At 62.1% G+C, this 56,226-nt stretch carries 57 protein-coding genes (1 of these 57 only partly in view); 41 read left to right on the forward strand and 16 right to left on the reverse strand.

The window, feature by feature from the left end; all coding sequences use genetic code 11:
- From RFN28_RS23695 to RFN28_RS23705, 3 genes are all read left to right on the forward strand, one after another.
- The coding region (locus RFN28_RS23695) for a DUF5801 repeats-in-toxin domain-containing protein (protein ID WP_320289640.1) at window positions 1-2,656 on the forward strand (2,656 nt) is incomplete at its 5' end.
- Between the two features lie 72 nt (window positions 2,657-2,728).
- Window positions 2,729-3,097 (forward strand): hypothetical protein, encoded by a 369-nt coding sequence (locus RFN28_RS23700; protein WP_320289641.1) that lies wholly within the window; start codon window positions 2,729-2,731, stop codon window positions 3,095-3,097.
- A gap of 32 nt (window positions 3,098-3,129) precedes the next feature.
- Window positions 3,130-4,455, forward strand: a complete 1,326-nt coding sequence (locus RFN28_RS23705) for an ABC transporter substrate-binding protein (protein WP_320289642.1) — start codon at window positions 3,130-3,132, stop codon at window positions 4,453-4,455.
- Window positions 4,456-4,463: 8 nt separating this feature from the next.
- On the opposite strand, the gene RFN28_RS23710 is transcribed toward RFN28_RS23705, so the two are convergent.
- The 5 genes from RFN28_RS23710 to RFN28_RS23730 all read right to left on the reverse strand — a co-directional run bounded on the left by RFN28_RS23710 (window position 4,464) and on the right by RFN28_RS23730 (window position 8,929).
- A complete protein-coding gene (locus tag RFN28_RS23710) occupies window positions 4,464-5,009 on the reverse strand; it encodes a prepilin peptidase (protein WP_320289643.1) in 546 nt (181 codons plus the stop codon).
- Window positions 5,006-5,557 (reverse strand): tetratricopeptide repeat protein, encoded by a 552-nt coding sequence (locus RFN28_RS23715; protein ID WP_040972606.1) that lies wholly within the window; start codon window positions 5,555-5,557, stop codon window positions 5,006-5,008. The genes RFN28_RS23710 and RFN28_RS23715 overlap by 4 nt, the downstream gene beginning before the upstream one ends.
- A 52-nt stretch (window positions 5,558-5,609) precedes the next feature.
- Window positions 5,610-6,509, reverse strand: a complete 900-nt coding sequence (locus tag RFN28_RS23720) for a type II secretion system F family protein (RefSeq protein ID WP_320289709.1) — start codon at window positions 6,507-6,509, stop codon at window positions 5,610-5,612.
- A gap of 69 nt (window positions 6,510-6,578) precedes the next feature.
- Window positions 6,579-7,550 carry a type II secretion system F family protein gene (locus tag RFN28_RS23725; protein WP_320289644.1) on the reverse strand — a complete coding sequence of 324 codons (972 nt, stop codon included), beginning with the start codon at window positions 7,548-7,550 and terminating at the stop codon, window positions 6,579-6,581.
- The gene (locus RFN28_RS23730; RefSeq protein WP_320289645.1) at window positions 7,550-8,929 is read right to left on the reverse strand and encodes a TadA family conjugal transfer-associated ATPase; all 1,380 of its coding nucleotides are present in this window, start codon (window positions 8,927-8,929) and stop codon (window positions 7,550-7,552) included. Before RFN28_RS23730 ends, RFN28_RS23725 begins: the two co-directional genes overlap by 1 nt.
- Before the next feature lie 496 nt (window positions 8,930-9,425).
- On the opposite strand from RFN28_RS23730, the gene RFN28_RS23735 reads away from it, so the two are divergent.
- The 11 genes from RFN28_RS23735 (at window position 9,426) to RFN28_RS23785 (ending at window position 18,018) form a co-directional block, all read left to right on the forward strand.
- A complete protein-coding gene (locus tag RFN28_RS23735; RefSeq protein ID WP_320289646.1) occupies window positions 9,426-9,665 on the forward strand; it encodes a Flp family type IVb pilin in 240 nt (79 codons plus the stop codon).
- A 63-nt stretch (window positions 9,666-9,728) separates the two neighbouring features.
- Window positions 9,729-9,968: a Flp family type IVb pilin gene (locus RFN28_RS23740; RefSeq protein ID WP_320289647.1), complete on the forward strand. Its 240-nt coding sequence runs from the start codon at window positions 9,729-9,731 to the stop codon at window positions 9,966-9,968.
- A gap of 99 nt (window positions 9,969-10,067) precedes the next feature.
- On the forward strand, window positions 10,068-11,129 hold the full coding sequence (cpaB, locus tag RFN28_RS23745) for a Flp pilus assembly protein CpaB (RefSeq protein WP_320289648.1): 1,062 nt from the start codon (window positions 10,068-10,070) through the stop codon (window positions 11,127-11,129).
- Window positions 11,130-11,239: 110 nt separating this feature from the next.
- Complete coding sequence (locus RFN28_RS23750) at window positions 11,240-12,628, forward strand: type II and III secretion system protein family protein (RefSeq protein ID WP_320289710.1); 1,389 nt, start codon at window positions 11,240-11,242, stop codon at window positions 12,626-12,628.
- A 73-nt stretch (window positions 12,629-12,701) separates the two neighbouring features.
- A complete protein-coding gene (locus RFN28_RS23755) occupies window positions 12,702-12,911 on the forward strand; it encodes a hypothetical protein (RefSeq protein WP_320289649.1) in 210 nt (69 codons plus the stop codon).
- Window positions 12,912-12,979: 68 nt separating this feature from the next.
- Window positions 12,980-14,503: a TadE/TadG family type IV pilus assembly protein gene (locus RFN28_RS23760; protein WP_320289650.1), complete on the forward strand. Its 1,524-nt coding sequence runs from the start codon at window positions 12,980-12,982 to the stop codon at window positions 14,501-14,503.
- A 5-nt stretch (window positions 14,504-14,508) separates the two neighbouring features.
- Complete coding sequence (locus tag RFN28_RS23765; RefSeq protein ID WP_320289651.1) at window positions 14,509-15,051, forward strand: TadE/TadG family type IV pilus assembly protein; 543 nt, start codon at window positions 14,509-14,511, stop codon at window positions 15,049-15,051.
- 1 nt (window position 15,052) lies between these two features.
- On the forward strand, window positions 15,053-15,688 hold the full coding sequence (locus RFN28_RS23770; RefSeq protein WP_320289652.1) for a TadE/TadG family type IV pilus assembly protein: 636 nt from the start codon (window positions 15,053-15,055) through the stop codon (window positions 15,686-15,688).
- Window positions 15,685-16,848 carry a CpaE/TadZ family protein gene (locus tag RFN28_RS23775; RefSeq protein ID WP_320289653.1) on the forward strand — a complete coding sequence of 388 codons (1,164 nt, stop codon included), beginning with the start codon at window positions 15,685-15,687 and terminating at the stop codon, window positions 16,846-16,848. Before RFN28_RS23770 ends, RFN28_RS23775 begins: the two co-directional genes overlap by 4 nt.
- A 55-nt stretch (window positions 16,849-16,903) precedes the next feature.
- Entirely contained in the window at window positions 16,904-17,467 is a 564-nt protein-coding gene (locus tag RFN28_RS23780; RefSeq protein WP_320289654.1) for a L,D-transpeptidase, read from the forward strand.
- On the forward strand, window positions 17,464-18,018 hold the full coding sequence (locus RFN28_RS23785; RefSeq protein WP_320289655.1) for a hypothetical protein: 555 nt from the start codon (window positions 17,464-17,466) through the stop codon (window positions 18,016-18,018). The genes RFN28_RS23780 and RFN28_RS23785 overlap by 4 nt, the downstream gene beginning before the upstream one ends.
- A gap of 147 nt (window positions 18,019-18,165) precedes the next feature.
- Here RFN28_RS23785 and RFN28_RS23790 read toward each other — a convergent pair whose 3' ends face one another.
- Window positions 18,166-18,702: a hypothetical protein gene (locus RFN28_RS23790; protein ID WP_320289656.1), complete on the reverse strand. Its 537-nt coding sequence runs from the start codon at window positions 18,700-18,702 to the stop codon at window positions 18,166-18,168.
- 113 nt (window positions 18,703-18,815) lie between these two features.
- Between RFN28_RS23790 and RFN28_RS23795 the strand changes: the two genes are divergently transcribed.
- Window positions 18,816-19,523 (forward strand): thermonuclease family protein, encoded by a 708-nt coding sequence (locus RFN28_RS23795; protein WP_320289657.1) that lies wholly within the window; start codon window positions 18,816-18,818, stop codon window positions 19,521-19,523.
- A 260-nt stretch (window positions 19,524-19,783) separates the two neighbouring features.
- Entirely contained in the window at window positions 19,784-20,530 is a 747-nt protein-coding gene (locus RFN28_RS23800) for a GGDEF domain-containing protein (protein ID WP_320289658.1), read from the forward strand.
- An 87-nt stretch (window positions 20,531-20,617) separates the two neighbouring features.
- Here RFN28_RS23800 and RFN28_RS23805 read toward each other — a convergent pair whose 3' ends face one another.
- Window positions 20,618-22,075 carry an NAD-dependent succinate-semialdehyde dehydrogenase gene (locus RFN28_RS23805; protein ID WP_320289659.1) on the reverse strand — a complete coding sequence of 486 codons (1,458 nt, stop codon included), beginning with the start codon at window positions 22,073-22,075 and terminating at the stop codon, window positions 20,618-20,620.
- 140 nt (window positions 22,076-22,215) lie between these two features.
- A complete protein-coding gene (locus RFN28_RS23810; RefSeq protein WP_320289711.1) occupies window positions 22,216-22,431 on the reverse strand; it encodes a helix-turn-helix domain-containing protein in 216 nt (71 codons plus the stop codon).
- A 167-nt stretch (window positions 22,432-22,598) separates the two neighbouring features.
- Here RFN28_RS23810 and RFN28_RS23815 point away from each other — a divergent pair, with 167 nt between their 5' ends.
- Window positions 22,599-23,267: a hypothetical protein gene (locus RFN28_RS23815; RefSeq protein ID WP_320289660.1), complete on the forward strand. Its 669-nt coding sequence runs from the start codon at window positions 22,599-22,601 to the stop codon at window positions 23,265-23,267.
- A 793-nt stretch (window positions 23,268-24,060) separates the two neighbouring features.
- On the opposite strand, the gene RFN28_RS23820 is transcribed toward RFN28_RS23815, so the two are convergent.
- Window positions 24,061-24,897: a universal stress protein gene (locus tag RFN28_RS23820; RefSeq protein WP_320289661.1), complete on the reverse strand. Its 837-nt coding sequence runs from the start codon at window positions 24,895-24,897 to the stop codon at window positions 24,061-24,063.
- A gap of 168 nt (window positions 24,898-25,065) precedes the next feature.
- On the opposite strand from RFN28_RS23820, the gene RFN28_RS23825 reads away from it, so the two are divergent.
- Window positions 25,066-25,464: a c-type cytochrome gene (locus RFN28_RS23825; protein WP_320289662.1), complete on the forward strand. Its 399-nt coding sequence runs from the start codon at window positions 25,066-25,068 to the stop codon at window positions 25,462-25,464.
- A gap of 35 nt (window positions 25,465-25,499) precedes the next feature.
- Window positions 25,500-27,080 carry a bifunctional aminoglycoside phosphotransferase/ATP-binding protein gene (locus RFN28_RS23830; protein WP_320289663.1) on the forward strand — a complete coding sequence of 527 codons (1,581 nt, stop codon included), beginning with the start codon at window positions 25,500-25,502 and terminating at the stop codon, window positions 27,078-27,080.
- 36 nt (window positions 27,081-27,116) lie between these two features.
- Here RFN28_RS23830 and RFN28_RS23835 read toward each other — a convergent pair whose 3' ends face one another.
- Complete coding sequence (locus RFN28_RS23835; RefSeq protein WP_320289664.1) at window positions 27,117-29,807, reverse strand: bifunctional acetate--CoA ligase family protein/GNAT family N-acetyltransferase; 2,691 nt, start codon at window positions 29,805-29,807, stop codon at window positions 27,117-27,119.
- Window positions 29,808-29,959: 152 nt separating this feature from the next.
- Here RFN28_RS23835 and RFN28_RS23840 point away from each other — a divergent pair, with 152 nt between their 5' ends.
- From RFN28_RS23840 to RFN28_RS23865, 6 genes are all read left to right on the forward strand, one after another.
- Window positions 29,960-30,346: a DUF302 domain-containing protein gene (locus RFN28_RS23840; protein ID WP_320289665.1), complete on the forward strand. Its 387-nt coding sequence runs from the start codon at window positions 29,960-29,962 to the stop codon at window positions 30,344-30,346.
- A 12-nt stretch (window positions 30,347-30,358) separates the two neighbouring features.
- The gene (locus tag RFN28_RS23845) at window positions 30,359-32,305 is read left to right on the forward strand and encodes a heavy metal translocating P-type ATPase (protein ID WP_320289666.1); all 1,947 of its coding nucleotides are present in this window, start codon (window positions 30,359-30,361) and stop codon (window positions 32,303-32,305) included.
- Window positions 32,232-32,681, forward strand: a complete 450-nt coding sequence (gene trxC / locus RFN28_RS23850; protein ID WP_320289667.1) for a thioredoxin TrxC — start codon at window positions 32,232-32,234, stop codon at window positions 32,679-32,681. The genes RFN28_RS23845 and trxC overlap by 74 nt, the downstream gene beginning before the upstream one ends.
- A gap of 239 nt (window positions 32,682-32,920) precedes the next feature.
- Window positions 32,921-33,643, forward strand: coding sequence for an SAM-dependent methyltransferase (locus RFN28_RS23855; RefSeq protein ID WP_320289668.1), 723 nt, complete (start codon window positions 32,921-32,923; stop codon window positions 33,641-33,643).
- Between the two features lie 249 nt (window positions 33,644-33,892).
- On the forward strand, window positions 33,893-34,279 hold the full coding sequence (locus RFN28_RS23860) for a hypothetical protein (protein WP_320289669.1): 387 nt from the start codon (window positions 33,893-33,895) through the stop codon (window positions 34,277-34,279).
- 33 nt (window positions 34,280-34,312) lie between these two features.
- Window positions 34,313-34,903, forward strand: a complete 591-nt coding sequence (locus RFN28_RS23865) for an NAD(P)H-dependent oxidoreductase (RefSeq protein ID WP_320289670.1) — start codon at window positions 34,313-34,315, stop codon at window positions 34,901-34,903.
- A 13-nt stretch (window positions 34,904-34,916) separates the two neighbouring features.
- On the opposite strand, the gene RFN28_RS23870 is transcribed toward RFN28_RS23865, so the two are convergent.
- Window positions 34,917-35,900 carry a zinc-dependent alcohol dehydrogenase family protein gene (locus tag RFN28_RS23870; RefSeq protein ID WP_320289671.1) on the reverse strand — a complete coding sequence of 328 codons (984 nt, stop codon included), beginning with the start codon at window positions 35,898-35,900 and terminating at the stop codon, window positions 34,917-34,919.
- 78 nt (window positions 35,901-35,978) lie between these two features.
- Window positions 35,979-36,149: a hypothetical protein gene (locus tag RFN28_RS23875; RefSeq protein ID WP_320289672.1), complete on the reverse strand. Its 171-nt coding sequence runs from the start codon at window positions 36,147-36,149 to the stop codon at window positions 35,979-35,981.
- A gap of 216 nt (window positions 36,150-36,365) precedes the next feature.
- On the opposite strand from RFN28_RS23875, the gene RFN28_RS23880 reads away from it, so the two are divergent.
- Complete coding sequence (locus tag RFN28_RS23880) at window positions 36,366-37,010, forward strand: helix-turn-helix domain-containing protein (protein ID WP_320289673.1); 645 nt, start codon at window positions 36,366-36,368, stop codon at window positions 37,008-37,010.
- Between the two features lie 48 nt (window positions 37,011-37,058).
- A complete protein-coding gene (locus tag RFN28_RS23885) occupies window positions 37,059-37,574 on the forward strand; it encodes a GNAT family N-acetyltransferase (protein ID WP_320289674.1) in 516 nt (171 codons plus the stop codon).
- A 9-nt stretch (window positions 37,575-37,583) separates the two neighbouring features.
- Here the strand turns inward: RFN28_RS23885 and RFN28_RS23890 are convergent, their stop codons facing one another.
- Together RFN28_RS23890 and RFN28_RS23895 are read right to left on the reverse strand one after the other, a co-directional pair.
- The gene (locus tag RFN28_RS23890; RefSeq protein ID WP_320289675.1) at window positions 37,584-38,759 is read right to left on the reverse strand and encodes an acetate/propionate family kinase; all 1,176 of its coding nucleotides are present in this window, start codon (window positions 38,757-38,759) and stop codon (window positions 37,584-37,586) included.
- 41 nt (window positions 38,760-38,800) lie between these two features.
- Window positions 38,801-41,182, reverse strand: coding sequence for a phosphoketolase family protein (locus RFN28_RS23895; RefSeq protein ID WP_320289676.1), 2,382 nt, complete (start codon window positions 41,180-41,182; stop codon window positions 38,801-38,803).
- A 378-nt stretch (window positions 41,183-41,560) separates the two neighbouring features.
- Here RFN28_RS23895 and RFN28_RS23900 point away from each other — a divergent pair, with 378 nt between their 5' ends.
- From RFN28_RS23900 to RFN28_RS23915, 4 genes are all read left to right on the forward strand, one after another.
- Window positions 41,561-42,529, forward strand: a complete 969-nt coding sequence (locus RFN28_RS23900) for a helix-turn-helix domain-containing protein (RefSeq protein WP_320289677.1) — start codon at window positions 41,561-41,563, stop codon at window positions 42,527-42,529.
- A 146-nt stretch (window positions 42,530-42,675) separates the two neighbouring features.
- Window positions 42,676-44,193, forward strand: a complete 1,518-nt coding sequence (adh, locus tag RFN28_RS23905) for an aldehyde dehydrogenase (RefSeq protein WP_320289678.1) — start codon at window positions 42,676-42,678, stop codon at window positions 44,191-44,193.
- A 65-nt stretch (window positions 44,194-44,258) separates the two neighbouring features.
- Window positions 44,259-44,597, forward strand: a complete 339-nt coding sequence (locus RFN28_RS23910) for a DUF779 domain-containing protein (protein WP_320289679.1) — start codon at window positions 44,259-44,261, stop codon at window positions 44,595-44,597.
- A gap of 95 nt (window positions 44,598-44,692) precedes the next feature.
- Complete coding sequence (locus RFN28_RS23915) at window positions 44,693-44,908, forward strand: DUF1858 domain-containing protein (protein WP_320289680.1); 216 nt, start codon at window positions 44,693-44,695, stop codon at window positions 44,906-44,908.
- Here the strand turns inward: RFN28_RS23915 and RFN28_RS23920 are convergent.
- Window positions 44,905-45,609: a Crp/Fnr family transcriptional regulator gene (locus RFN28_RS23920; protein ID WP_320289681.1), complete on the reverse strand. Its 705-nt coding sequence runs from the start codon at window positions 45,607-45,609 to the stop codon at window positions 44,905-44,907. The two genes, RFN28_RS23915 and RFN28_RS23920, sit on opposite strands and share 4 nt — an antisense overlap.
- A 205-nt stretch (window positions 45,610-45,814) precedes the next feature.
- Here RFN28_RS23920 and RFN28_RS23925 point away from each other — a divergent pair, with 205 nt between their 5' ends.
- From RFN28_RS23925 to RFN28_RS23935, 3 genes are all read left to right on the forward strand, one after another.
- Window positions 45,815-47,014 (forward strand): NnrS family protein, encoded by a 1,200-nt coding sequence (locus RFN28_RS23925; protein WP_320289682.1) that lies wholly within the window; start codon window positions 45,815-45,817, stop codon window positions 47,012-47,014.
- Between the two features lie 262 nt (window positions 47,015-47,276).
- Complete coding sequence (locus RFN28_RS23930) at window positions 47,277-47,726, forward strand: group III truncated hemoglobin (protein WP_320289683.1); 450 nt, start codon at window positions 47,277-47,279, stop codon at window positions 47,724-47,726.
- Between the two features lie 122 nt (window positions 47,727-47,848).
- Window positions 47,849-48,280 carry a potassium channel family protein gene (locus RFN28_RS23935; RefSeq protein ID WP_320289684.1) on the forward strand — a complete coding sequence of 144 codons (432 nt, stop codon included), beginning with the start codon at window positions 47,849-47,851 and terminating at the stop codon, window positions 48,278-48,280.
- A gap of 72 nt (window positions 48,281-48,352) precedes the next feature.
- Here the strand turns inward: RFN28_RS23935 and hemN are convergent, their stop codons facing one another.
- The gene (gene hemN / locus RFN28_RS23940) at window positions 48,353-49,732 is read right to left on the reverse strand and encodes an oxygen-independent coproporphyrinogen III oxidase (RefSeq protein ID WP_320289685.1); all 1,380 of its coding nucleotides are present in this window, start codon (window positions 49,730-49,732) and stop codon (window positions 48,353-48,355) included.
- 107 nt (window positions 49,733-49,839) lie between these two features.
- Here hemN and RFN28_RS23945 point away from each other — a divergent pair, with 107 nt between their 5' ends.
- The 7 genes from RFN28_RS23945 to RFN28_RS23975 form a co-directional block, all read left to right on the forward strand.
- Window positions 49,840-50,553: a Crp/Fnr family transcriptional regulator gene (locus RFN28_RS23945; protein WP_320289686.1), complete on the forward strand. Its 714-nt coding sequence runs from the start codon at window positions 49,840-49,842 to the stop codon at window positions 50,551-50,553.
- A 167-nt stretch (window positions 50,554-50,720) separates the two neighbouring features.
- The gene (ccoN, locus tag RFN28_RS23950; RefSeq protein WP_320289687.1) at window positions 50,721-52,331 is read left to right on the forward strand and encodes a cytochrome-c oxidase, cbb3-type subunit I; all 1,611 of its coding nucleotides are present in this window, start codon (window positions 50,721-50,723) and stop codon (window positions 52,329-52,331) included.
- A gap of 10 nt (window positions 52,332-52,341) precedes the next feature.
- Entirely contained in the window at window positions 52,342-53,073 is a 732-nt protein-coding gene (ccoO, locus tag RFN28_RS23955) for a cytochrome-c oxidase, cbb3-type subunit II (RefSeq protein WP_320289688.1), read from the forward strand.
- A gap of 13 nt (window positions 53,074-53,086) precedes the next feature.
- Window positions 53,087-53,236 carry a cbb3-type cytochrome c oxidase subunit 3 gene (locus tag RFN28_RS23960; protein WP_320289689.1) on the forward strand — a complete coding sequence of 50 codons (150 nt, stop codon included), beginning with the start codon at window positions 53,087-53,089 and terminating at the stop codon, window positions 53,234-53,236.
- A gap of 2 nt (window positions 53,237-53,238) precedes the next feature.
- Window positions 53,239-54,102: a cytochrome-c oxidase, cbb3-type subunit III gene (gene ccoP, locus RFN28_RS23965; RefSeq protein ID WP_320289690.1), complete on the forward strand. Its 864-nt coding sequence runs from the start codon at window positions 53,239-53,241 to the stop codon at window positions 54,100-54,102.
- A 169-nt stretch (window positions 54,103-54,271) separates the two neighbouring features.
- Window positions 54,272-55,831, forward strand: coding sequence for a cytochrome c oxidase accessory protein CcoG (gene ccoG / locus RFN28_RS23970; protein WP_320289691.1), 1,560 nt, complete (start codon window positions 54,272-54,274; stop codon window positions 55,829-55,831).
- A protein-coding gene (locus RFN28_RS23975) for a FixH family protein (RefSeq protein WP_320289692.1) crosses the window boundary here: on the forward strand, window positions 55,828-56,226 show its 5' portion. 117 nt of this gene lie beyond the right edge of the window; only the first 399 of its 516 coding nucleotides appear in the window; the start codon lies at window positions 55,828-55,830; its stop codon lies off the right edge, out of view. The genes ccoG and RFN28_RS23975 overlap by 4 nt, the downstream gene beginning before the upstream one ends.

Consider the following 56,226-nt stretch of genomic DNA (forward strand, 5'->3'; position numbering starts at 1 on the left):
CGCCAACCTGGTGACGCTGACGGCGACGATCACCGATGCCGACGGCGACAAGGCCTCGCAGTCGATCGACCTCGGCAAGCAGGTCTCCTTCCTCGATGACGGTCCGTCGATCTCGGTGAACCAGCAGTTCACGCAGCCGACGCTGTCGGTTGACGAGAGCTACCTGGCCAACGGCTCGACGCCGAACCCGGCCAATACGGTCTCGACCGGCAACTTCGCCGGCGCCTTCACCACGGTGCAGGGCGCGGACGGGGCAACCGTCGCCTATTCGCTGGCGATCAGCTCGCCGGGCGTCAACTCGGGCCTGATCGACTCGGCCACCGGCCAGCCGGTGGTGCTGGTGCTCAACGGCAACACGGTCGAGGGCCATGTCGGCAATGCCGGCGGCGCGATGGTGTTCACGCTTGCGGTCAACGGCGGCACCGGCCAGGTGACGCTGACGGAGCTGCGCGCGGTGCACGAGAACACCGCCGACAATCCGACCGACGGCTCGGAAGCCATCAGCCTCAACAGCATCGCCAACCTGGTGACGCTGACGGCGACGATCACCGATGCCGACGGCGACAAGGCCTCGCAGTCGATCGACCTCGGCAAGCAGGTCTCCTTCCTCGATGACGGTCCGTCGATTGCGCTGAGCGGAGCAACAGCCCCAACGCTGAACGTCGATGAAAGCTATTTGCCAAACGGCTCGACGCCGAATGCGGCGCTGACAGCAGCCACCGCCGCCTTCGCCGGCATGTTCACCGTGGTGCAGGGTGCCGATGGCGCCACCACCAGCTACGGGGTGAGCGTCTCTTCGCAGGGCGTGACCTCGAACCTGATCGACTCTGCCACCGGCCAGGCAGTGGTGCTGACCCAGAGCGGCGGCACGGTGTCCGGCTATGTCAGCGGCCACAGCGGCGATCCGGCCTTCCTGGTGTTCACGCTGGCGGTGAACACATCGACTGGCTCGGTCACGCTGACGGAGTTCCGCGCCGTGCACGAGAATACCGCCGACAATCCGACCGACAGCTCCGAAGGCATCAGCCTGACCTCGGGCCTGGTGACGTTGACGGCGACGGTGACGGACGCCGACGGCGACAAGGCCTCGCAGTCGATCGACCTCGGCTCCAAGGCCACCTTCCATGACGATGGCCCGTCGCTGGGCTCTTTCACTTCGGGCACGATCCCGAACGAGGTTGGGTCGGTCGCCGGCTTCTTCTCGCTGGTAGCGGGTGCGGACGGCATCGATCACTTCAACATCACAGGACCTGTAATCGCCGGCATCACCTATAACACTACAACCGATGCGGACGGGACGACCGTCCTCCACGCGATGTCGGGTGCGACGGAAGTGTTCGACCTCACCGTAAGGGCGGATGGAACTTACGAGTTCGACCTTATCAAGCCCGATGCCGGCACAACGGTTACCTATTCGCTGCAGAACCTTCCCGCCGGTGGACCGAACTGGCGCGAAACCAGTGACGGCCATATCGAGTTTTCAAGCCCCGATGGCATCAACTCCAACAACAACGGATTTGGCGTCGCAAACACCTTCGTCGGCGGCAATGAATCCTTCACGATGGAGTTCCACACGGCAGGGACGGGTATCGGTGTCGATAATCCGCCCAACACCAATGCGGAGCTGAACGACTCCGTGAGTTTGGTGGTCAACCAGCTGAATGGCGCGGGAGGAACCTACCACTGGGTTGCGACAAATACCCTCACCAACACCACCGTTTCCGGCGATATCGTTATTACGTCGACCGGTACATTCGTGATCGATCCGTCGATCAGCTTCAACCAACTGCAGATCAGCGCAGTCAACATCTCAGGGCAAGGCGCTCAGTTCTCGAATATTTCCCTGACGCACAACGTTCTGCCTCAGGATCAGAACCTGGCATTCACGGTGTCGGCGACCGATAAGGACGGTGACACCACCGCCACCCAGTCTCTCGCCGTTCATGTTGTGGCAGCAGACGGATCCGGGAACTACACCCTCACCGGTACGGCTGGTAACGACGTGATTGCCGGCAGCACGCATGGCGATACGATTTCGGGCGGAACCGGAACAGACATTGTCGACTACACGGGCAGCCTAGCCGCCATTTCGATCCATCTCGCCGACGACGGGCATGCATCCGGCGCACCGGTAAACTTCAGCAATCCGACCGCCGGCACGATCGGCGGCGGCGACGCCGCCGGCGACACCCTTACCGGCATCGAAGGGCTGATCGGCGGCTCCGGCAACGACTATTTGTTCGGCAATTCCGGCGACAACTATCTCGCGGGCGGCACCGGTAACGACACGCTCAACGGCGGCGGCGGCAACGACACTCTTGTCGGTGGTTTGGGCCAGGACACGCTGACCGGTGGCGCAGGGGCCGACACGTTCAAGCTCGATCACCTCGAATTGAACATCAAGGACCTCATCACCGACTACAACAGCGCGGAGGGCGACAAGATCGACCTGACTTCGCTATTCGAGGCAGCGCCTTCGGGCAATATCAACAACTACGTTCACTATGACAGCGGGACCGGTACGCTGAGTGTCGACACCAGTGGTTCGGGCAACAATTTCGTGGACGTGGCGCAACTAACGAACACACCTGCAGCCGGCACCATTACGATCCTTTACGATGACAACACTCACGCACAGCATACAACCACGATTTAGCACTTATGCGCGGTCGGGTACCCATGCTATGTATCGGCGAACCATGAATTGGTAATCTGGAGAGGGGCTTACATGAAACATTCCGCAAGACTGCTGGCTTCGGCCACGGCGTTGCTCTTGGCCGGGTCGACGGGCTTTGCCGCCGACATCATCGGCGAGCCGGCGGTGAATTATTGCCGCACCGTCGGCACGTCGGACCTTGTGCTGACCGACAATATGGTCGTGCTGAAGGACAAGGTGGTGAAGCTGATGGACGAGTCCATCGCCGTCGCCAACAGCCCGGAATGGATCAACTCGTCGCGTCCGGCCTTCGTCTGGGCCTCGGAAGCCAAGGTCGCCTGCGGCAAGGCCTATGGGTACCTCAAGACCAACTATAAGGACGAGGACTACCTCAACAAGTGCGAGTGCTTCCACGACCGCATGGTCGAATACATGCATTGAGCTGACGGGCGACGCTGCGCCGGCCGGCTGCAATGATGGCCAAGAGAGCCTGGGCGGGGGCATGCGTTTTCGCGCGCCCGGTGGCGGCTGACGCACCTGCCGCCGCTGCGCGGCGTTCGCGACGGCGCTGTGTGCTGGCGCTGGCGCTTGCGCTCGCGGCAGTCGTGTCCGGCTGCCAGTCGAAGAAGGGCCCGTCGGACGTGCTCGATCCCGCCTCGCTCGCCGCTCCCTCAGGCCAGCCCGGCAACCCCGCCACTACTCCCCCACAGCAGGCCGCCGCTCCCGCCACTGCCCCCGCCCAGCAGACCGCCGCCACAGCCACCGCCTTCAAGGCCAGCCAGACGCTAGGCTCAGGCCCAACCAGGATCACCATGCTATTGCCGCTCTCGGCCCCCGGAAGCGCGGGCGAGAACGGCAGGAAGATGTATGACGGCGCGCGGCTGGCGATGGCCGATCTCGGCGACAAGCTGTTGACGCTGACGATCGAAGACACGCGCGGCGACAGCGGCTACGCCAAGGACCTCGCAGTGAAGGCGATCACCTCGGGCGGGGCGAAGGTCGTCATCGGGCCGGCGGAGCTTGCGGCGGCGCAGCACTTGGCCAAGCTCTCCGGCTCGCGGCCGCCGGTGCTGGCGCTGGCCGACAATTTCGCCGGCGGCCCGGGCGTCTATTCGGTGCGGCTGAGCGAAGCCGACAGCGCGGCCGCGGGTGCGGCCGCCGTCGCCAGCAAGGGCGCCAAGAAGTTCGTGCTGCTGGCGCCGGCCGGCGCCAGCGCCAGCACCATCGAGGCCCGCGTCGCCAACGCGCTCAGCATCTATGGCGCGACGCTTGCCGTGACGCTGCCCTATTCGCCCGACAGCGCGGCGAAGGCGGTCTCCGACATGGGCTCGCTGGTGGAGGCGCCCAACGCGGTGATCGTCGCCAGCGGCGACGGCAGCCCGGCGCCGGTGCTCGCGGCGCTGAAGGCCAAGGGCATTCCGGGCAAGGCGGTGACGCTGATCGGCACCGACCGCTGGCTCGAGCGCCCGATGGATCCGCTCTATGAGGGCGCCTATATCGCGACGCTCGACCAGAGCGAGACCGGGCCGATCGCCGACCGCTTCAAGGCGACCTACAATTACCAGCCCGACGTGAACGTCGCCTATGCCTACGACATGGTGGCGCTGTCGGCCGGCATAGCGAGCTCGGCCGGCCCGGGCGGCTTCTCGAAGCAGGTGCTGGAAAACGCCAGCGGCTTCCGCGGCTCGACCGGCCTGTTCCGCTTCCGCGCCGACGGCTCAAGCCAGAGGTCGATGCCGTTCTTCAAGGTGGAGAAAGGTAAGCTTAAGCTGGTGGAGAAGCAGACGGCGGGGTTTTGAGGGGGCACTCAGTTGAGATGCTCTAAAATCCCGGAACTGGTTGCAACCTTCAGCGCGTAGTACATCTGCAGCGCTATCGCACAGATCGCAGCTGCCGAGATCGGTACGCCGAACGGCACGACGCCCTTGCGATCCAGATGCTGCACATAGTGGCGAAACATGCCTGCCGGCAGCAGGAAAGGATTCTTGACCACCGTTGCGGTGGCGATGGCGAAAACCAGCAACAGCACGGAAAACACGACCAGATCGCTTCCGCCAATCAGAAACGGCATAACACTCATCAGCTTGACGTCGCCGGCGCCAACCTTGCGCAAAAGCCAGAATGGAAAAAGCGCGACGAATAGAATAAGGCCGCCAATAGCGCTGATGCCCATCTCCAGCCACGAGTGGGTCTGCAGTGAATGGAACTGCAGCGCACCGAGCCCCAAACAGAGCAACAGCAGCACATCCCGGTTGGATATCCGTTGCGTGGAGAAGTCGATCCAGGCGATCCTCGCCAATAGCAGTATAGCCACCGCCTTGAACAAAAGCGTCGCGGCCAGCAGAAGGCTCATGACCGTTCTATGTTGCGCACGCTGGACGACAGCAGCTTCAGATTGTTGGCCACGGTCGGATCGTTGGGCGCGAGCTCATAGGCCTTGAGGAAGTTGGTGCGCGCTTCCTGCAGCTTGCCGCGCAGCAGATAGGAATAGCCGACATTGTTGTAATATTCGGGCGTCGCACCGAGCAGGCGATAGGCGCGCCCGTAGGCGAGGTCGGCGAGGTCGAAGCGGCGGATGCGATCGCAGGAGGCTGCAAGGCCCAGCCACGCAACGCCGTCATTCGGCGCCAGCCGCGTGGCCTTGTAGAACAGGGCGCCGGCATTGCCGTAGTTCTCGGAACGGAATTGGGTCTTGGCTTCGGTGACCGCCTGGTCCGAAGCATAATAGTCGACGTCGCTGACCGTCTTCAGCCCGTCGAAGGCATCGCCGAAGGCGGTGTAATCGCCTTTGGCAGGCTCGTTGGTGCGCACGACGCCGTTGGCGATGTCTTTCGTTTGGCAGCCCGCAAGGAAGATAAGCAGCAGGCTAGTCATGACTGCGAGGCGCTTTGGCCGTGTCATTGTGTGTCCCACGAATCCCCGAATCTGTTTTAGAGGCTAATCATGCGACGGGCTAGAAGAAAATGCCTCTCATGCGGATGATCACCGGCAACAAAACGATCATGAGCACCACCGGGAAGATGCAGATGCCCAGCGGAATCATCATCTTGACCGGCAGCGCATTAGCGCGCTCCTCAGCCTGGAGAATCCTCTGCGTGCGCATTTCATCGCTGTAGACGCGCAACGCTTCCGTCAGGCTGGTGCCAAGTTCTTCGGATTGGCGGAAGAGCACCGCCAATGCTCGTGCCTCTTCTAGACCGACACGATCCGAGAGTTCGCGCAAGGCTTCGCGAAGCGGCTTGCCGGCGCGCAACTGCAGATTCATGATCGCAAGCTGGATGCCCAGCCATTTGTGGGTGCCGGCCATTTCCTGGCTGACCCGCTCGACTGCCGCCTCAAGGCTCATGCCGGCATCGGCACAGGTGATCATCATGTCCATGAAGTCGGGAAAGCCGCGGCGGTAGGTCTGTTTCTGTGCGTTCTCGAAACGATCGAGCGCGATGCTCGGGATGACGAGACAAGCGAGCCCGAATAGGGCAGCGCCACCGAACGTTATGAAGCCTGGGATTTGCGGCGGGACAATAGCAGCAAGCCCGGCGTAGCACCCAAGAAAGCCAATGGCGACGGCAGCAAATCGCGACAAGGTGTAGAGCACTGGTGCGCTGGAGTGATAAAATCCCGCCCGAAAAAGCCTCGCTTCGAGCGCGTTTGGCTCGCCGCGTTCCTTCTCGAGGGCGCGGAAATAGGCGTCGACCGGTCGCTGCGCCGAAATCTTAACGAGTTGCTGCTGCGCCTCCAGCGAACGCCGATTGAGTCCTCCCTCCGACAGCAGGCTTTCACCGACGAGCTTGCGGGTTTGAAAGGCGGGTTGGAAGACGAGCGCGCCGAACAGGAACAGCGCCACCGCCGCCAGGAAAACCGTGAGCGAGATGAGAAACTCGGAACTCAGGATGTTCGAAAGTACGCTAATAACCCGCCCCCGTCAGAAGTCGAAGTTAATCATACGATACATGATGAAGTCACCAAGCAGCGCCCACACACCGAAGATCGTGAACACCGGAAAGATAAGCGGATTTCCCCAGACTGCTCCATAGTAGCTTGGGGCGGAGAGCCAAAGGATCGCGAACATGACGAGCGGGAAGAGCGAGATGAACCATGCCGAGAAACGGCCCTCGGCAGAGAGCGCCCTGATCTTCATTCGGAGCTTTTGCCGCTCGCGGAGCACGGCCGATAGATTTGCAAGAATTTCGGTGAGGTTGCCGCCGGTCTTGGACTGAATGGAAAGCGAAACCGAAAGCAAATGAAGGCCTTCGAAGCCCACCCGTTCGGACAGTTTCCGAGCAGCCTGCTCGATGCTGAGTCCGAAGGTGATTTCGTCGGAAACGATGCCGAATTCGGTGCCGAGCGGGTCTGGCATTTCGCGCGCTACGAGACCAACCGCTACTGAGACCGGATGACCGGCGCGCAGCGAACGCACGATCATGTCGAGTGCGTTGGGCAATTGCTTGGCGAATTTCATAATCCGCTTGTTGCGGGACCGGCGAAGGAGAAGGACCGGCAGGACGAAGCCCACGGTAATGAAAGCGATCAAGGCCGAGATCGCCGAAAAGCCCGCCAGCAGTTTGAGGAGCAGCGCCACAGCCAGTCCCGCCAAGATGAAGATGGCGGCAAATCTCAGCGGATTTCCGGTGATGCCCGACTGTGTATAAAGCCTGTTCAGTGCAACGGCGCCAAAGATATAGTCGCCAGACTCGGTCAGCCCTCGTTCGCGCAGCAGGCCCTGCAAGGTCTGCTCGGCGGGCGCGTCTTCAGCCAATCGCTTGAGCCGCCGGTTGATCGTGCCGGCTCGTGAGCGACCCTTGGCATAAGAAACATAAAGTGCTTCGGTCGCGAGAATGACTGATGCCGCTGCCAACACATAGATGAAATACTGCAAGGTCTGGCTGGTCAGCATCAGAGAGGAACCTGCGGGTTGAAGGCATCCTTGCCGAAGTGAAGGCCAAGGGTTGCTGCTTCCTGGGCAAAACGCGGACGGATACCGGTCGCGCGAAAATCGCCGACAATCTGGCCGTCCGCCGCTACGTCGCGGCGGACAAAGTGATAAAGCTCTTGCAATTGGACGACGTTGCCCTCCATGCCGGTTAGTTCCGATATGGAAACGACGCGCCGGCCACCGTCTGAAAGCCGCTGCGTCTGAACGATGATGTCGATGGCCGAAGCGATCTGCGCCCGGATTGATTCATGCGTCATCGGCATGCCGGCCATGCCGACCATTTGCTCAAGACGCGACAGCGCGTCACGCGGGCTGTTGGCATGGATGGTTGTCATCGAGCCTTCGTGGCCGGTGTTCATGGCCTGCAGCATGTCGAAGGCCTCCTCGCCGCGCACCTCGCCGACGATGATGCGATCGGGTCGCATGCGCAGCGCATTCTTCACCAGCTCGCGCTGGCGCACCTCGCCCTTGCCTTCGACATTGGGCGGGCGGGTCTCCAGCCGGCCGACATGCGGCTGCTGCAACTGCAGTTCTGCCGCGTCTTCGATGGTGATCAGACGCTCCTTGGCCGGAATGTAGCTCGACAGAGCATTCAGCAGCGTGGTCTTGCCGCTGCCGGTGCCGCCCGAAACCAGGATCGATTTGCGCGCCTGTACGGCGATCCGCAGCAAGTCGATCATGGGCGGTCGGATCGAATTGAAGGCGATCAGCCGTTCCAGCGAATAGGGATGCTTGGAGAATTTGCGGATCGACACCAGAGGGCCATCCACCGAAATCGGCCGCACGGCGATGTTGACGCGTGAGCCATCATCCAGGCGCGCATCGACCATCGGCGCGGATTCGTCGACCCGCCGGCCAATGTTGGAGACGATCTTGTTGACGACGCGCAGGAGATGCGCCTCGTCGCGGAAGCGGATCGAGGTTTCCTCAAGCACGCCGCGGCGCTCGATGAAGACATGGTTGTGGGTGTTGATCAGGATGTCGGCGATCGAGTCATCCTTGAGAAGCGGTTCGATAGGGCCGAGCCCCAGCATCTCGTCCGCCGTGTCGCTGGTCAGCTGATCGAGCTCACGCGCGTTGAGCGGAACATTCCGGCCGCGCACGAACTCGCGCACGATCGGCCGTATCTCGTTCAGGATTTCGTCCTTGGATGCGTTCTCAAGGGCAGTCAGATTGAACCTGTCTATCAGGTGCCGATGCAGTTCGACCTTGAGCGTCAGGAAATCGTCATTCTGTTCGGCTTGCGCCGCGGGAGCGCTTGCCCCTCCATTCATCGCCGCGGCCGGCGCCGGCTGCAGCGCTTTTTGTTCGTTCTGGCCTTTGATGAAGCGACCCAACATGCCGCTGAACCCCCTGCGATCTGCCCCGGGTCGAAACTAAGCGTTAACCACGAGGGGCACAAGCGGCCTGTAAGCTACAAGACGTATATTACTTGCAACATAGTTAAAATTGAACTTCCGATAAATCGTTTTACTTTCACCTTGACCCACAATCTCAGACTAAAGTCTTAGGACCTTTGTCCCAGCGCGAGCGGTCAATCCTATAAATCCTTTAATATAAAGGGATATGTTGCATCCCTAATATGGGCAAACCCCGGATCGAAGTGGGCAGAATTGTGAATGAATGGTTAAGATGGCTTGAAAAGCGAGGCGAATCAAGCTGTTGTCGAAAATGAAATTGTCGCGTCTCAGGTATTGAAAGGTTAAGAGACTGTTAATCCGTTTGACTCTGCTTTTTCGCGGGACCTAGGATTGAATTCGACGGGGGATGCTTGGGTATGGGGTTCATCCTTGGCACCGTCTCGTCGGGTTCAAACCTCCAAAGGGAGAAATTGGCATGAAGAAGCTCATGACGATGGCCCGGCAGTTCCGCGACGAAGAAAACGGCGCTGCCATGGTCGAATATTCCATCCTGGTCGGCATCATCGCTGGTGCGGCGATCCTCGCGATCGTCGCCATCGGCCTCTGGGTCAGCGGACGCTTTGGCGGCCTTTGCGACATCCTCAACGGCAAGGGCTCTACCGGCACCCCCGGTACTTTCGGCACCTGCATCAAGGGCACTGGCGTCGGTACCTGATGGTTATTCTTCAGGCCCGGGCCTTGAGGCCCGGGCCTGAGACTGACCAAGCGGAGAATTCAAATGGGAAGGTTTATCAGCACGGCCAAGCAGTTCCGCGATGACCAAAACGGCGCTGCCATGGTCGAATATTCCATCCTGGTCGGCATCATCGCCGGCGCGGCGATCCTGGCGATCGTCGCCATTGGCCTCTGGGTCAGCGGACGCTTTGGCGGCCTGTGCGACATTCTTGATGGCAAGGGCTCTACCGGCACCCCCGGTACTTTCGGCACCTGCGTCAAGGGCACTGGCGTCGGTACCTGAGGGATACTCCATCAGGCCCGGGTCTTAGGCCCGAGCCTGATACAAGGCCGCGATGGGCTGACCGCGGCCGATTATAATAGGCTTTTTGGGGTTGGGCTCATGCGCGCCAATACTGTCATCATGATCATCCTCGCCTGTGTGTTCGGCGTTTTGGCTGTTGTCCTCGCCAACATCTGGCTCGCCAACCAGCGAAACGCGCTGGCCTCGACAGATAATGTCAAACGCGACACGGTGGTGGTGGCAGCAGTGCCGCTGAAGTTCGGCGATACGCTGACTGCCGACAAGCTTCAGGAAATCGCCTGGCCTGCGGGTGCCGTCCCGGCGGGCGCCTTCAAGACGACGAAGGACCTGCTGGCCGGCCAAGGGACCAAGCAAGCCCTGCAAACGATCGGGGTCAATGAGCCTGTTCTGGCCGGCAAGATTACCGGCCCGGGCCAGCGCGCAACACTTTCGGCGGTGCTCGGCGAAGGTATGAAGGCCGTTTCCATCAGGGTCAATGACGTGCTGGGCGTCGCCGGCTTTGTCTTTCCGGGCGACCGGGTCGATATCCTGCTGACCCGCACGACTCAGGATGGCGGGGGCGCGCCAAAGAGTTTCGTCGACGTACTGCTGCAGAGCGTCAAGGTTCTCGCCGTCGACCAGGTTGCCGACGAGAGCAAGGACAGCCCGTTAGTCGTCAAGGCTGTGACCGTTGAGGTTAATACAAAGGATGCCCAGAAGCTGACATTGGCAGCCGGAGCGGGCCAATTGTCCTTGGCACTTCGGCAAGCCGCTGCCGGCAAGGGCGAAGAAACCGAGCGTGTCACGCTTTCCGACCTGACCGGAGAAACGCCCGAGGATGTCGCCAAGAGGCAGGCGGAACTCGATAGGCAGAAGGCCGCCGAGGCCGCAGCCGCTGCGGATCGCAAGCGCGCAGAGGACGCGCGCAAGCAGTCGGACGAAAAGATCGCCGGCCTGGCCCAGGCCGTGGAACGGGTGGGCAGCCAGATCGACCAGTTGAGCAAAGTGAAGCCTGCACCTACTGTGGCGCCCGCACCACAACCGCAAGAAGTTGTAAAGGAAGTGGTCAAATATGTGCAGCCGGAGCCGCCAGCCCGAGCTACTATCGGCGTGTTTCGCGGCGTGAAGCTCGAAACATACGACGTGCCGAGACAGAGATAGCGAAAGGCGCATTCGGATAAGGGGAATCCGGGTGGGTCCGGAAGGGGACGATCTAGATGCGATTTTTTCGGGGATCACTGGCCGCCACCGCTCTGGCGTTGTCCTGTCTTGTGTTGCCGTTGAGCTCCGCGGTTCATGCCGCCGATCGCTTCATCGACGTGTCGAGTCCGTCGCTGCACCGCGTGTTCGTGCCCGTGTCGCAATCGGCAACGATCCAGGTGAACGCCACCTTGGGCGATATTGTCGTCGGCGACGAGAGAATCGCCGACGCGCAGCCGATGACCGACAAGACGCTCTATGTCATCGGCAAGAGTGTCGGCACCACCACCGTCAATTTGTTTTCCGAGGACAAGCGCTCGCTGGGCGCCATCCAGGTCGAGGTCGGCCAGGATGTCAGCGACATGGCGGCAGCAATCCGCCAGGTGGCGCCCAAGGCTCGCATCGAGATCGGTTCGATCAACGGCAAGGTTCGGCTGAGCGGTCACGTCAAGGATGCAGCGACGCTGGCGCAGATCGTTGAGGTGACGCAGCAATATGGTCCGGACGCGATCATCAACGCGGTCACAATTGATGACAGCGAGCAGGTCAATCTTTCGGTGCGCATCCTTGAGGCCAAGCGCAATGCCGACCGCGATCTCGGCGTCTCGTTCAGGGGCCACAATGGCAGCGGCACCACGCGCTTTGGTACCGGCAGCGCTGCTGTCAATAAAGACAATGTTGTGGCTGGCACTGGCGATATTGTGACCGGACTTCTGTCCAACAGCAATCCGTTCGGGGCATTGATCACCCAGATCATCGCCAGCAACGTCAAGGTCGATCTGATTATCGAGGCGCTGGAGTCGAAAGGGCTCGTCCGTACGCTGGCCGAACCCAACCTCACCACGGCTTCCGGCGAGACCGCCAGCTTCAACGCCGGCGGTGAAGTGCCAATCCGCAGCGTCCTCAATGACGCGGTCAGGATCGAATACAAGCAGTTCGGCGTCAATCTCAACTTCACACCTGTAGTGCTGGACGACGGCAAGATTCATATCAAGCTGGCGCCGGAAGTGAGCGATCTTACCGGTTTCACTCCAGCCGGCGACCCGATCTTCACCAACCGCAAGCTGGCAACCACGGTAGACCTGCGTGACGGCCAGAGCTTTGCCGTGGGCGGTCTGCTCTCCAGCAAGAACACCAGGCTGCAGGAGCAGGTGCCGTGGCTCGGCCAGGTGCCGATCATCGGCGCGCTGTTCCACAATTCGAGCACGCAGAAGGAAGAGACCGAGCTCGTCGTCATCGTAACGCCGCATCTGGTGCGGCCGGTGAAGCCCGGCGAACAACTGGCGACGCCCTTCGACAAGACGAGGCCGGCCAACGACCCGGAACTCATGCTGCTCGGCCAGCTCGAAGTCAGCAAGGACATGATCCGGAAATATGAGCTCGGCGAAGGCGTCACCGGCCCCTACGGCCACATGCTGGATGTGAAATCGAAGGACAAGCTGCTCTATGTCAAGAAATAAGCTCCTGTTCGTCCTTCTGTGCTCCAGCCTGCTCGCAGGCTGTGCCGCGGACTATTTGAACAATTACGATACGATGACGCTTGCATCGGGCGACTCGCAGAAGGCCAACCAGCTGCTGCAGACGGTTGATCCGTTCAATCCGGCTTCGAATAACACGAAGATCGAAGGCGACGGCGCGCGTTCAGTCGGCGTCGTGCAGAAATACAAACTTCCGCCAAGCACGGCCGCTTCGACAACAAACATGACAGTCAACGTCGGTCCGGCGGGCACGACCACGCAGTAAACTGAGCGAAAGGAAGCAGTGTATCGGGCACGCGAGGAGCCCGGCACGAAAGGGTAGAGAGTAGGGCCATGTTGCGAACTATTCGCGCGTTCTGGCACGACCAAAGGGGGCTAGCGCTGATCCTCGTCAGCGTAATGTTGCCGGCCATCATCGGATTGTCCCTGCTGGCAATCGACATGAGCCGGATGAACAATCTGCACAATGACCTGCAAAAGGGAACAGATGCTCTGGCCCTGGCGGCCGCAGCCGAACTGAACGGCAGGTCTGACGCATGGACCCGCGCCGAGAATGCCCTGACCAACCTCGTGTCCAACAATACCCAGTTCTCTGATGGCGGGCCCGTGTCGCTGACCACCGGCAGCGGAACCGCGACGGTGGACCCGACCTATCCCGCATGCCGGTCCAAAGGACAGGTGTCGTGGTGCTTCCTTTCCAGTCTGCCCGCGAACGATTCCGATCCGATCACGTCGTCCAACTACGCGGCGTCGGCGACTGTAACTCGGTTCATTCAGGTGAAAGCGCAGCCTGAGACGTTCAGCGCAATGTTCCCGATTTCGGTTTCTTCCTCCGGCAGTGCGGCCGACACCAACTACAATATCAGCGCGATCTCGGTAGCGGGCTTCACATCCGGCGTCTGCGACTACACACCCGTCTTCATATGCAACCCGTATGAGATAGTGAATGGCACCAATACGGCGGGTGGGGCGACGCTCGAACAGGCCGTGACGGATCCGGCCATCCATCGCCGGCTCATCGAATTGCGCATGGTGGGAAACAATTCCGCCTACGGCCCGGGCAATTTCGGTTTCCTGCAACCGCCCGACAGCGTCGGCAACGGCGCACAGGCTCTGGCCCAGACGATCGCTACGTCTAAACCTCTGGGCTGCTATTCAGCGCAGGGCGTAAGTACCAAGACTGGCCAGAATACAGGGCCTGTTCAGGACGCTTTCAACGTACGGTTCGGCATCAGAGCGAGCGGCAATGCCTTCAACAGTCCAGAATATGGGCCGGCCGCCAACGTTCGGAAGGGCGCATCGACGGGCGGTAACGGCAACCAGTGTCCCGCGTACAATCAGCTGACCTTCAACGCCACGGGCAACATGGGCCTGCCGAGGGACGCGACCACGCCTTATATGGGCGGACGCATGGGAGACGGAGATTGGAACCTTTCCGGTTACTGGAGCACCAATTTCGGCTCAACCAGCTATCCCTCTTCCTGGGCCACGACCAAACCGACTCGATATCAAGTCTACCAATACGAGATTGCCAACAATCTGATTGGCCACGCCTCGACCGGTGGCGAAGTGGGAACACCACCTAGCGCCTGCCAGCCCCCGGTTACCACTGTCGATCGTCGTCTACTCTATGGCGCGATACTGAACTGCAATGCGCTTGAGGCTGCCGGCTATGATCTAAACGGCAATAGTACCAATCTCCCTGTCGAAGCCTTCGCAAGCTTCTTCCTCACCGAGCCCGTGGCCTCTGCCTCCGGAGATGCCTCCGTGATGGTCGAGCTCGTCGACATCACCGGGCGCGGCGGCCAAAGCACTCTGGACAGCTTTCTGCGCGACGAAGCGCAGCTCTATCGGTGACGGCGATGGTTCGGCTGATTGCTCGTCATCTCCGGAGATTCCGTCGCGACCAGCGCGGCACCGTGCTGATCGAAATGGCGATCGTCGGCCCGCTGATGCTGTTCCTCTCCGCGGGCGTGTTCGAGTTCGGCAACCTCATCCATGACAAGCTGTTGATGGAAGCCGGCCTGTCTGACGGAGCGCGTTTCGCGGCGCGATGCAACAGCCAGATCTACACTAATGCGGGGCTTGCCGCGATCGACTGCGTCGATCTCGCAAAGAACATTACCGTGTTCGGCAACGTGGCGGGAACAGCACCTGCTCGTCTCGTTGGCTGGCAGAAGTCCAATGTTACCATCAGCATCGCCGATCCTACCACCTGCAAAAACGCGGTCGATCCCGCGACCGGCACTGTCCTCTATCTCTCGACAACGTCGCAGGTCTGCATCGTAACGGCCTCCGGCAGCTACGCCTATAGCAGCCTAGACAGCGTCGGATTGCTTTCACTGTTCGACATCACTGCCGTCACGCTTGGGGCCAGCCATCAGGAGCGGTTGTTCCGATTTTAGTATGCTGAAGCTGTTCATACGATCGGAAGATGGAGCAACGATGGTCGAGTTGGCCATCGCTTTGACGCTGCTGCTGGTCCTGACCCTCGGCTTCGTCGATTTCGGTTTTGCATTTTACCAGTGGAATGCCGCGACAAAGGCGGTCCAGGTCGGCGCGAGACTGGCCTCGATTTCCGATCCTGTTGCTTCGGCGCTGGCGACAGCCGCGCCGACTTCAAATCCAGGAGCCCCGGTCGCTGCCGGCGCCTACGGCCCTTTTGTGTGCACCTATAGCGCGGGCGCCGGCTCATGCACCAACGGCGGTACTTTCAGCGCCGCTGCGTTCAGCCGTATCTTCCGCGGCGATACCGCAAATACAAATGACGATACCTGTCCTAGCCCGGCGAATGGCCAACGGCCGGGCATGTGTCAATTTTTCCCTGGCTTGCAACGCGCCAACGTCGTGGTGACGTATACGGCTACAGGCCTCGGCTATCAGACCCGTTTGGGTGGCCCGGTGCCGACTATCACCGTCAGCCTGCAGAACATCAACTTCCAGTTCTTCTTCCTGGGCGGTCTGCTCGGGTTCTCCAACCTCACTGTCCCCTCCATGCTCAGTACCGTAACGGGTGAAGATTTAAAGAGTACGTCGCCATGAACGCCATCGACACCAGAGTGCTGCCGACCAAACGCAAGCAGGTTGCGCTGTTTTCCTCCGATGCGAACTTCACGCGCGACGTGACGACGCGGCTCGATGCTTTGGCGATCTACGATGTCAAGGTCTCCGAGGCGGTCGAGTTCCTGAAGGGGCCGCCGGCGGATGCGCGGCCCGGCATCATCATCCTCGATCTCGGCAGCGGCGAGCTGCTCGGCAATGCAGGCATCGTCGAGGCGCGTTCGGCCTGGGCTTCGGTGCCGCTGATCGCGGTCTCCGGCGAATTGACCTCCGAGCAGACGCGGGTGCTGGTGCGCATGAACGCTTCCGACTGGCTGCACAAGCCGCTCGACGCCAAGGAGCTGCTCAACGCAGTCACCTTCCACGACACCGGCAACAAAGGCACGAAGAGCCGCATCATCACCTTCATTGCAGCCAGCGGCGGCGCCGGCGCCACCACGCTGGCGATCTCGGCGGCGGAGCATCTCGCCTCGAAGTCGGCCGAGCGGGCGGCCTCGACCTGCCTCGTCGACCTCGATTTCCAGAGCGCCAATTGCGGCGCCTACCTCAACCAGTTCAACCAGTTCGACCTCGCCGGCATCATCGGCCAGCCCGACCGGCTCGATGTCGAGCTGATGGACGTGATCAAGCTGTCGCGGCCGTCCGGCCTCACGCTCTATTCCTTCGAGCGGCCGCAATTGCCGTTCGAGCCGCAGGGCGCGGATTTCGTCTTCCGGCTGCTCGATCTCGTCGCCTACCGCTTCGACGACATCGTCATCGACCTGCCGAACATCGAGACGCCGTGGCACGACTCGGTGCTTAGGACGAGCGACGAGATCTTCATCGTCTTCGAGCTCAACGTCGCCTCGCTCAGGCAAGGCAAGCGGCTCTACAAGAAGATCCGCGAGCTGCGCGGCAACGGCGTCTCGATCACCCTGGTGGCCAACAAGCACAAGCGCAAATGGTTCGGCAACCACTTCTCGCGCAGCGAATTGGAGAAGATCTTCAAGGCGCCGCACATCAAGTCGCTGGCGCTGGACAACGCGCTTCTCACCGACGCGCTGAACCGCGCCATCCTGCCTTCCGAGGTCGACGCACGCGCCCGCTTCAACAAGGACCTGAAGCGCATGTTCAAGGAGCGGCTGGACAATGCCCAGCGCTAGAGCAATTCCAGGAAAAGTGCGCAGCGGTTTTCCGTCCGGAATTGCGGCAAAGCAAATGCGGCCGATCGCGATGCGTCTTGCAGGCGCTTGCCTCGCCGGCATGACGCTCTTGTCGGCCTGCGGTCTCGCCGCAGCCGGATCGGGGCTGCCGCCGCTTCCCGCCATGGGCCCCAGCCTGCGCAAGGCGGTCGCCTTCCAGAGCGGCGAGCAGCCCGGCACAATTATCATCCGCAAGGGCGAGAAGGCGCTCTATCTGGTGACGGGCCCGGGCCAGGCGCTGCGCTACCAGATCAGCGTCGGCCGCGACGGCTTCGGCTGGACCGGCACGGTCAAGGTCGCATCCAAGACCGAATGGCCGGAGTGGCGCCCGCCGAAGGAAATGCGCTCGCGCCAGCCGGAACTGCCGGCGATGGTGCCGGCCGGCCCCTACAATCCGCTCGGCGCGAGAGCGCTCTATCTCTCGCGCGACGGGCGCGATACGCTCTATCGCATCCATGGCACCAACGATCCCAAGGGCGTCGGCTTCGACGGCACGTCCGGATGCTTCCGACTGACGAATACCGATGTGATCGATCTCTTCAAGCGCGTCGCGGTGGGCGCAAAGGTGGTGGTTGAATGACGATGATCAGCGTACCGGACGTTCCGGCAATCGAGCTTGGCGAACAGGAAAAGGCACCCGGCAAGGCGAGCTGGGGGTGGACCATTGGTGTGGCGGCGGTCGGCGCCGGCCTTGTCACGTTTGTGAACGTCACGGCCGCCATCTACCTCTATCGCGGCGTCAACGATCTCAAGGCAATGGAGGCGCGGCTGGATCAGCTCGGCCAGTTCGAGCAGCGGATCGGCGCCCGCATCGACACGGTCAACAACGGCTTCCAAAGCCGGTTCGAGACGCTGGACCGGCAGTTGCAGACGAACTTCGGCCAGATCAACGGCAGCACCGCCCGGCTGGAGCAGGGCGCGCCTGCTGCGGCGGAGGCCGAGATGCCCAGAGCGCCCGAGCCGCCGGCGCTTGCCGCCACCGCGCTGGCGGAGGCCTCCGCAGCTGAAGGTGCCGGCGAGCCGGACGCGCCGCGGATGTTCAAGAGGAAGGTCGCGCCGCCCGGGCCCAACCCGTCCTACCAGCGCATCGAGCAGTCCGACGGCAAGGTCTATTACAAGAAGATCAACTGACGCCCGGTTGGCCGAGCGGCCGTCTCGATCCGGCGCGACTGAGTTTTAAAGCATGTCTCCCGAAAGTGGGAACCGGTTTCGGGATAAAGACATGCAAAATCAAAAACCTAAAGCGCATGGCGCGAATCTGAAAGATCGCGACGCGCTTTAGAGGTCGCGCTGCAGCGCCAGCATGCGCACGGCGCGGGCTTCGGCGCGAAGCCTCGCCTCGCGCAGGAAGGCGATATGGCAATAGGCGCAGGCCGCGAGGCCGAGGCACAGCACCAGGCTGTTCTTCCAGCTGAAGTCGATCATCAGCGAAAACTGCAGGCCGCGCGGCGCGGTGAAGGAAGCGATCGTGCTCGCCGTTTCCGAATGGCTGCCGACCGCGATCATCAGCCCGGCGAAAAGCAGGGCGGCGTGATTGACCAGGAAGAAGCCGGCGGACCTCTTCGCATGGCAAGCCATCCAGCAGGCGGCCGAGGCGGCGACGACAACGGCGGCGTCGAGCGCCATCGAGCCGCCGAGATAGAAATGCACCTGCTGCCAGAACATCGTCGAGAAGGGGCGTAGCTCGAGCCAGACGCGCCACATGGCAGGGCTCGCCGGATAGGATCCGAGCAGGAATGTCGCCGTCCGCTCCGCCGCCAGCAGCAAGAGCATGAGGGCTGGGAAGGCAAAGAGCAGTATCGGCTTGCGCGTCATGTCATCCCCCGACATCCGATGCTCGAGTGTAGGCGGCATTGGTTGCGCGAGACTTAACGCAACGCCTTGCTTTTCAAGCAATGTCGCCGGTGCCTAATGTATGATTCGGCGAAATGATGGGGCGCGCGTTGGGCGAGGTGAAATCGACCGGCCGGCTTGCCACGACGCTCGGCGGCCTCGGGCTGGTCGCCGGCGCGCTGCTGATTGCCGCGTCCAGCCGCTGGCTGCCCTCGTACCCGCCGGCCCAGGAGGCCGCGGAAGCACGGCCCGCCCCTCGCCTTCCTGTCCATGATATGCGGCCAGGCCAGCCGGCGCGCAGGATCGCCGAGGATCTCATCGCGCCGCCGCCGCTCGATCCCTCGGGGATCGAGCGCATCGAGCCCCGTCCGCCGCTCGGCGAGCTTGGCCTAGCCGCACCGCCGGAGACGTCGATGCCGCAAGACTGGCATGAGACGCTGCTTTATCGTCCGGTCGCCATCTCGTCGGCGATCGTCGAAGCCATGGGCCGCAAGGTCGCCATCAGCGGGACCGTCGACATCGATCCCGCCAGGACCTGCTCGTTCGACGATGCCGTCTGGCCCTGCGGCCAGCGCGCCCGCGCCGCCTTCAACGCCTGGCTGCGCGGCCGGGCGCTGAAATGCGTCCTTCCGCCCGATGGCGACCGCTTCGCCATCGCCGCGCCCTGCATGCTCGGCAAGCAGGATGTCGGCGCCTGGCTTGTCGCCAACGGCTGGGCAATGGCGTCACCCTCAGGTATCTACGGCAAGGCCGAAGCTGTCGCCAGGGATGCCAGGATGGGCATCTTCGGTCCGCCGCAATAGGGCGATTCCACGAAGAGGGTTTCCGTCTGGAATTGCGCGATAACAGAATGGTTAGAGCGGCTCAGCGATTCTACCAACGCTGAACCGCTCCCGGCGGCCCGGCGGATCATCCGAAGCGAGGTCGCGGCCGTGGGGCGAGCGGCGGATCCAGCGCTTCCCAGGGAGAAAGATGCCCGACTTCCATCAAATTGTAAGCTTCCCTGAAACCGAAATCGTAACGGACCTGCTTTAAGCCAGTGCGTCCAAGAGGAGATTGGCCCGTGAGCAGACAAACGCAGACCCCGCCGGTTCGGACATGGAAGCATGTTGTCTGGCTCCCGTTGCTGGGCACCGCCGCCTGCGTCGGTCTTTCGCTCGGGCTGAATTATCTGCTCCTGTTCAGCGACGCGTTGACGCCGTTCGGCCGCAGCATCGTCACCGCGACGCTTTTGCCGATCATCATCGGCCTGCCGCTTTTTGCCCTGCTCGGCTGGAGAGAGGTCGAACTGCGCCGCTACCGGCAGGAGCTCACCAGGGCCGGCACCTACGACCGGCTGACCGGATGCTTCAACGGCTCCGTGTTCACCTCGATGGTCGACAGAAGGGCGGCGAGGCCGTCCGGGCCGCGCTCCGGCGCCTTCCTCGTCATCCACCCTGAGCATCTTTCCTCGATCAACCTGCGCTTCGGTCTCGAATGGGGCGACGAAGCCTTGCGGCTCATCGCCTCGGCCATCAGGTCCTCGGTGCGCAAGGACGATCTGATCGGCCGCATCGGCACCGCGATGTTCGGCGTCTTCCTTCCCGGCGCGAGCGAGCAGGACGCGAAGGAAGTCGGCAACCGCATCCGCGAGGCAGTCGGGCAGATCTATTTCGCCCCGAAAGGCGACAAGGACGTGCTCGCCATCCGCGTCGGCGGCGTCGTCTTCGAGCATGAGCTGGCTTTCGAGGACATGTTCCGCTCGGCAGAGGAAGGGCTGTCCGAATTTCAGGACGAAACCGACTTTCAGCTGTCCCATTTCAACAACTGAGCCGGGGCGGTCGACAGCCGCAACAACATGCCCGGCAGGGTATCCCGGCCGGCAAAGCTCAGGAACTGGATTTAGTCCGTCTGTTCTTCAGATGCCGCCCATGCAAAGATATTTCATCTCAAGGTAGTGCTCGAGGCCATGTCGGGATCCTTCCCGCCCGATGCCGGACTGCTTCATCCCACCAAAGGGCGCGGCTTCCGAGGACATGCGTCCCGTGTTGATCCCCACCATGCCGTATTCCAGGGCCTCCGCCACGCGCCAGACGCGCTTCAGGTTCGATGCATAGAAATAGGCGGCGAGGCCGTAGATCGTGTCGTTGGCCTCACGCACGACCTGATCGGCATCCTCGAAGCGGATGACCGGAGCCAATGGCCCAAAGGTCTCCTCTTGCGCCACCGCCATTTCGCTGGAGATGTCGGTGAGGACCGTCGGCTGGAAAAAAGTCCCGTCCCTGCCAATCCGACCTCCGCCACACCGGACCGCGCCGCCTTTTCGTAGGGCATCGGCGATGTGGGATTCGATCTTGGCCAGAGCTCGCTTATCGATCAGCGGGCCGATGGCGATACCGGGATCGAAACCGTCGCCAACCTGAAGCTGGCGGACCCGTTCCACGAACTTGTCGACGAACTCGTCATGAACACCCGATTGCACGTAAAGGCGATTCGCAGAGACGCAGGTCTGGCCGGCATTGCGGAACTTCGCCTGGATTGCCCCGTCCACGGCGGCATCTATGTCGGCGTCGTCGAAGACGATGAAAGGCGCATTGCCGCCCAGCTCGAGGCTGACCTTCTTGATCTGGTCCGAGCATTGGCGCATGAGCAGCCGCCCGACCTCTGTCGATCCGGTGAAGCTGATCTTGCGCACTTTGGGATTATGGCAGAGCTCACGCCCAACCGCGGCGCCCTCGGAGGCGTAGACAAGGTTCACTACACCGTCGGGGAAGCCGGCCTCGGCGGCGAGCGCAAACATGGCGCCCGCTACAAGCGGTGTTTGCTCGGCAGGTTTCAACACGATCGCGCAGCCCGCTGCCAATGCCGGCGAGATCTTGCGCGCCACCATTGAGGCGGGAAAATTCCACGGCGTGATCGTGCCGACGACGCCGATCGGCTGCTTGATCACCAGCATGCGGCGGTCTGTCGACGGCGCCGAGATCGTCTCGCCGTAGATGCGGTTGGCCTCCTCGGCGTACCATTGCAGATACGCGGCAGCATGCGATACCTCCGATTTGGCTTCGGCGAGCGGCTTGCCCATCTCCGCGGTGAGGATCGCAGCAAGGTCGTCGGTGTGGGTCACAATCAGCTGATGCCACTGCCACAGTATTTCGCTGCGCTCGCGGGCTGTTAGTGCCGCCCATTCAGCCTGCGCGACATAGGCCTTATCAATCGCTGCGCGCGTTTCCTCGACGCCCATGTCAGGAAGTTCCGCCAGCAGTTCACCGGTCGACGGATTGAAGACCTCGAACGTACGCCCGCTCACCGATGTGCCGAGCGCTGGCACGCGGTCGATCGCGCCAAAGCGGTCAGGGGCTTTCAAATGGCGGGTCATCGGCAGGCACAGGGGCAATACCGGCTTCCTCCTCAAAGAAGTTGACGTGTATTAATGACGCGAACTTGTATTCGGCACGCCTGCGCCTTTTCATAGGGCCTGGGACAGACGGCGGTAGACCCACCCATGAGATCAGTCGGTCACGATCGCCGCAATCTGACGCCCGGCTGGTTGCCGTTGGTGAATTCCACGCCCCCGGACTCAAGAACAGCACGGATCTTGTCCTGGGTTTCGGCGGACACGACGGGAGCACGCAAACTGTTGCTCTCACAGCGTTTTATTGTTGGAATAGAGACGCCAGCCCGTCGGGCAAGTTCCGCTTGTGAGAGACCGATCAATGCTCGGGCCGCCCGCATCTGTGCCGCTGTTACCAATTTCTATTGATCCCTTTAGATCATTCCGTTATGATCCAAAGGTATCAGTGATACCCTTGGGCCTTCTTTGGTCCGGGGACGCGGCTAGACGCGGTGTTGGCGCACCGTGCCTAGCCTGGCCACAACCTAAGCTTCTGGGAGCTCGGATCATGGGTGATTCCGACAATACCACGACTTTGCCCCGCGTCACTCGCGGGAGGTTACTTGCGGCAACGACAAATGCAAAGGCGAGAAGGCAGCCAAGAGCGTTTGCCTGTGATGAGTCGGAAATAGACCAATCCGCCGATCCTGCTGTGGCGGTGTGGTGCAAATGGAAGGCTGCCCACCACCAGACTGAACAGCTGTGCCGTCAGCAGCAGCGCCTGGAGCGGCAACTCGTCGAGAGGGTCGGGTTTCCTTGCGCGACCATCCGGCTGCGCGACGGCGAGAGCGTGACGCTGCATTCACTTAAGGCGATTCTCGAAGTGCTCGATCTTGGTCCGGAAGAGGCTGCAAAGCGCTCGGAGGCTGAAGCCGATTTTGCCGCTCATCAGGCGCGTTGGAATGCCGCCGACAGGAAAATTGGCTATTCAGCGACATTGCGTGCGGAGTGTGAGGCTGCCGACCGAGCGGAGGACCTACTTGAGGCATTGTCCAAAACCCCCGCCACTTCCCTAGCGGGTGTCATAGCCAAATTTGACGCCGTGCTGATGGAAGGAGAGGCTTCGGAAGACGATGCCGAGTTTCCTTGGCCACAGATTCGTTCGGCGCGCGATGACCTGATCCGCATCGGCAAGGAAGAGGTGCCCGAGCAGGTGTTTCCCAACGAGATCCGTTAGCGGCAACCTCCCCGAAGGCAGGAAGAGACGGACGTCCCTGTTGTGCGCGGCACTGACGGAGGGGCGGCATGAAAAAGCTCACCGACGCAGCCCAGATCGTCATGAAACGCGTTCCCGATTGCGGCGAGAAGGTAGATTAATCCAATGCCCGCCCGGCGCAACGATCCTTGGGAGGAGATGAACACAGCTCGTATCTTATGCGAGCGAGCGGAAAACGACGGCAAATGGCGGCATATAGGCCGTTCCGGATTTGCGGGGAAACAGCGAAACTTGGTGAATGTCTAAGAAGCGAACCCACTACATTCTCATACGTCGCGGGCGTATACGACCGGACGACCCTTTACTACTATGCCACCCCTTCGCTGCCATCCTGCATCGGCGGCGGGCAAGTACCACTTTGCCAACCGGACGCTGTCATCAACAACTCTCCCAAACGTGCTCCGGTCATCGAGGCCGAGATGGACGTGTTCGAGGCGTGGTCCCGCGATCCGTTCGATGAGCCGTTCAGGTCATGCCGATTATTTGACAAGGAGATATCCGCTATGACTGCCCCCCAATCTTCCCACGGGCCACGCCCGGCCCTCCAACTCCGCGAACCTGGGGCTCCTAAATCAAAGAAGGACGGACACTTTCCCCAGGCATTCTCAAGCTCATGGCCAAAAGGGCTGGCAGTGCGAGAGAGGTTTGAACTCGGAATTCCCGTCCGGGAAAAAGCTGGGCGAGTTGAATATATCAAGGCCGGTGACCGCCGGCACCGGCTTCGAACCGAAGAGGTATCTTATCCACGAACACCTCAACGGGCCATAAGAACGGGCAGGCTGGCGCCCTCGATCATGGACTTGGTCACCCCGCCGAAGATGCGCTCGCGCAGTCGGGAATGGCCGTAGGCACCCATCACCATGAGTTCTGCGCCGGTATCGATAGCATGCTGGCGAAGAACATCGGCGATCGAACGGTTTGAGCTCGGCAGGCGGTCCACCGTGACCTTCACGCCGTGCCGGGCGAGATAGGCTGCCACGTCCGCTCCCGGCTCCGCCCCATGGTGGCGCTCGTCCTCGATCGGGTCGACCATAACGACGCGCACCTCATCGGCGCCCGCCAGGATGCCAAGCGACTCCCGCACGGCGCGCGAAGCTTCCAGGTTGGCGTCCCACGCAACAAGGACGCGTTTCGGCTTCAGCGTTGCACGCGTTGACTTTGGCACGAGCAGGATCGGTTTCCCGGACGAGAACAGACCACCTTCGATGACCTTCTCCTTGAGCATATGACTTGCAAGCAGGTCCGGGCCAACAACGGTCAAATCGGCATAGCGGGCGCGCCGCCCAATCACTTCGTCCGCCCAAGCGGCGTCGGGATAGTCGCTGCTGACATCGGCGGACACGGCACTTTCCGAAAGCAACCTGGAGACGGCCGAGGTTCGCTTCTCCAGCATTTCCATCTCGGCTTCTCGCTCCGCGAGCCAGGCTGGCGAGACGACTGCTGCGTATTCTCCTCCCGAAGGAGGCGCGGCAATCACGAGAACGAACACGGAGAGATGGGCATGGATCTCTTCGCATAAACCGGCAGCATGCTTCAGATCGCCGTCCCCCTGATGCGCTCCTGTAACCGTGAGCAATGTTTTGAACGGCATGGCGGCAACTCCCTGAACGAAGAAGATTACAGAAGGTTCAGCAATAGCGAGCCAGTGGAAGTCCTTCCTTGCGCTGAATCAAAACCGATCCCTTCGCGAGATTGATCCCGATCAACGTGCGCTGGCGCCGCACGCTCTAGGCTGACATTGGTAGTTGGAGGCCGATCAATGAAGCTCTGGATCACGATGGGTTTCGCGGCGCTGACCCTGAGCGCTGCGGCGGCACAGCAAATGAGCAACGGAGCGCAGGAGTATATGAATTCCTGCGCGGTCTGCCACGGCGTGGACGGCAAGGGCGACGGACCCCTGGCCGACACGTTGCGGAAGCGTCCCGCGAATCTGACGACGCTTACGAGACGCAATGGCGGGGAATTTCCCTACTGGCGGGTTTTCGCGACGATCGACGGCCGCGGCATGATACCGGAGCACGGCAAGCGCGAGATGCCGGTCTGGGGCGACCAGTTCCTGCCTGACGATGTGAAGCGGTACGGCCCGTATGGCGGACAGGCCGTGACCACGGAACGCATCCATAACCTCACCGGTTATGTTCAGACGCTCCAACGCTAGCAAAACTCACGATGGTGCAACCAAGGGCGCAGGCTATGATCGTTGAGAACCAGGATGCCGTGGTTGATAGGTTGAAGGATCCTGCTACCTATGACGAGGCTGGCCCGGTCGAGACGATCGAAACCCACATTTCCCGTATCTTCCTGGTCGGTCGACGCGCATTCAAGCTGAAGCGGGCGGTCAAGCTGCCCTATGTCGATTTTTCGACGCCTGAGCTTCGGCTCTCCAGTTGCGAAAAGGAAGTGGAGCTGAACTCCAGGACGGCGCCCAGCCTTTACCTCGGCGTCCGCCGCATCACGCGCGAAGGAGACCAGCTTGCCCTGGACGGGCCGGGGGAGCTGGTCGACGCCGTCATCGAAATGGTTCGTTTCAATCAGTCGAAGCTTCTCGACAGCGTAGCCGCCGCGGGCAAGCTGACGCCTGCGCTAATGACGGAAGTGGCGAGCATGATTGCGCAATATCATCGCGGCGCCGAGGAAATCCACATCGGCAGCGGGTCGGCGAACATCGGCGGCGTGCTTGAGATCAATTCGGCCGGATTTGCAACAAGCCACGTGTTCGACCCGAAGGAGATCGAAGCGCTCAACGACGCGTTTCGCGCCGCCCTCGCCCGCCATGCCAGCCTGCTCGACCGGCGCGAGGCGGCAGGCCGGGTTCGTCGCTGCCACGGCGACCTGCATCTGCGCAACATCTGCCTCTTCGATGGCGAGCCGCGCCTGTTCGACTGTATCGAATTCAACGACCGGATCGCCACCGTCGATGTGCTCTACGACCTCGCATTCCTGTTGATGGATCTGTGGCATCGCGGCTTTCCGCAGTTCGCCAATCTGGTGATGAATCGCTACCTCGACGACGGCGACGACGAAGACGGCTTCATCCTGCTGCCGTTCTTCATGGCGGTCCGGGCCGCGGTGCGCGCGCATGTGACGGCAACACAGATCGAGGAAGGCAGTTCAGACTCCGCAAAGCTGATTGCCGAGGCGCGGTCCTATTTCGAGCTCGCGCGAGCCTTGCTCGCCGAGACGCCATCCCGGCTCATCGCGATCGGCGGCCTGAGCGGCACGGGCAAGACGACTGTCGCCGAGGCGCTTGCCGCTCGCATCGGCGCGCCGCCCGGCGCCCGGATCGTCGAGAGCGATCGCATCCGCAAGGCCATGCATGGCGTGGCGGCCGAGACGAGGCTGCCTAATAAGGCCTACCGGCCCGGCGTATCGGAACGCGTCTATCGCCAGATCGCCTGGCGCGCGGAGCTTATCCTTGCCGAAGGCGGCTGCGTCGTCGCCGACGCTGTCTTCGACAAACCGGACGACCGCGACAGGATCGAGCGCGTCGCTCGGGACAGGGCAACTCCTTTCGCAGGATTTTGGCTGACGGCCGATCCGTCCGTTCTCTGGCGTCGGGTCAGCGAGCGCAAGGGTGGTCCCTCCGATGCCACGGTCGATATCCTGTCGCGGCAATTGCAACGCAATGCCGCCGGTCCATTGACCTGGCGCAAGATCGAGGTAGACCGCAAAGTCGCCGAAATCATCGCCGAAATGGCGACCTTCGTTGAGGGCACTGCTTCATCTCCAGTCGGCTTCAGGAAGACGGGATCGCACAACCAGACCGCCGCCTAAAGCGCGTCGCGACGAAACGGATTGAGGCGACGCGCTTTAAGTCTGTGTTTTGACGTCCAGCGTCGCCACTGACAGGCCGGGCTCGCTGGAGTGATGCGCGACCGAGAAGCCGAACTCCCGGCACATGGTGAGCATCTTGCGGTTTTCGTTGAGAATCATGCCCTCGATCCGGCCGATACCCTCGGCCCTCGCATAGTCAATGATCTGTTTTAGCAGGTCCCATCCCAGCCCATGACCTTGCAGGTCAGTACGCACGAGCAAGGCGTATTCGGCGATCCTGTGATCCGGGTCGCAGGAAAGCCTGCCGATTCCGGCGAGCGCTCCCGTGTCCTTTTCCAGCGCGACGAAGGCGATATCGCGATCATAGTCGAGCTGCGTGAGCCGCTTCAGCATCTGGTCCGGGAAGTTCTTGCGCGGCGAGAGGAAACGCAGCCGCAAATCGTCGGGCGAAATCTTCGCCAGGAACGCGGGATAGAGCATCGCGTCGGCCGGCATGATCGGCCGGATGTGGTAGGAGAAGCCATCCGATGCAAAATCCCGGCTCCATCCCGACGGATAGGGTCTTATGGCGAGGGCCGGGTTGGGCGCCGGTTCATCCACGCGCCGCGGGTCGATTTCGATGCGGGCGTCTAGTGCGATCACGCCTTCGCCGTCGGCCAGCAACGGGTTGATGTCGAGGGAGACCAGACAAGGGAAGTCGACGATCATTTGCGACAAGCCGTTCAGCGCTGCGATGATCGCGGCTCGATTGGCGGGCTTCTGATCTCTGTAGCCCGCGAGCAGGCGACCTATCCTCGTCGCGTCGATCAGGTCTTCGGCCAGCACGCCGTCGAGCGGCGGCAGGGCGATCGCGGTGTCGTTCAGAACCTCGACCGCGGTGCCGCCGGCGCCAAACAGGATGATGGGGCCGAACATCGGATCGAGGTTCATACCCAGGATGAGTTCCTGCGCGTGCTTGCGCACGACCATCGTTTGCACGGTATAGCCGTCCACCTTCGCATCGGGCGCCCGTGCACTCAGGCGGGCCTCGATCGACTTCGCGGCTTCTCCAGCCCCGGAGGCAGTCGCAATGTCGAGGACCACGCCACCGATATCGGATTTGTGTGAAACCGCCTTCGACAACAGTTTGACGACCACTCTTTCGGAGCTTTCCAGAAGCTGGCCGGCAGCCTGCGCCACATCCGGGGCTGAGCGAGCGACAATGGTTCTCGGCACTGAGATACCGTAGGCGGCGATCGCCGCCTTTGCTTCCGGCTCCGTCAGCATGCGTCGCCCTTCGCCTGCAACCTGGCGGAAAATCGCATGTGCCGCAGCTTTCCCGCTGACGGGGTCTTCACCTTGGCTCGGAGGCGTGCGCAGGAGCGCCCGCTGAGCCCGCGACCATTCGCTGAGATAGGACGCCGCGATCGCCGCATCCTCCGGCGTTTCGAAGCTCGCGATGCCGGCTTCCGTCAGGATGCGCCGTCCCTCACGCGCTGTATGCTCGCCGAGCCAGCATGCAAGAACCGGTTTTCCTGCGATCTCGCCCTCGTCGCCGAGCTCCGCGACTTTCCTGGCCGCGTCGGGCGAGGAACCGAGCCCGGTCGGACAGTTCATGACCATGATGACGTCCGCTCCGGGATCCGCCGCCAAGGCTTCGAGCGCCGCCCCATAGCGTTGCGGCGCCGCATCGCCGACGATGTCGACCGGATTTGCATGCGACCAGGTCGGTGGGAGCAAGCGGTTCAGTCGCTCTATCGTCGACGGCAAGAGCTCAGCCATCTCGCCGCCACGGTCGATGAGCTTGTCGACCGCGAGAACGCCGGCGCCGCCGCCATTGGTGAGGATGCCGACACGGGCCCGCTCGAGCGGAGCATAGCGCGCGATCGTCTCGGCGGCATCGAACAGTTCGGCGAGATCTTTCACGCGCAGCACTCCCGCTCGCCGCAAAGCTGCGTCCACCACCCTGTCCGCGCCTGAGAGCGCGCCGGTGTGGGTCGCGGCCGCCTTGGCTGCCTGCTCGTGCCGGCCGGGCTTGATTGCGATGACCGGCTTGAGGCGCGCCGCCGCCCTCGCGGCCGACATGAATTTGCGTGGGTTGGGAATGCTTTCGAGATACATCGCGATCGCCCGCGTGTGGAAATCGCCCGCCAGCATGTCGAGGCAGTCACCAACATCGACGTCGGCCATATCGCCCAGGGAGACGATCCGTGAAAAGCCGACATTGTTTTCGGCCGCCCAATCGATGAGCGACGTGGCAATGGCGCCGGATTGCGAGATCAGCGCAATGTTGCCGGACCGGGCCGCCATGTGGGCGAAACCGGCATTGAGCTTCACGGGAGGAACCATCAGCCCGACCGTGTTCGGCCCGATGATGCGCATGAGCGAGGGCTTTGCCGCATCGAGCATCGCCTGGCGCAGGCCGTTTTCACGCGTCAGTCCCGCCGTGATGACAACGGCCGCGCGTGTCCCTTTCTCGGCCAGATCGCGCACGACGCCGGGAACGGTGTCGGGAGGGGTCACGATCACGGCCAGATCTGGAACGCCCGGAAGATCGGCAACCTTCGCGTAGCAGCGGCGGCCGGCCACCTGCGAATGTTTGGGATTGAGCGGCCAGATATCGCCCTCGAAGCCGCCGCTGACGATGTTGTCGAAGACAACGCGACCGACCGAGCCGATGCGCTCGGTCGCGCCGACGACGGCGACGGATCTTGGCGAGACGGCGTATTCAAGATTTCGGATTGTCATCGAGGGAGCTCCTTGCCGCCCACATTCAACGATAGCGTCGAGCATTCATTGCGCTGGATCAAAGCTCCATGCGTCCTGTCGCGGTTAGCTGACGGGACGCCGCTCGCAACCTGCCGCTTCTGGCAAGGGGTCCGTCGTCGAAGGAGAACCCGATGAGCTATTATCTCAGCAAAAGCCTCGACATGCCGTTCGACGCGGCAATCGAACACGTAACCAAGAAACTTGCCGACAAGGGCTTTGGCATCCTGACAAGGATCGATGTCCAGCAGACGATGAAGGTCAAGCTGGGCGTGGATTTCAAGCCGTACATGATCCTTGGCGCCTGCAATCCGCACTTCGCATGGCGTGCGCTGCAGGCCGAGGACAAGATCGGCGCAATGCTGCCCTGCAACGTGATCGTGACAGAAACCGAGCCCGGGAAGGTCGAGGTGGCGGCCGTCGATCCGGCTGCCGCCATGGGAGCCGTCGACAACCTGAAGCTTGCAGCCATTGCCAGGGATGTCCGGCTGCTGCTTGCGGAGATGATCGGCGAACTTTGACGGTTGCCGCATATGAACGAACCGGTGTTACGGCGCGCGCTGCTGGCCATAGCCATCCTGGGCCTGGGGTTTGGAATCGGCGTCTGGCAAAGCGGCATCGGCTCGATCCAGCCCGACGCAATCTGGACGGCCGCGACCCTGCCTGTGGTCGTGACACTTGCCATCTCGATCTTGCGGGATTTCTGGATCGGCCGGATCGGCGTCGATGCGATCGCGCTCGTCTCGATGTCGGCAGCCCTGCTGCTTGGACAGTCTTTGGCGGCGATCGTCATTGCAATCATGTATGCCGGCGGCACCGTGCTCGAAGATCTTGCACGCGGGCGCGCAGAACGGAATCTCAGGGCTCTCACCGACCGGGCGCCGCGTGTGGCGCATCGAAAATCTGAAGACGGCAAGGAGACTGTTCCAGTCGACCAGGTGGCAGTCGGCGACGAGCTTTTGGTGCGCGCAGGCGAGTTGCTGCCCGTCGACGGGATCCTGATCGACGATTCTGCCCTGCTCGATGAGTCGGCTGTCATCGGAGAGCCCCTGCCGGAGCGGCGGAGCGCCGGCGACGCATTGCGCAGCGGCACCGTCAATGCCGGCGAGGCCTTTGTCATGCAGGCCTCGGCTGTTGCCGACAAGAGCACCTATGCCGCGATCGTGCGTATGGTCGCCGCCGCGCAGACCGCCAAGGCGCCTTTCATACGCATCGCCGATCGCTTCGCCCTGTTGCTCCTCCCTGTCACGCTGCTGGTTGCCGGCATCGCCTGGTATCTTTCCGGCGACCCGATCCGCGCCCTTGCCGTATTGGTGGTCGCCACGCCTTGTCCGCTGATCCTCGCGGCGCCCGTTGCATTCATCGGCGGCGTGTCGCGCGCTGCCCGCGCCGGCATCCTGATGAAGGGCAGCACGGCGCTGGAGGCACTCGCCCAGATACGAACCGCAATCTTCGACAAGACAGGCACCTTGACGATCGGCGGCGCCGAGCTCATCGAGATCGATGTCGCGCCGAACCAGGAAGCCGACGAGTTGCTGCGGCTTCTGGCTTCGCTGGAACAGGCTTCGCACCACGTCCTTGCGGATTCGATCGTCCACACCGCGCGCCGTCGAAACCTTGTGCTTTCCCGGCCTCGTGATGTCCGCGAACATCGCGGGGAAGGCCTGGAAGGTCGGATCGATCAACTATCGGTCGCGGCGGGGTCCAGGTCGCTCGTCCTTGGAGACAGGTCGCTGCCTCAGTGGGCGAAAAGCGGCGAGGAGCGGTACCGCAACGCGCAAGCGCTCAGGGTGTTTCTGGCGCTCGATGGCGAGCTCGCCGGCATTTTCACATTCGAAGATGCGATACGAGAGGATGCACGCGACACTGTCCGCGGATTGCGTTCGGCCGGCGTGGCCCGGATGGTCATGCTCACCGGCGACGACGGCACGACGGCGGAGAAGATTTCCGCTTCGCTCGATCTCGATGCCGTGATTGCCGACGCCACGCCGGCGGACAAGGTCGCAACGGTCGAAGCCGAGAAGGCCATGGCGCCGACCATGATGGTGGGCGACGGCATCAACGACGCCCCGGCTCTTGCCGCGGCGACCGTAGGCATTGCCATGGCGGCCCGCGGCGGGACGGCCTCGTCGGAGGCGGCGGATGTCGTCGTCCTGACCGACAGGCTGCAGCCGGTTGCAGACGCGTTGCGGATCGCCAGGCGTACGCGCGGGATCGCCCTGCAAAGCATCGTTGCCGGGCTGGCCCTGTCAGGCGCCGCGATGATCTCGGCCGCCCTGGGGCACATAACGCCGGTGGCAGGAGCGTTGCTTCAGGAGGGCATAGACGTCGCGGTTATCCTCAATGCATTGCGTGCGCTTGGCGACTGGCATTTCGAACATATACGAAGCGAGAAAGGTGAAGGCCATGACGCAGGAAAGGCTGGTGGTTTGCACCAAATGCAGCGCGATCAATCGCCTGCCGCTCACCCGAAATGGTAGCGATGCGAAGTGCGGAAAGTGCGGCACCCGGTTGTTTTCGGGTCACCCGGAAGACATGGACGCCGCGAGGTTCGATCGTCAGATCGGTCGCGGCAGCCTTCCTGTTCTCGTCGACGTCTGGGCTCCCTGGTGCGGCCCGTGCAAGATGATGGCGCCGGCCTATGAAGCTGCCGCCAGGGCACTTGAGCCTGACGTTAGGCTGATCAAGCTCAATTCCGATAACGAACAGGCCATCGCCGCAAGGCTCGGCATTCGCGGCATTCCGACCATGATCCTGTTTCATCACCAGCGTGAAATCGCGCGCGTATCGGGAGCGATGAGCACGACCCAGATCGTGAACTGGGTTCGCAGCCACGTGCCAACAGGCACAAGCTGAGCTTAAGCAAACTGACCGATTTCAGAATCGGTCAGTTTGCTAGAACCAAAAATCCTTCGCCGCCTTTCTCGCGTTGGCAGCCGTGAAAATATGGTTGCCACACTTGCTCCAGTTCGTGAGTTGCGCGTCGGTCGGGTGAAATCCACTCTGGCCTTTAAAATTTGGGTACATTGGTGACTCACCGAACCCATTTACACACCAAAGGCGTTTCTGCAGTGGACATCCCCCGGATCTTCAGCGTGACCGAAAGCGCTCATCGCATCCATAACCCATTCACACCCGAAAAGCTCGCCACTCTCGGCGCGGCGTTGCGCCTGGAACCAGAGACCCGTGTGCTGGACCTCGGCAGCGGTTCAGGCGAGATGCTGTGCACTTGGGCACGCGATTACGGGATTAGCGGCACCGGTATTGACATGAGCCAGTTGTTCACCGAGCAAGCGAAGCTGCGCGCTGAAGAACTCGGGGTCGCCGATCGAGTCGAGTTCATCCACGGCGACGCCGTGGGCTATGTGGCTGACGAAAAGGTCGGTGTAGCAGCCTTTCTCGGTGCCACGTGGATCGGCGGAGGAGTCGTCGGTACCATCGAGCTTCTGGCGAAGAGCCTCCACACCGGAGGGATTATCCTCATCGGCGAGCCGTACTGGCTGCAGTTGCCGCCCACGGAAGACGTTGCCAAGGGATGCCTTGCCGGTTCGATCTCCGACTTTCTCGTGCTTCCAGGACTTCTCGCGTCTTTTGGCACCCTCGACTACGACGTTGTGGAAATGGTTCTGGCGGACCAAGACAGCTGGGACAGGTACGAGGCGGCCAAGTGGCTCACCATGCGCCGGTGGCTCGATGCGAATCCCGACGACGATTTCGCGAAAGATGTTCGAGCCCAACTGACCTCGGAACCCAAACGCTATGCCGCGTACACGCGCGAATACCTGGGCTGGGGCGTGTTCGCGCTGATGGCGCGGTGATGTAAGGCAGTTGGCATTCGGCGGATTGCTAACTGTTGTGCCGCGCAATGGATGGTGCGGCGCTCGGGGGCAGCCCCTCGAGCACCGCCTATTTCCCGTCCGTCAAATCATCTCGTCCCATTGCCGCTCCCTGCGCAGCCTTTCAGCCGACTTGGGAATCCACTTTGTCAGCAAGACCTAAGGCTCGTTTGACCCCGATCAAGGTCACATCCGGTCGCTGCAATAGGAATGGCTTCGAAGGAGTTTGCCATGACCACTTTGCACGACCTCACCCCGAAATTCAGGAACATCCGCCTGCTTCTCGCCCGCGAGAAGGATCATCCCGAAGGCGACCGTGAGGAAGGTTACGATGTGCTGGCTCCACTCACCGACGAAGGACGGCTGGATGCCGAGGAATGGAAATCGCACCGGGCCTTCTGTCGTGTCCGCCGCTTCCGCACCGGCGAAGAGGATCTTGTCGGCCGGCTGCGCCGCAAGCCGGGCGGACAATGGTACTTCGACTACGCCGAGGGCGATCGTGACGACGAAGTCGGCTTCCATCTCGGCGAGGAGCGTTTCGTGACCGGCGAGTACGTCTCCATAAAGCGCAACGGAGCCGTGCACACCTACCAGGTTGCCCGCGTCGAACAGCCTTAACCGTTGCAATCGCAACCCGGCCGGGGCCACGCCATGCCGCGCCGCATATTCGTTATCGTCGGGCATCCCGACCCGTCTCCCGATCGGCTTTGCCGAGCATTGGCTTCCGCCTGTGCCGAAGGCGCGGAACGGGCTGGCCATGTCGTTCGCAAGATCGACCTGGCTCAGCTGCAGTTTCCGATGCTTCGGACAATGCACGAGTTCGAGCACGGAGCGATCCCCGACAGCCTCGAGGAGGCTGCCGAAGCGCTCGCCTGGGCGCAGCATGTGGTCATGGTTTTCCCGCTTTGGCTGGGGACCATGCCGGCCATGCTCAAGGCATTCCTGGAGCAACTCATGCGGCCGGGCACCGCGTTCGCCTATCCCGACAAAGGCGCCGGTTTCGCCAAATCCTTGCTGCGCGGCCGCTCCGCGCGGCTGGTGGTGACGATGGGAATGCCCGCGCCTGTCTACCGCATCTGGTTCCTCAGCCACGGCATTGCCGGCATGCGACGCGGCATCCTCAACTTCGTCGGCATCAAGCCGGTGCGCGAGAGCTTGTTCGGCATGGTCGCGAACGCCAGCGACGCGAAGCGGGCAAGCTGGATCAAGTCGATGCGAAGGCTTGGCGAGCGCGCCGCGTAGTCGCCGACGAAGATTACGGCAGCAGCACCGCGGCCCCGCTCAATCTGCCCATACGCAAGTCATCCAGCGCCTGGTTGGCCTGATCGAGCGGATATGTCTTCGTATGCGTGCGGACCTGCGCGCGCTGCGCAACCGGGAAGAACTCCTCCGCGTCACGGCGGGTAAGGTTGGCGACCGACACCAGTTCTCTTTCTTCCCAAAGAAGTTTGTACGGCATCGACGGAATGTCGCTCATGTGGATGCCGCCGCAGACCACGCGGCCGCCTTTGCGCACAGACCGCAGCGCGGCCGGCACCAGCGCGCCGACCGGCGCGAAAATGATCGCGGCGTCAAGCTCGACGGTGGGCCGTTCATCCGAGCCCCCTGCCCAGACCACTCCTAGCGAGCGTGCGAAATCCTGAGCCTGGATGTCTCCTGGCCGCGTGAAGGCAAGAACCTCGCGCCCCTGCCAGATCGCGACCTGTGTGATGATATGCGCGGCAGCGCCGAAGCCAAAGATGCCCAGCCGGCTGCCGTCGCCTGCCTTCTTCAAGCAGCGCCAGCCGATCAGACCTGCGCATAAGAGCGGCGCCAGCGACACCGGGTCCGCTGCGGCATCGAGTTCGAACGCGAAACGCTCGTCGGCAACGACGTGGCTGGCGAAGCCGCCGTCCCGCGTGTAGCCGGTGAAGAGCGGCTGGTCGCAAAGGTTTTCGGCACCGGCGGTGCAATAGGGGCAGCGTCCGCATGTGTGCCCAAGCCAAGGGACACCCACTCTCTGCCCGATTCGAGACCGCGGCACCCCCTCGCCGGCCAGATCGACGATGCCAACGATTTCGTGGCCTGGCACGAGCGGCAGCTTTGGTTGCGGCAAATCGCCGTCCACGACATGCAGGTCGGTCCGGCAAACCGCACATGCCTCCACCTTGAGCCTGATCTCACCCGGTTCCGGCGTGGGATCGGGGCGCTCGACGAGGTTCAAAGGCGTGCCGGGCTTTTCCAGCACCATTGCCTTCATGACGCTTCCCCGGTTTCTCGCAAGACGGACAGATGGACCCGGACCGCTCTGGAAAACGCGCTGGTCCGGCACCCGTTCCTATCGGGAGCGCCTGATCCTTACCGGGAGCGGCCGGACATGGCGGCCGAAGCCATCGCTTGGAGAGGCGCGCCTGCTGCTCCCGCCGGTCTTTTCGAAATAGAGTCCCGCACCGGCAAGATAGGCAAGGCCGAGTATTCCGGCCCAGATGACGATGATGTCTGCAGTCATGGTCAGATTCCTTTGGTTGGTTCCAACCGAACATCGCAAGGCCGATTCAAGGGGACATTGATCGCGGTCAATCACACCAGAGCAAATGGTTCATCGCGGCAGACCGAGCGCCGCCAAGGTCTATCTCTAAGTAGTTTCCCCTAGGGACATAACCGAATTTCGGCGCGGCGGGATTAGCGCGATTGCTGTTGTCACGGATCAACCGGGAAGACAGCCATGCACGCTCAAGCAGCCGCCAAGATCGAACTGCAGTCATACCTGCCCCGACAGAGCCCTTCGCCTGCCTTCGACGGAGCGACACTCAATCCGGTCAGCTTCTTCCAGGCGGGTACCGAAATCTACGCTCAAGGGGAAAAGGCCGGCGCCCTTTACCAGGTCGAATTCGGCGCCGTTCGCATCTATCGCCTGCTCGCTGACGGCCGCAGGCAGATAAGCGCCTTCCATCTGGCGGGAGAAACATTCGGTTTCGAAGCCGACGCCACCCACCACTTCTTCGCCGAGGCAATCAATGCGACCGGCGTGCGCGTCTTCCGCGCCTCCGGCACGGACATGTCCCGCCAGCTTCTGCCTCTGGCGCTTAAGGGACTGACAAGGGCGCAGGAACATCTTCTCGTGCTCGGCCGCCAGAATGCCATCGAACGCGTCGCGGCCTTCCTGCTCGACATGTCTGAGCGTCAGGGCGGCTTGCGGCAGGTGGACCTGCCGATGTCGCGCAACGACATCGGCGATTACCTCGGCCTCACCATCGAAACCGTGTCGCGCGTCTTCACCCGCCTGAAGGAGAAGGGCGTCATCCGCCTGGTAAGCCTGCGCAGCATCGAGGTCCTCAAGCGGGAAGCACTGCTGGCAATGGGCGAATAACGGCAATTCGAACGGCCACAAAGCGCCAAATCTTGGGAATGGACGACGATGAACGACACACTTACCACCCACACTGGATTTCGCTTCGAAGTGCGCCGTGCACGTCTTGAGGACGAGCCGACCGTGGCCGAGTTCTTCACCCATGTGACGCACGAAGATCTGCGCTTTCGCTTCCTTGGAGCGGTCAGGGAAGTCTCGCATGAGCGCCTGGTCGCAATGACACGTTCCGACGATCCACATATCCATAACTTCCTTGCCTTCTCGACGGATGGAATGTTGATTGCGGTCGCAACGCTTGCCAGCGATCCGGCCGACCGGCGCGGCGAAGTCGCGATCTGCATTCGCCAGGATCGCAAGCATCTCGGCGTCGGCTGGGAATTTCTCGGCTATATCGCGCGATATGCCGAAGAACACGGTATCGAAACGATCGAGTCGATCGAGAGCCGCGAGAACCGCGCCGCGATCGAGGTTGAGCGCGACATGGGCTTCACCGTCTCTACGGACGCCGATGATCCGACGCTTGTTCTGGTGCAGCGGAAGCTCCGCAAGACGTTGGCCAGGTAGTTTCCGGAATCAGGTTGTTTCGAGGTTCAGCAGCTCGGTGGCCACCGCACGTTCCTCGTCGGCCGGAATGACAAGGATATCGACCAGCGAATTCGGAGCATTGACCCGTTCCTCGCCGCTCCTGTTCAAGTCGTCATCGAGGGTGACGCCAAGCCATCCGGCGGCCGCGCAGATCCTTTGCCGGATCACAGGAGCATGCTCGCCAATGCCCGCCGTGAACACGAGCGTGTCGAGCCCTCCTATCGCGGCCGCGAGCGATCCGATCTCACGTCCGGCGCGATAGACGAAGAGGTCGACGGCGCTTGCCGCTGCGGGGTCGCTCGATGCGAGCAGGGTCTGCATGTCCCCGGAAATGCCGGATACGCCCAACAGGCCAGACCGCTCGTAAAGCAGGTCGGTCAATTGATCGGACGACAGCTTGCGGTCCTTAAGAAGGTGCAGAAGCACGCCGGGATCGATCGCGCCGCAACGCGTGCTCATCATAACACCATCGAGCGTCGAAAAGCCCATGGTGGTGGCGTGACTTACGCCCGCCTTCATCGCGCACAGGCTCGCCCCGCTGCCGAGATGGGCGACAATCGCCCGACCGCCGGCGCCTTCGCCATAGCGGTCACGGAGCTTCGCGGCGATGTGGCTATAGGAGAGCCCGTGGAACCCATAGGAAACGACGCCCTGTTCCGACATCTCGCGCGGCAAGCCATAAAGCTTGGCGAGCTCCGGCCGAGCCTGGTGGAAGGCGGTATCGAAGCAGCCAACCTGCTTGGCCTCAGGCAGAAGCTGACCGGCCAGATCGACGATTTCGAGGTTGACCGCCTGATGGACCGGAGCCAGCGGCTCGAGCCTATGCAGGGCATCGAGCGTGCGCTGATCGAGCCGGGTCGCGCTGGCAAATTCCCGACCGCCATGCACGATGCGATGTCCGACCTTGCCGACACGGCGCAGCAGACCGCGGTCAGCGAGAAAGGATGCAACAGCTTCGAATGCCTTGGCAACGGCGATTGGTTTGTCTCCGAGGCTCCTGTCGAACTCCGCCGATGAATCAGTTGACGCGACGTGAAGTCGCGGCTGGTGCCCGATCGACGACACACTGCCGCGGACCAGAAGGCGAAGCTCACCGCCCTCTTGAAACACGGCGAACTTCAGGCTCGATGAGCCGCCATTGAGGACGAGGATCGCATCCTTCATCGTCTATCGCCGCTCTGCTCGACGCGCCGCCTCGGCATCGGTTACGGCTCCCATTTCCAGCCGAGGATCTCGGGCATGTCCTGCCCGTGCTCCCTGATATAGGCCCGGTGCTCGATAAGCTTGCCTTCCATGGCCTGCTTCAGCCGGACATGCGCGCCGGCCGGCTCGGGAATGCGATCGAGCACGCTCAGCACCAGATGATAGCGGTCGAGCCCGTTCAGCACCGTCATGTCGAAGGGCGTCGTCGTCGTCCCTTCCTCGTTGTAGCCGCGCACGTGGATGTTGTCGTGATTGGTCCGCCGATAGGTCAGGCGATGGATTGTCCATGGATAGCCGTGGTAGGCGAAGATGACGGGTTTGTCCCTGGTGAAAAGCGCGTCGAACTCGCGATCCGACAGGCCGTGGGGATGGTGCTCCTTGGGCTGCAGGGTCATCAGGTCGACAATGTTGACCAGCCTGATCTTGAGCTCGGGAATGTGGCGTTTCAGAATTTGGACGGCAGCCAGGGTCTCCAGCGTCGGCACGTCGCCGGCACAGGCCATCACCACGTCCGGCTCGGCCCCGTGGTCGGTCGACGCCCAATCCCATATGCCGATGCCGGCCTTGCAGTGAACTTTCGCCTCGTCGATGGACAGCCACTGCCAGGAATTGGCTTTCCCCGCGACGATGACATTGATGCGATTCCATGTCTGCAGCACATGATCGGTCACGCAAAGCAGGGTGTTGGCATCCGCCGGCAGGTAGACGCGCACGACATCGGCCTTCTTGTTCAAGGCCACGTCGATGAAGCCTGGATCCTGATGGCTGAAGCCGTTGTGCTCCTGCTGCCAGACGTGGCTGGACAACAAATAGTTCAGCGAAGCGATCGGTCTCCGCCAGGGAAGCTCCCGGCAAGCATCCAGCCATTTCGCATGCTGGTTGAACATGGAATCGACGATATGCGTGAAGGCTTCGTAGCAGGAGAAGAAGCCATGACGTCCGGTGAGCAGATAACCTTCCAGCCAACCCTGACAGGTATGCTCGGATAGAATCTCCAGAACCCTGCCCTCCCGGCCGAGATGGACATCCTCAGGCAGGATTTCTTCCATCCAGGCGCGCTCCGTCACTTCGAAGACGTCCTGCAGCCGGTTCGAAGCCGTCTCGTCCGGACCGACGATGCGGAAGTTCCCGGCGTCCGCGTTCAACGACATGACATCGCGCAGGAAGCCGCCCATCACACGGGTCGCCTCCGCCTTGACGCTTCCGGGGCGCTCGACCGCGACGGCGTGCCGATCCATGCCAGGCAGTTCGAGCGACCGGCGCAGCAGGCCGCCATTGGCGTGGGGATTGGCGCTCATGCGCCTGTCGCCTTGCGGCGCGGTGGCGCGGATCGCCGGCACGGGAGCGCCCTCGGCGTCGAAAAGCTCCTCGGGCCGATAGCTTCTCAGCCACTCCTCGAGCATCTTCAGATGCGCAGGGTTTTCCGCGAGGCCGGAGAGCGGAACCTGATGGGCGCGCCAGAAACCCTCGGTCTTCAGGCCGTCCACCTCCTTGGGGCCGGTCCAGCCCTTGGGGGTCCGCAGCACGATCATCGGCCATTTCGGCCGGTACCGTGCTGTGGTGCCGCCGGCGCGGGCCGTGTCCTGGATCACCTTGATGTGGTCCAGCGCATCGTCGAGCACGACCGCCATCCGCTCATGCATCGAGGCCGGATCGTCGCCCTCGACGAACAGCGGCTCATAGCCGTAGCCGACGAACAGCGCACGCAACTCGTCTTCAGGGATGCGGGCAAGGATCGTGGGATTGGCGATCTTGTAGCCGTTGAGATGCAGGATCGGCAGCACCGCGCCGTCGTGCGTCGGGCTGAGGAACTTGTTGGAATGCCAGGAGGTGGCGAGCGGCCCGGTCTCCGCCTCGCCGTCTCCAACCACGCAGGCGACGATAAGATCCGGGTTGTCGAAGGCCGCGCCATAGGCGTGGGAGAGCGCGTAGCCAAGCTCGCCGCCCTCATGGATCGAGCCCGGCACATCAGGCGCCGCATGGCTCGGGATGCCGCCCGGAAAGGAAAACTGCCGGAAAAGCTTCCTCATTCCCGCCTCGTCCAACGCGACATCCGGATTGATCTCGCTGTAGGTGCCTTCGAGATAGGTGTTGGCAACCATGGCAGGTCCGCCATGGCCGGGGCCGCAGATATAGATGGCATTGGCGTCACGCAGCCTGATTGCGCGGTTGAGATGCGCATAGATGAAGCTGAGGCCCGGCGAGGTTCCCCAATGGCCGAGCAGCCTGGGCTTGACGTGCTCCAGCCGAAGGGGCTCGCGAAGCAGCGGATTGTCGAGCAGGTAGATTTGCCCGATGGTCAGGTAGTTGGCGGCACGCCAGTAGGCATCGATGTCGTGCAGCTCGTCTTCGGACAAGCGATTGGTGCTGGGACGCTCGGTCATTTCCGACTCCTTCGCTGGTTCAAACCGACCCCGGCTGAAGCATAACGCGTCGAGGCTGCCACCGGTTCATGACCGGCCGGTGTCAAGACTGGTCGTCACCGAGCTATACGGCGGAGAAGGACCGAGCTTTGATCCACCGCAATTGGCGGGCCGCGGCGACCTTTGGCTGTCGTTTTTGTTCTCGATCAATGACTGCCAATCTCGCGCCGGTAGGCTTGAAAGCATGAACCGATGGGCATGATCCTTCTGTCGAATTGACGAGTGTGCCGATTGAAAGCAAAAACGGGCGCGGGAACAAAACAGCCCTGAGGCAGGGCTGGCTCGGAAGCCGGAAGGCAGACCGATTTTGGGAGGAACTGTGGGGTTGGGAGGATAAGCATGGGCGAGGAGTTGTCCGGTCATCATGCCGACCGCATCCAGGCCGCGATCGCTTCGGACGCCGCCGCGAAATCCGCGCTGGTCGCCTCCTGGCGGCGGTCTTCCAATCTGCATCGGCTCGATCCGGCCGACTGCAGTCCGCCACGCTATCTGTCGGAAACGGAGCTCCGGGAGGCCCGACAGCGGATCGAGCCGCTCATCCGCGTTGCCCAATCGAGCCTGGACCGGCTCTACCTTGCCGTCGGCGGCGTTGGATGCTGTGTCCTTCTCGCCGATCGGGAGGGCGTGCCGGTGGAACGGCGCGGCGCGCCCACCGACGACAAGACCTTTCATGCGTGGGGCTTGTGGACAGGCTCCGTCTGGAACGAAGAGAGCCAGGGCACCAACGGGATCGGCACTTGTCTGGTGGAACAGCGGCCGCTGACGATCCACCGCGACCAGCATTTTCATACGCGCAACACCGGGCTGAGCTGCACGACCGCTCCGATCCACGACCACGAGGGAGAGCTCGTGGCCGCGCTTGACGTGTCTTCCTGCCGGGCCGATCTGACGGAAGCCTTTACCAATCTCATTTCCGTGGCCGTCGTCGACGCAGCGCGCAGGATCGAAGCCGAGAATTTCAGGATGGCATTTCCCAAGGCGCGAATTGTGCTCGCGCCGGCGACCGAAAAGAACTCCGGTGCGTTGATCGCGGTTGACGCCGACGACCTTGTGATCGGTGCGACCCGCTCGGCGCAGCTGGCGCTTGGCATCACGAGGAAATCCCTCCAGAAGCCAATCCCTGCCGCCGATCTGCTTGGTTGGACGCCGAGCGGTACCGAAGTCCTCGCGGAAGCGGAGCGCGGCGTCCTGCAGCGGGCGCTGGCGCGGACAGGCGGAAATGTCTCGGCTGCGGCCGAGGCGCTCGGGATCAGCCGCGCGACGCTTCACCGCAAGCTCAATCGCCTGGACGTCCACAAGTCTCACTGACCTCTCGAATCCTGACGCGACTGTCGCAATTGTGCGACACATGCCGCCCGCCCGCGGTCCTCCAGGCGGTGACAAGAAGCGCCGATTTCGCAAGTCTTTGCTCCGAAGCGTCGCATCCCGCGACGTAAGCTTCGGGAGGAAGACACATGAACAAGATTGAGTTCTCACGCTCCGTCAAGGCGCCGTTCAACAAGCGCTACGGCAATTTCATCGGCGGCAAATGGACCGAGCCGCATTCCGGCCGCTACTTCGAAAACTTTTCGCCGGTGAACGGCCAGCTGCTGTGCGAGGTGGCGCGCTCGGACGCAAAGGACATCGAAACCGCCCTGGACGCCGCGCATGCCGCGAAGGACGCCTGGGGGCGCACCAGCGTAGCCGTGCGGTCGCTCATCCTCAACCGCATCGCCGACCGCATGGAAGAAAACCTCGATCTCCTTGCCTGCGCCGAAACCTGGGACAACGGCAAGCCGATCCGTGAGACGACTGCCGCCGACCTGCCTTTGGCCATCGACCATTTTCGCTATTTCGCCGGCGCCTTGCGCGGCCAGGAGGGCAGCCTTTCGCAGATCGACGACGATACCGTCGCCTATCATTTCCATGAGCCGCTCGGCGTGGTTGGCCAGATCATTCCGTGGAATTTCCCGCTGTTGATGGCGTGCTGGAAGCTTGCTCCCGCGCTTGCAGCCGGAAACTGCGTCGTGCTGAAGCCGGCCGAGCAGACGCCGGCCGCCATCATGCTGTGGGCCGATCTTATCGCGGACCTGTTGCCGCCGGGCGTGCTGAACATCGTCAACGGCTTTGGCCTCGAGGCCGGCAAGCCGCTCGCCTCCTCTGCGCGCATTGCCAAGATCGCGTTCACCGGCGAGACCACGACGGGCCGGCTTATCATGCAATATGCCAGCCAGAATCTGATACCCGTCACGCTGGAGCTCGGCGGCAAATCGCCCAACATCTTCTTCAAGGACGTTGTTGCCGAGGACGACGATTTCTTCGACAAGGCGATCGAAGGCTTCGTCATGTTCGCGCTGAACCAGGGCGAAGTCTGCACCTGCCCGAGCCGCGCGCTCATCCATGAGTCCATCTACGACACCTTCATGGAACGTGCCCTCAAGCGCGTCGAGGCGATCGTGCAGGGAGATCCGCTCGATCCGGCAACGATGATCGGTGCGCAGGCGTCGTCCGAGCAATTGGAAAAGATCCTGTCCTACATCGACATCGGCCGGCAGGAGGGAGCACAGGTGCTGACCGGCGGCGCACGCAATGTGCTGCCCGGCGATCTGGCCGGCGGCTATTACGTGAAGCCCACGGTGTTCAAGGGCAACAACAAGATGCGCATCTTCCAGGAGGAGATTTTCGGGCCGGTGGTTTCGGTCACGACCTTCAAGGACGACGACGATGCGCTGCAGATAGCCAATGACACGCTCTACGGCCTCGGCGCCGGCATCTGGACCCGCGACGGCAACCGTGCCTATCGCTTCGGCCGCGCGATCCAGGCCGGCCGCGTCTGGACCAACTGCTACCACGCCTATCCCGCGCACGCCGCTTTCGGCGGCTACAAGCAGTCCGGTATCGGCCGCGAAACCCACAAAATGATGCTCGACCACTACCAGCAAACCAAGAACATGCTGGTCAGCTACAGCCCAAAGAAGCTCGGTTTCTTCTGATCGCCTCCCAGGCTCATAGGCGCGGCTCGGAAGGGCCGCGCCTATGAATGGAAATGGGGAACCCCATGCGAGCGAAGGTCACTGCAACGCCGGCAGCCCTTGAACTGATCGCCGAGATTGTCGCCGAGCATGGGCCGGTGCTGTTCCATCAATCCGGCGGTTGCTGCGACGGCTCCTCGCCCATGTGCTACCCGCGCGCCGGCTTCATCGTCAGCGACCAGGATGTTCTGCTCGGCCACATCGCCGGGGCGCCCTTCTACATCGGCGCATCGCAATTCGAGGCCTGGAAGCATACCGATCTCATCATAGACGTGGTGCCTGGCCGCGGCGGGATGTTCTCGCTCGACAATGGGCGGGAGAAGCGGTTCCTGACACGGTCGACGATCTGCACCGTCGAAACGTGAGAAGACAGCATCGGACTGCTTCCTCTTTGTCTCCGCGCAACGAGCATCCAGGAAATCGGATGCAACATGTCCGCCTGCGAATGCGGACATGAAGCATGAAACGCAAACTGAGCGACGATGCAACGATGGACGGGATCATGCGGGCGACGCCGGCGGCGATCCGCGTCGTTCTCCAGCACGGCATGCTCTGCGTCGGCTGCCCGATAGCTTCCTTTCACACCGTTTCCGATGCGGCGCGCGAGCATGATCTGGACGAGGACCAACTTCGCCGCGACCTCGAGGCAGCGATCAAAAGCAGTGACGTGGATTAGCTTTTCGATCCACGCCCTTCGGCGACCACAACGAGCCGATGAGGCTCGACGACGACAACCTTCTGGCGCCCGCTTTTGACCAGCCCCTGGTCTTCCCAGGCCGAAAGCAGCCGGCTTACCGTGTGAAGCGTCGTGCCCGTCATCTCCGCGATGTCCTGGCGCGAAATCGGGAAATCGATCAGGATCCCTTCCTCGGTCTTCCTGCCCGATTGTTTGACCAGCTTGAGCAATGCATTCGCAACGCGTTGTTCGACCTGCTCGGTGGACATTTCGATGACGCGCATGTGGGCATCCTGCAGCCTGCTTCCCACCATCTTGTAGGTGTTGGCACTGAAGCTCGGAAAGCTCGTCGCGAATGTCGGCCAGAGATGGCTTGGCCAGGCAAGCACCACGCAATCGACGGCGGCGACGGCATTTGCCGGATAGGTCGTCCGGCCCAGCGCGCCGGCGATCCCCATCAACTCGCCCGGGCTTATGTATCGCACGGTCACCTCGTGCCCGTCCGGAGTCGATTTTACCACGCGCACATGGCCGTCGAGCAGCAGGAAGAACGAATGGGCCTCCTGCTCCTGCTCGAACACCGGCTGATCCCTGGCGACCCGCATCGACCTTGCCTGTCCGACTATGCGATCGAGGTCGGCGGCGGCGATCCCCTCGAAGACGGACAGTCCGGCAATCAGTGATCGATCAAGGCTTGCCAACTGGCTTTTCTCCCCGGCTTCAACAGTGCGACGCGCTCAAGGCACCGACCGGACTTTGTCACGGACGGCGGCCCGTCCACAAGTGAAGCCTCCCATCGCGGCCGCCATTCACTCACCTGTTTGATCTAAGGCAAATTCGATCCTTCGGGGCCGGGATAGAGAAAGGCTCGAACAGGCACCTGCCTGGTTCCGAATGAGGCATGCCATGGCAATTCCGCGGACACGGCCAAGCGCGTATCCAGCAATTCTCTCCTACGGGTTCCGGCCCTTCTTCCTGCTCGGCTCGCTGCAAGCGGGCACCGCGATACTTTTTTGGTTGCCTCTCTATTACGGCAAGCTCGAAACCTCCAGCACCTTCCTGCCCGTCGACTGGCATGTTCACGAGTTGCTCTTTGGCTATCTGCCGGCAGTCGTGACGGGCTTCCTGCTGACTGCAATTCCGAATTGGACCGGGCGGCTTCCCGTTCAGGATTTTCGCCTGCTGGCGCTCGTGCTGCTCTGGATTGCGGGTCGGGCGGCCGTGTTCTTTTCGGCAGACACGGGCTGGCTCCTGAGCGCAGTCATAGACTGCTCGTTTCTTCTCGCGGTGGTGGCTGCCGCCGCGACAGAGATCGTTGCCGGACGAAACTGGCGGAACCTCAAGGTGCTGCTGCCGGTCGCGACCCTTTTTGCGGCAAATGTCATGTTCCATGCCGAAGCGCATTACCAGGGCATCTCCGACATGAGCCGGCGCCTCGGTCTTGGAGCGATTGTCGTCCTCGTCATGATCATCGGTGGGCGGATAGTTCCGAGCTTCACCCGCAATTGGCTGGTTCGCGAGAAGCCGGGCCGGCTCCCGGCATCGTTCGGCAGATTCGATGTCGGAACGATCGCGCTGTCGGCTGTGGGGCTCGCCGCGTGGACTTTTCTTCCCGACAACATCGCAACCGGCGTGTTGCTGGTCGCGGGAGCGATCTTCAACGCCGTCCGGCTTGCCCGCTGGGCGGGCTACCGGACGCTGCCCGACCCTTTGGTTCTGATCCTGCATGTCGCCTTCGCCTTTGTTCCGGTTGGGCTTCTGCTCGCCGGGCTGAGCGTCTTCGCGCCGGAACAGATCCCAACGGTGGCCGGCATTCACGCGTTTGCGGTGGGAGCGATCGCCTGCATGACGCTTGCCGTCATGGCCCGCGCCACACTTGGCCATACAGGTCGCGAATTAAGGGCAAGCGGCGGCACATGCGCGGTTTTCGTTGCCATCATCGTGGCCGCCATTCTGCGCATCGGCGCCGGCATGGCGCCTGCCATGGCAATTCTCCTCCATCTGTCGGCGGCGTTCTGGGCTGCGGCCTTCATCGGCTACGCGCTCCTGTTCGGCGGCATGCTGATGCGGCCGCGGCTCAACGCACGCAGCAAGAATCTGCCTTGAAGATGTGGGCTGGCAATGCTTCGCTGTTGTTCGATCTGCTGCCTGCCATGCTCGATCGCCAATTGAGGCGCGCATGTTGTGACGGGCTTCCACCGGACCTACGCCGAACGTCATCCGTGGCGGCAAGAGTGGCGGTTGCGCGGTCGGCGCGCCGCCCGACATCTGAGGCTTGCGCCCTGTCCATGACCGCCGCGGCCTCTGCAGGCCGCCCGCCCTTCACCGCCCGAGCTTGACCTGAACACTCGAGAAATAAGGAACCTGAATGACTTCGAAATCCGTCTTGCTTGAAAAGGTTCGCCCTGCCGCCGAACAGCCTCTGCTCCGCCCTGGCGTCGACCGGGTATCGATAGGGGCCCTGGTTCGCAGATTCTATTCCAAGGTGAGAAAGGATGAGCGGCTCGGGCCTATCTTCGCCAGCGAGATTGTCGGCGATTGGGAGCCCCATCTGGAGAAGATGACGGACTTCTGGTGTTCCGTCATATTGAAGAGCGGCGACTATAATGGCCGACCGGTGCCCGCTCACCTGAAGCTCAAGGATGTCACCGAAGCCGATTTCAATATCTGGCTGGCTCTCTTTCGCGAAACGGCGGCAGAGCTGTTCGCGCCCGAAACCGCGGCGGTGTTTGTCGAGCGGGCGGAGCGCATAGCAGCGAGCCTGAAGCTCGCCATGTTCTTTCGCCTCGGTCCCGGCGCGGCCTCGCGTGGCCAGTAAGTTTGGCTTGCCAAACGGGCCTGCCTTGCCAAACGCTACCGGTGCGCGGTGGTTTTGCGTAGCTGATATCGGGCTTGATCTTACGCAAGGACTGCGACCGGCAGTGGCCCTAGATTCCCTGGATGGTCCTTAATCTTAGCGTCGGCACGATCGTCATCAGCCTGACGGTCCTGATCCACACTTTCGGTCTTATCGCGATCACGCGCGTGATGGCGCGTCTTGTGGCGCTCTTTCGCATGCATGGCCGCCGCAGCCGGGTCGTCGCCATGATCAGCGTCGTGATGGGGCTTTTCGCGGTCATGACGGCGGAAGTCTGGCTATGGGCCGGAATCTACAGGCTGCTCGGAATCCTGAACGACTTCGAGACGGCGCTCTACTTTTCGACCATCACCTTTGCCACTGTCGGCTATGGAGATGTGGTGCCCGCCCATGGCTGGCGCATCCTGGCGGCCCTGGAAGGCATCAACGGCTTTCTGCTGATCGGCTGGTCGACTGCTTATTTGGTCTCGGCCGGCACCCGTGTCGGCCCCTTCAAGATCGGCGAGCACTTTTGATCCGCGGCCCAATGCACGTTGCCCAAAGGTGCTCGGCGGTTTTGGGCGACATGCATGAAAACAAAGACTTGCTCAAACCGCCAGCGAATGCCTGCCGGTTCCACTGCTGAGATATCTGTCGAACTTCGCCGCCACCGTCCGAACGAGCGGGCGGCTTTCCTTTGGCACGGTGAAGCTTTCGCCTTCAAGCCGAAGAAGCTCGCCCGCGCCGCTGATGGCCAGGCGGCTCGCTTCACAGAGCAGCCCTTGCCCGACAGCGCCAAAGCGTTCGACAAGATCTACCGCCGAGAAAGTGAAGTTGCACATCAGGCGCTCGATGACCCAGCCCCGCGCCAGATCATCGATGCTGAGCTCAATGCCGCGCGCTGTCGCCAGCTGCCCGCAATTCACGGCCTTCTCATACTCGCCGGTCGCAACGATGTTTTGCGCGTAGCCCTGACGGAACCGGCTGATCGAGGAAGGACCAAGCCCGATAAGGGTCTCGCACTGGTCCTCGGTATAGCCCTGAAAATTGCGGCGGATCTTGCCGCTCTTAGCGGCAAGTGCCAACGAATCCTGCGGCTTTGCGAAATGATCCAGTCCCAACGCCTCGTAGCCGGCATCGACGATCAGTCGCGCGGCAAGCTGCGACTGCGCCAGGCGTGCCGCGGAATCGGGCAGCCATGCTTCATCGATCATCGTCTGGTGCTTCTTGAACCAGGGCACATGCGCGTAGCCGAACAGGGCCAGCCTGTCCGGCGTCAGCGTCAGCGTCTGGGCGACAGTCGCCGCAACGCTCTCTAAGGTCTGATGCGGCAGGCCGTAAAGCAGGTCCAGGTTGACGGAAAAAACGCCCCGCGCGCGCACCGCATCGACAATGCTTTTGGTAAGCGCAAAACTCTGTTCGCGGTTGATCGCCTTCTGCACTTTGGGATCGAAGTCCTGGACGCCGAGGCTTGCTCTGGTCATGCCGATCGCAGCGAAGGCATCGAGCCGGCCTTCGTCCATGTCGTTCGGGTCGATCTCGACGCTGAGACTGGCGTCATCGAGGAAGTCGAAACGATCGCGCAACGCTCTCCCGAGCGCCAGGATGTCGTCGGGCTTCAGCATTGTCGGGGAGCCGCCGCCGAAATGGACCGCGCGGACCCTGCCCCCGCCGCTCACAAGGCCGCCGACGGTTTCGATTTCCCTATGCAGCGAGCGCAGAAAGGCGGCCACGGGCGCATAGTGGCGTGTCTGCTTGGTATGGCAGGCGCAGAACCAGCACAGCCTGTCGCAGTAGGGGACGTGCAGATACAGCGATATCTCGTCATCGGCTGCAAGCGCATCCATCCAACCGCGAACAGTCGCCGCATCGACGCCCGGATGAAAGTGCGGGGCCGTCGGGTAGCTCGTGTAACGCGGCACGTTGTCGCCAAGGCCCGCAGCAGGGGTTGGGCGCGTGGCATGGATGGCGGCGGCGGAAGTGCTCATGCCGGGCAAACTGCCTGAGCGGCACCGGCAAAACCTTGATCTGGATCAAGGCGGCTGAGGGCGCAAGCGGCGCAAATTGCCGTCACTTTTCGATCACGGGCGTCGCAATGACCGCCAGACTGGATGCTCAACAGGCCGACATTCCCGCGATTTGCAAATCCTGCGAAGCGCGGCGGGGTGGACTATGCGGCGTGCTCAAGGCCGGCCAACTCACCGAGCTGGCCAGAGCCTCATCAAGGCATGAGGTTCTGGCAGGGACGGAACTCCCGGACGACGGAACCTACTCGAACGTGCTGGCCGGCGTGATCAAACTCACCAGAAACCTGTCGGATGGTCGCCAGCAGATCGTCGGATTCCATTTCGCGCCCGATTTTCTGGGCAGGCCGTTCGAGCCAAAAAGGCCGATCAAGGCCGAAGCCTTGACGAAGGTGGCGCTGTGCTCGTTTCCAAGGACGATCATCGATCGAATGGCGGACGATACGCCGGAACTTGGGCATAGGCTGCTCAACCACGCTCTGAGCGAGCTCGACGAGGCGCGCGACTGGATGACGGCGCTGGGGCGCAAGACCGCATCCGAAAAACTCGCGAGCTTCCTTCTCATGATCGCCAGAAACATCGATCCCGCCAACCGGTCGGCAAGCTCCATCAGCTTCGACCTGCCGCTCTCGCGCTCGGATATCGCCGATTTTCTTGGACTGACCATCGAGACGGTAAGCCGCGAATTGTCCAGGCTGCGCTCGGACGGCGTGATCCGGATTGCAAACAAGCGGCACATCAGCCTGGAAAGCACCGGGCAGATCGAGGGCCGCTGCGGCGACTGAACAGGCGCAGGCCACTTCGGGACGGCACCCTTCCGGTGGCGGACACCGACGCTTCCCAAACTAAAGCTGTCTCGGTTTGACTTGAATCAAGGCCGTGCGGCGGAAAATCCAGAATTGGTGCTCCCGGCGGTCATCTTCCGCCGGAATTTCGAGATCGGGGACTTGCGATGAGATTTGGCACGGAGATCGCCCTTCTAAGCCTGTTTGCTTTTGCCGCCCTTGTGGCCGCCGGCTTCGGCGTAGATGAAGCTTTTCGCCAGCACATGTGGGTTTTGTTCTTCGCCGTGGCTGGTTTCACCGTGATCCTGTTGCGCAACGCGGAGTTCAAGCCGGCGGTTCCGGCCGACCCTTCCGCCTACATGGATGGCCCGATCCGTTACGGAGCCATCGCAACCATGTTCTGGGGCGTCGTCGGCATGCTGGTCGGCGTGGTCATCGCGCTTCAGCTTGCATACCCTCACCTCAATATCGAGCCCTGGTTCAATTTCGGCCGGCTGCGGCCAGTCCATACCTCCGGCGTCGTCTTCGCTTTTGGCGGCAATGCATTGCTTTGCACCTCGCTCTATATCGTGCAGCGTACGTGCCGCGCGCGCCTCTTCGGCGGCAATCTCGCCTGGTTCGTCTTCTGGGGCTATCAGCTCTTCATCGTCATGGCCGCGACCGGCTATCTGCTGGGCATCACAGAGAGCCGCGAATATGCCGAGCCGGAATGGTATGTCGACATCTGGCTGACGATCGTCTGGGTCGCGTATCTCATTCTTTTTCTTGGCACTATTCTCAAGCGCAAGGAACCGCATATCTACGTCGCCAACTGGTTCTACCTCTCCTTCATCGTGACCATTGCGATGCTGCATGTGGTCAACAACCTGTCGATGCCGGTTTCATTCCTCGGTTCGAAGAGCTACTCGGCATTCTCGGGGGTTCAGGACGCGCTCACCCAGTGGTGGTACGGGCACAATGCCGTCGGCTTCTTCCTGACGGCCGGATTCCTCGGCATGATGTATTACTTCGTGCCGAAGCAGGCAAACCGCCCGGTCTATTCATACCGCCTGTCGATCATCCACTTCTGGGCGCTGATCTTCCTCTACATCTGGGCCGGGCCGCATCACCTCCATTACACCGCCCTGCCCGACTGGGCGCAGACGCTCGGAATGGTGTTTTCGGTCATGCTGTGGATGCCTTCATGGGGCGGCATGATCAACGGCCTGATGACGCTCTCAGGCGCCTGGGACAAGATCCGCACGGACCCGATCATCCGCATGATGGTGGCGGCGGTCGCCTTTTACGGCATGTCGACCTTCGAAGGTCCGATGATGTCGATCAAGACCGTCAATTCGCTCTCGCATTACACAGACTGGACCATCGGTCACGTCCATTCGGGAGCGCTTGGCTGGGTCGGCCTGATCTCGTTCGGCGCGCTTTACTACATGGTTCCGAGGCTCTGGAACCGCGAGCGGCTTTATTCCATGCGCCTCGTCACCTGGCACTTCTGGCTGGCGACGCTCGGGATCGTGGTTTACGCGGCCGTGATGTGGGTTTCGGGCATCATGCAGGGGCTCATGTGGCGTGAGTACGACGAGCAGGGGTTCCTCGTCTACTCCTTCGCCGAAACCGTCGCCGCCATGCATCCTTACTACCTCATGCGCGCGGCCGGCGGCGCCATGTACCTCGCCGGCGCGGTGCTCATGGCATGGAACCTCACCATGACCATCCTCGGCTACCAGCGCAAAGAACAGCCATTGCCGGGTTCCGCGCCCGCTTTCCAGCCTGCCGAATAAGGAGCCAGACATGGGCCTGATAGATAAACACGCTCTGATCGAGAAGAACGCCACGCTTCTTCTCGTCGGGTCCCTGCTGGTCGTGACCGTCGGCGGCATCGTCGAGATCGCGCCGCTCTTCTATCTCGACAACACGATCGAGAAGGTCGAAGGCATGCGCCCCTACTCGCCGCTGGAGCTCGCCGGACGCAACATCTATGTGCGCGAAGGGTGCTACCTCTGCCACAGCCAGATGATCAGGCCGTTCCGCGACGAGGTGGAGCGCTACGGACATTACAGCCTGGCGGCCGAGTCGATGTACGATCATCCGTTCCAGTGGGGATCCAAGCGCACCGGACCGGATCTGGCGCGCGTCGGCGACCGCTACTCCAACAGCTGGCACGTCCAGCATCTCACCGATCCGCGTTCGGTCGTGCCGGAATCCATCATGCCGAGCTACGCCTTCCTGAAGGATAAGCCGATCGAGGTGAAGGACTTCTCGACGCATCTCGTCGCCAACCGGCGTGTCGGCGTCCCCTACTCCGATGACATGATCGCCAATGCCAATGCGGATCTGATGGCGCAGGCCGATCCCAACGCCGACACGGCTGGCCTGCAAAAGCGCTATCCGAAGGCCAAAGTCGGCGATTTCGACGGCAATCCGCAGCAGGTGACCGAGATGGATGCCTTGGTTGCCTATCTGCAGATGCTAGGCACGCTTGTCGACTTCAAGAATTACGACGAAGCCGCCGGCTACCGCTGAGGAGGGCAAACCTATGGACTACAACTTGATGCGGGAATTTGCCGACAGTTGGGGCCTGCTTGCCATGGCCCTCTTCTTCGTCGGCTGCATCGCCTTCGCGCTCCGTCCGGGCGGCAAAGCGCATGCCGACCACGCCGCAAAGATTCCTCTCCAGGAGGATTGATCATGAGCAACGAGCATATCGACGAAATCTCGGGCATCGCGACGACCGGCCACGAGTGGGACGGGATCAAGGAGCTCAACAATCCGCTGCCCCGCTGGTGGGTGATCACCTTCTACGTCACCATCGCCTGGGCGCTCGCCTACACGATCGCCTACCCAGCCTGGCCGATGCTCAGCTCCGCCACCAGGGGCGTCCTGGGCTTCTCCAGCCGCAACGACGTCAAGAACGAGATGGCAGCGGCCGAAGCCGCCAAGGCCAAATATGTCGCGGCGATCCAGTCCAAGAGCGTCTCCGAAATCGCCGGCGACGATGCGCTGCGCGAGTTTGCCGTCTCGGCCGGCGGCGCGGCATTCAAGGTCAACTGCGTGCAATGCCACGGATCCGGTGCGCAAGGGTCGAAAGGGTTTCCGAACCTCAACGATGACGACTGGCTCTGGGGAGGCAAGACGGAGCAGATCCAGCAGACGATCACGCACGGCATTCGTTTCGCCGCGGATCCCGACACCCGCCAGTCGGAGATGCCAGCCTTTGGCGATGTGCTCAAGCCCGAACAGATCGCTCAGGTCAGCGCTTTCGTCGCCAGTCTTTCGGGGCCGGTGCATGACAAGAGCCTGATCGAGCCCGGCGCCAAGGTCTTCGCGGACAATTGCGCCGCCTGCCATGGCGCAAACGCGAAGGGCAACAGGGATGTTGGAGCCCCCAACCTGACCGACGCGATCTGGCTCTACGGCTCCGGCGAAGCGGCGATTGCTTCGCAGGTACGGGCCCCCAAGAGCGGGGTGATGCCCGCCTGGATCGGGCGCCTGGGGGAGATGACGGTCAAGGAACTCGCCGTCTATGTCCATTCGCTTGGCGGCGGAGAATAGGAGCGGGGACTATTCTGCCCTCCGGCCGCCGAGCGGACGAGGCCTGGCCTTTGCCGGGCCTCGTTTGTTTCCGGTGTCTGCATTTGATCTACATCAACGCGACGCAACTTGAGCCATTGCAAGACTGCCGAGCACGGGTGGGATTCCTCCGCCGCGATTGGAGATCATTGTGCTGGATCAGACGCAGGTAGAACGGCTCGAGGCCGAAGCGGTCAACTCCGCCAAGACGCGACAGCCGCTCTACGCGGCGCGCAGGAAGATCTTCCCGAAGCGGGCATCCGGCCGTTTCCGCCAGTTCAAATGGCTGGTGATGGCGATCACGCTCGGCATCTACTATCTGACGCCCTGGCTGCGCTGGGACCGCGGGCCCTTTGCACCCGATCAAGCCGTTCTCATCGATCTGGCAAATCGCCGTTTCTACTTCTTCTTCATCGAGATCTGGCCGCAGGAATTCTACTATGTCGCCGGCCTTCTCATGATGGCCGGCGTCGGGCTGTTCCTGATCACATCGACGGTCGGGCGAGCCTGGTGCGGCTATACCTGCCCACAGACGGTTTGGGTCGACCTGTTCCTTGTCGTGGAGCGCGCGATCGAAGGCGACCGCAATGCCCGCATGAAGCTGGACGCCGCTCCCTGGACAACCCGCAAGCTGTTCCTGCGCGTATCCAAGCATGCCATATGGCTCGTCATCGCGGTCGCCACGGGCGGCGCCTGGATCTTTTACTTCGCCGACGCGCCGAAGCTGCTTGGCGACGTGGTCAGCGGTACGGCCGCGCCCGTCGCCTATGCCACGATCGCCGTGCTCACCGGCACCACTTATTTGTTCGGCGGATTGATGCGCGAGCAGGTCTGCACCTACATGTGCCCGTGGCCGCGCATCCAGGCCGCCATGCTCGACGAAAATTCGTTGACGGTGACGTACAACGACTGGCGCGGCGAGCCGCGTTCGCGGCATGCCAAGAAAGCCTCGGCCGCCGGACGGGCTGTCGGTGATTGCGTCGACTGCAACGCCTGCGTCGCCGTCTGCCCGATGGGGATCGACATCCGCGATGGACAGCAGCTGGAGTGCATCACCTGCGCACTGTGCATCGACGCCTGTGACAGCATCATGGACAAGCTCGGCCGCGAACGTGGGCTGATCTCCTACGCGACGCTGGCGGACTACAACGCCAACATGGCGCTGGCGACCGCCGGCGGCACCGGCCCGGTCAATCCAGCGCTCGTGAGAACGGCGAGCGGCAGCTTCGTCGACGGCTTGGCACATTTCCATCTGGGCAAGATCTTCCGGCTGCGCACCTTCATCTATCTCGGCGTATGGTCGGCGATCGGGCTGGTGCTCGTCTATTCGCTGCTGACGCGCGAGCGGCTGGAGCTGAACGTCCTGCACGACCGAAATCCGCAGTTCGTGACGCTTTCAGACGGGGCGATCCGCAACGGCTACACCGTCAAGCTGCTCAACATGATACCCGAGCCGAGGACGATCGAGGTCACGCTGGAGGGCCTCGACGGCGGCGAGATGAGCATCGTCGGCGTCGACCAGCCCCCGAGCCGCTCTTTCTCCATTCCAGTCGAACCCGACCGCCTGAAGACGCTGAAGGTCTTCGTGCGGCAACCGGCAGGCCACATCAAGAAGCCGGTGCAAAGCTTCGAATTTCGCATCGAGGACAAGGCGAGTTCCGAATCCGCCGAATACACCGCCAGTTTCAACGCGCCGGAGAACGGCAGATGAGCACCGATACGCATAAGCCGCGCGAGTTCACCGGCAGACATATGCTGATCGTCATCGTCAGCTTTTTCGCGGTGGTGATCGGGGTCAACGTCACGATGGCCACGCTTGCCCGGAAGAGCTGGACCGGCCTTGTCGTCGAGAACACCTACGTTGCCAGCCAGCAGTTCAATGAGGAAGCAAGGAAGGGAAGAGCGCAGGCCGCGCTCGGCTGGAAGGGCAAGCTGACCATTGCCTCCGGCGAGGTCCGCTACAGCGTTGCCGATGCGGAGGGAAAACCGGTGCCGCTGCACGGCGTCAGGGTGCTGTTTCGGCACCCTGCCTATGAAGCCGAGGACAAGGCTGTGACGCTCGCCGCGTCTTCCAGCGGCTCTCCTGCCAATACCGGCGAATTTATC

The sequence above is a fragment of the Mesorhizobium album genome (assembly GCF_033977205.1).
Lineage (GTDB): Bacteria > Pseudomonadota > Alphaproteobacteria > Rhizobiales > Rhizobiaceae > Mesorhizobium > Mesorhizobium album.

Coding starts and splice junctions, on each gene's coding strand:
- RFN28_RS23700 (WP_320289641.1), top strand. CDS start 2,729: ATGAAACATTCCGCAAGACTGCTGGCTTCGGCCACGGCGTTGCTCTTG.
- RFN28_RS23705 (WP_320289642.1), top strand. CDS start 3,130: ATGATGGCCAAGAGAGCCTGGGCGGGGGCATGCGTTTTCGCGCGCCCG.
- RFN28_RS23710 (WP_320289643.1), bottom strand. CDS start 5,009: ATGAGCCTTCTGCTGGCCGCGACGCTTTTGTTCAAGGCGGTGGCTATA.
- RFN28_RS23715 (WP_040972606.1), bottom strand. CDS start 5,557: ATGACACGGCCAAAGCGCCTCGCAGTCATGACTAGCCTGCTGCTTATC.
- RFN28_RS23725 (WP_320289644.1), bottom strand. CDS start 7,550: ATGCTGACCAGCCAGACCTTGCAGTATTTCATCTATGTGTTGGCAGCG.
- RFN28_RS23730 (WP_320289645.1), bottom strand. CDS start 8,929: ATGTTGGGTCGCTTCATCAAAGGCCAGAACGAACAAAAAGCGCTGCAG.
- RFN28_RS23735 (WP_320289646.1), top strand. CDS start 9,426: ATGAAGAAGCTCATGACGATGGCCCGGCAGTTCCGCGACGAAGAAAAC.
- RFN28_RS23740 (WP_320289647.1), top strand. CDS start 9,729: ATGGGAAGGTTTATCAGCACGGCCAAGCAGTTCCGCGATGACCAAAAC.
- cpaB (WP_320289648.1), top strand. CDS start 10,068: ATGCGCGCCAATACTGTCATCATGATCATCCTCGCCTGTGTGTTCGGC.
- RFN28_RS23755 (WP_320289649.1), top strand. CDS start 12,702: ATGACGCTTGCATCGGGCGACTCGCAGAAGGCCAACCAGCTGCTGCAG.
- RFN28_RS23760 (WP_320289650.1), top strand. CDS start 12,980: ATGTTGCGAACTATTCGCGCGTTCTGGCACGACCAAAGGGGGCTAGCG.
- RFN28_RS23765 (WP_320289651.1), top strand. CDS start 14,509: ATGGTTCGGCTGATTGCTCGTCATCTCCGGAGATTCCGTCGCGACCAG.
- RFN28_RS23770 (WP_320289652.1), top strand. CDS start 15,053: ATGCTGAAGCTGTTCATACGATCGGAAGATGGAGCAACGATGGTCGAG.
- RFN28_RS23775 (WP_320289653.1), top strand. CDS start 15,685: ATGAACGCCATCGACACCAGAGTGCTGCCGACCAAACGCAAGCAGGTT.
- RFN28_RS23780 (WP_320289654.1), top strand. CDS start 16,904: ATGCGGCCGATCGCGATGCGTCTTGCAGGCGCTTGCCTCGCCGGCATG.
- RFN28_RS23785 (WP_320289655.1), top strand. CDS start 17,464: ATGACGATGATCAGCGTACCGGACGTTCCGGCAATCGAGCTTGGCGAA.
- RFN28_RS23790 (WP_320289656.1), bottom strand. CDS start 18,702: ATGACGCGCAAGCCGATACTGCTCTTTGCCTTCCCAGCCCTCATGCTC.
- RFN28_RS23795 (WP_320289657.1), top strand. CDS start 18,816: ATGATGGGGCGCGCGTTGGGCGAGGTGAAATCGACCGGCCGGCTTGCC.
- RFN28_RS23805 (WP_320289659.1), bottom strand. CDS start 22,075: ATGACCCGCCATTTGAAAGCCCCTGACCGCTTTGGCGCGATCGACCGC.
- RFN28_RS23810 (WP_320289711.1), bottom strand. CDS start 22,431: ATGCGGGCGGCCCGAGCATTGATCGGTCTCTCACAAGCGGAACTTGCC.
- RFN28_RS23815 (WP_320289660.1), top strand. CDS start 22,599: ATGGGTGATTCCGACAATACCACGACTTTGCCCCGCGTCACTCGCGGG.
- RFN28_RS23820 (WP_320289661.1), bottom strand. CDS start 24,897: ATGCCGTTCAAAACATTGCTCACGGTTACAGGAGCGCATCAGGGGGAC.
- RFN28_RS23825 (WP_320289662.1), top strand. CDS start 25,066: ATGAAGCTCTGGATCACGATGGGTTTCGCGGCGCTGACCCTGAGCGCT.
- RFN28_RS23830 (WP_320289663.1), top strand. CDS start 25,500: ATGATCGTTGAGAACCAGGATGCCGTGGTTGATAGGTTGAAGGATCCT.
- RFN28_RS23835 (WP_320289664.1), bottom strand. CDS start 29,807: ATGACAATCCGAAATCTTGAATACGCCGTCTCGCCAAGATCCGTCGCC.
- RFN28_RS23840 (WP_320289665.1), top strand. CDS start 29,960: ATGAGCTATTATCTCAGCAAAAGCCTCGACATGCCGTTCGACGCGGCA.
- RFN28_RS23845 (WP_320289666.1), top strand. CDS start 30,359: ATGAACGAACCGGTGTTACGGCGCGCGCTGCTGGCCATAGCCATCCTG.
- trxC (WP_320289667.1), top strand. CDS start 32,232: ATGACGCAGGAAAGGCTGGTGGTTTGCACCAAATGCAGCGCGATCAAT.
- RFN28_RS23860 (WP_320289669.1), top strand. CDS start 33,893: ATGACCACTTTGCACGACCTCACCCCGAAATTCAGGAACATCCGCCTG.
- RFN28_RS23865 (WP_320289670.1), top strand. CDS start 34,313: ATGCCGCGCCGCATATTCGTTATCGTCGGGCATCCCGACCCGTCTCCC.
- RFN28_RS23870 (WP_320289671.1), bottom strand. CDS start 35,900: ATGAAGGCAATGGTGCTGGAAAAGCCCGGCACGCCTTTGAACCTCGTC.
- RFN28_RS23875 (WP_320289672.1), bottom strand. CDS start 36,149: ATGACTGCAGACATCATCGTCATCTGGGCCGGAATACTCGGCCTTGCC.
- RFN28_RS23880 (WP_320289673.1), top strand. CDS start 36,366: ATGCACGCTCAAGCAGCCGCCAAGATCGAACTGCAGTCATACCTGCCC.
- RFN28_RS23885 (WP_320289674.1), top strand. CDS start 37,059: ATGAACGACACACTTACCACCCACACTGGATTTCGCTTCGAAGTGCGC.
- RFN28_RS23890 (WP_320289675.1), bottom strand. CDS start 38,759: ATGAAGGATGCGATCCTCGTCCTCAATGGCGGCTCATCGAGCCTGAAG.
- RFN28_RS23895 (WP_320289676.1), bottom strand. CDS start 41,182: ATGACCGAGCGTCCCAGCACCAATCGCTTGTCCGAAGACGAGCTGCAC.
- RFN28_RS23900 (WP_320289677.1), top strand. CDS start 41,561: ATGGGCGAGGAGTTGTCCGGTCATCATGCCGACCGCATCCAGGCCGCG.
- adh (WP_320289678.1), top strand. CDS start 42,676: ATGAACAAGATTGAGTTCTCACGCTCCGTCAAGGCGCCGTTCAACAAG.
- RFN28_RS23910 (WP_320289679.1), top strand. CDS start 44,259: ATGCGAGCGAAGGTCACTGCAACGCCGGCAGCCCTTGAACTGATCGCC.
- RFN28_RS23915 (WP_320289680.1), top strand. CDS start 44,693: ATGAAACGCAAACTGAGCGACGATGCAACGATGGACGGGATCATGCGG.
- RFN28_RS23925 (WP_320289682.1), top strand. CDS start 45,815: ATGGCAATTCCGCGGACACGGCCAAGCGCGTATCCAGCAATTCTCTCC.
- RFN28_RS23930 (WP_320289683.1), top strand. CDS start 47,277: ATGACTTCGAAATCCGTCTTGCTTGAAAAGGTTCGCCCTGCCGCCGAA.
- RFN28_RS23935 (WP_320289684.1), top strand. CDS start 47,849: ATGGTCCTTAATCTTAGCGTCGGCACGATCGTCATCAGCCTGACGGTC.
- hemN (WP_320289685.1), bottom strand. CDS start 49,732: ATGAGCACTTCCGCCGCCGCCATCCATGCCACGCGCCCAACCCCTGCT.
- RFN28_RS23945 (WP_320289686.1), top strand. CDS start 49,840: ATGACCGCCAGACTGGATGCTCAACAGGCCGACATTCCCGCGATTTGC.
- ccoN (WP_320289687.1), top strand. CDS start 50,721: ATGAGATTTGGCACGGAGATCGCCCTTCTAAGCCTGTTTGCTTTTGCC.
- ccoO (WP_320289688.1), top strand. CDS start 52,342: ATGGGCCTGATAGATAAACACGCTCTGATCGAGAAGAACGCCACGCTT.
- RFN28_RS23960 (WP_320289689.1), top strand. CDS start 53,087: ATGGACTACAACTTGATGCGGGAATTTGCCGACAGTTGGGGCCTGCTT.
- ccoP (WP_320289690.1), top strand. CDS start 53,239: ATGAGCAACGAGCATATCGACGAAATCTCGGGCATCGCGACGACCGGC.